Origin of the sequence: Deinococcus aerolatus, from assembly GCF_014647055.1 — a bacterium.
Taxonomy (GTDB): domain Bacteria; phylum Deinococcota; class Deinococci; order Deinococcales; family Deinococcaceae; genus Deinococcus; species Deinococcus aerolatus.
In genome coordinates this window covers 1-41,104 of sequence record NZ_BMOL01000023.1, presented here as the reverse complement: position 1 = coordinate 41,104, position 41,104 = coordinate 1, and the positions used below count along the sequence as shown (strand labels likewise).

The 41,104-nt window shown below is 67.7% G+C and carries 43 protein-coding genes; 18 read left to right on the top strand and 25 right to left on the bottom strand.

Going from position 1 to position 41,104, the window contains the following annotated elements; translation table 11 throughout:
* Window positions 1–80: 80 nt before the first annotated feature.
* The 4 genes from IEY31_RS16610 to IEY31_RS16595 form a co-directional block, all read right to left on the bottom strand.
* Window positions 81–1,748, bottom strand: coding sequence for a bactofilin family protein (locus IEY31_RS16610; protein WP_188974047.1), 1,668 nt, complete (start codon window positions 1,746–1,748; stop codon window positions 81–83).
* Window positions 1,749–1,800: 52 nt separating this feature from the next.
* Complete coding sequence (moaC, locus tag IEY31_RS16605; protein WP_188974045.1) at window positions 1,801–2,352, bottom strand: cyclic pyranopterin monophosphate synthase MoaC; 552 nt, start codon at window positions 2,350–2,352, stop codon at window positions 1,801–1,803.
* A 2-nt stretch (window positions 2,353–2,354) separates the two neighbouring features.
* The gene (locus tag IEY31_RS16600; RefSeq protein WP_188974043.1) at window positions 2,355–2,957 is read right to left on the bottom strand and encodes a DUF177 domain-containing protein; all 603 of its coding nucleotides are present in this window, start codon (window positions 2,955–2,957) and stop codon (window positions 2,355–2,357) included.
* Between the two features lie 316 nt (window positions 2,958–3,273).
* Window positions 3,274–4,332, bottom strand: coding sequence for a glucose-1-phosphate thymidylyltransferase (locus IEY31_RS16595; protein WP_188974041.1), 1,059 nt, complete (start codon window positions 4,330–4,332; stop codon window positions 3,274–3,276).
* 212 nt (window positions 4,333–4,544) lie between these two features.
* On the opposite strand from IEY31_RS16595, the gene IEY31_RS16590 reads away from it, so the two are divergent.
* A complete protein-coding gene (locus IEY31_RS16590; RefSeq protein WP_188974039.1) occupies window positions 4,545–5,681 on the top strand; it encodes a mannose-1-phosphate guanylyltransferase in 1,137 nt (378 codons plus the stop codon).
* 100 nt (window positions 5,682–5,781) lie between these two features.
* Here the strand turns inward: IEY31_RS16590 and IEY31_RS16585 are convergent, their stop codons facing one another.
* Both IEY31_RS16585 and IEY31_RS16580 read right to left on the bottom strand, forming a co-directional pair.
* The gene (locus IEY31_RS16585; RefSeq protein ID WP_188974036.1) at window positions 5,782–6,810 is read right to left on the bottom strand and encodes an ATP-grasp domain-containing protein; all 1,029 of its coding nucleotides are present in this window, start codon (window positions 6,808–6,810) and stop codon (window positions 5,782–5,784) included.
* Between the two features lie 224 nt (window positions 6,811–7,034).
* Entirely contained in the window at window positions 7,035–7,775 is a 741-nt protein-coding gene (locus IEY31_RS16580) for a hypothetical protein (RefSeq protein ID WP_188974034.1), read from the bottom strand.
* A gap of 458 nt (window positions 7,776–8,233) precedes the next feature.
* On the opposite strand from IEY31_RS16580, the gene IEY31_RS16575 reads away from it, so the two are divergent.
* Window positions 8,234–9,691: a VWA domain-containing protein gene (locus tag IEY31_RS16575; protein WP_188974032.1), complete on the top strand. Its 1,458-nt coding sequence runs from the start codon at window positions 8,234–8,236 to the stop codon at window positions 9,689–9,691.
* On the opposite strand, the gene IEY31_RS16570 is transcribed toward IEY31_RS16575, so the two are convergent.
* A complete protein-coding gene (locus tag IEY31_RS16570) occupies window positions 9,665–10,072 on the bottom strand; it encodes a hypothetical protein (protein ID WP_188974030.1) in 408 nt (135 codons plus the stop codon). The genes IEY31_RS16575 and IEY31_RS16570 overlap by 27 nt on opposite strands.
* Window positions 10,073–10,095: 23 nt before the next feature.
* Here IEY31_RS16570 and IEY31_RS16565 point away from each other — a divergent pair, with 23 nt between their 5' ends.
* From IEY31_RS16565 to IEY31_RS16555, 3 genes are read left to right on the top strand one after another with little or no spacing between them, the layout of a single operon-like run.
* On the top strand, window positions 10,096–10,257 hold the full coding sequence (locus IEY31_RS16565) for a hypothetical protein (RefSeq protein WP_188974028.1): 162 nt from the start codon (window positions 10,096–10,098) through the stop codon (window positions 10,255–10,257).
* A 17-nt stretch (window positions 10,258–10,274) separates the two neighbouring features.
* Window positions 10,275–10,652, top strand: coding sequence for a VOC family protein (locus IEY31_RS16560; protein WP_188974026.1), 378 nt, complete (start codon window positions 10,275–10,277; stop codon window positions 10,650–10,652).
* Window positions 10,653–10,697: 45 nt separating this feature from the next.
* Window positions 10,698–11,006: a hypothetical protein gene (locus tag IEY31_RS16555; RefSeq protein ID WP_188974024.1), complete on the top strand. Its 309-nt coding sequence runs from the start codon at window positions 10,698–10,700 to the stop codon at window positions 11,004–11,006.
* Window positions 11,007–11,031: 25 nt separating this feature from the next.
* On the opposite strand, the gene IEY31_RS16550 is transcribed toward IEY31_RS16555, so the two are convergent.
* Together IEY31_RS16550 and glmS are read right to left on the bottom strand one after the other, a co-directional pair.
* Window positions 11,032–11,586: a GNAT family N-acetyltransferase gene (locus tag IEY31_RS16550; RefSeq protein ID WP_229723732.1), complete on the bottom strand. Its 555-nt coding sequence runs from the start codon at window positions 11,584–11,586 to the stop codon at window positions 11,032–11,034.
* Between the two features lie 17 nt (window positions 11,587–11,603).
* Complete coding sequence (gene glmS / locus IEY31_RS16545) at window positions 11,604–13,424, bottom strand: glutamine--fructose-6-phosphate transaminase (isomerizing) (protein ID WP_188974022.1); 1,821 nt, start codon at window positions 13,422–13,424, stop codon at window positions 11,604–11,606.
* 508 nt (window positions 13,425–13,932) lie between these two features.
* On the opposite strand from glmS, the gene IEY31_RS16540 reads away from it, so the two are divergent.
* The 7 genes from IEY31_RS16540 to IEY31_RS16510 all read left to right on the top strand — a co-directional run bounded on the left by IEY31_RS16540 (window position 13,933) and on the right by IEY31_RS16510 (window position 18,951).
* Window positions 13,933–14,205 (top strand): FmdB family zinc ribbon protein, encoded by a 273-nt coding sequence (locus IEY31_RS16540; RefSeq protein ID WP_188974020.1) that lies wholly within the window; start codon window positions 13,933–13,935, stop codon window positions 14,203–14,205.
* Window positions 14,202–15,314: a S1C family serine protease gene (locus IEY31_RS16535; protein WP_188974018.1), complete on the top strand. Its 1,113-nt coding sequence runs from the start codon at window positions 14,202–14,204 to the stop codon at window positions 15,312–15,314. Before IEY31_RS16540 ends, IEY31_RS16535 begins: the two co-directional genes overlap by 4 nt.
* Window positions 15,315–15,508: 194 nt before the next feature.
* Window positions 15,509–16,438, top strand: coding sequence for an SPFH domain-containing protein (locus IEY31_RS16530; protein WP_188974016.1), 930 nt, complete (start codon window positions 15,509–15,511; stop codon window positions 16,436–16,438).
* A 28-nt stretch (window positions 16,439–16,466) separates the two neighbouring features.
* Complete coding sequence (locus IEY31_RS16525) at window positions 16,467–16,685, top strand: hypothetical protein (RefSeq protein ID WP_188974014.1); 219 nt, start codon at window positions 16,467–16,469, stop codon at window positions 16,683–16,685.
* 163 nt (window positions 16,686–16,848) lie between these two features.
* The gene (locus tag IEY31_RS16520; protein WP_188974013.1) at window positions 16,849–17,460 is read left to right on the top strand and encodes a deoxynucleoside kinase; all 612 of its coding nucleotides are present in this window, start codon (window positions 16,849–16,851) and stop codon (window positions 17,458–17,460) included.
* A gap of 25 nt (window positions 17,461–17,485) precedes the next feature.
* Window positions 17,486–18,109, top strand: coding sequence for a deoxynucleoside kinase (locus IEY31_RS16515; RefSeq protein WP_188974011.1), 624 nt, complete (start codon window positions 17,486–17,488; stop codon window positions 18,107–18,109).
* A gap of 5 nt (window positions 18,110–18,114) precedes the next feature.
* Window positions 18,115–18,951, top strand: coding sequence for a hypothetical protein (locus IEY31_RS16510; protein WP_188974009.1), 837 nt, complete (start codon window positions 18,115–18,117; stop codon window positions 18,949–18,951).
* Window positions 18,952–18,969: 18 nt separating this feature from the next.
* Here IEY31_RS16510 and IEY31_RS16505 read toward each other — a convergent pair whose 3' ends face one another.
* Both IEY31_RS16505 and IEY31_RS16500 read right to left on the bottom strand, forming a co-directional pair.
* Entirely contained in the window at window positions 18,970–19,140 is a 171-nt protein-coding gene (locus IEY31_RS16505) for a hypothetical protein (RefSeq protein WP_188974007.1), read from the bottom strand.
* A gap of 101 nt (window positions 19,141–19,241) precedes the next feature.
* Complete coding sequence (locus IEY31_RS16500) at window positions 19,242–20,585, bottom strand: S8 family serine peptidase (RefSeq protein ID WP_229723731.1); 1,344 nt, start codon at window positions 20,583–20,585, stop codon at window positions 19,242–19,244.
* A gap of 57 nt (window positions 20,586–20,642) precedes the next feature.
* On the opposite strand from IEY31_RS16500, the gene IEY31_RS16495 reads away from it, so the two are divergent.
* The gene (locus IEY31_RS16495) at window positions 20,643–21,416 is read left to right on the top strand and encodes an SDR family NAD(P)-dependent oxidoreductase (RefSeq protein ID WP_188974005.1); all 774 of its coding nucleotides are present in this window, start codon (window positions 20,643–20,645) and stop codon (window positions 21,414–21,416) included.
* 12 nt (window positions 21,417–21,428) lie between these two features.
* Here the strand turns inward: IEY31_RS16495 and IEY31_RS16490 are convergent, their stop codons facing one another.
* The 3 genes from IEY31_RS16490 to IEY31_RS16480 form a co-directional block, all read right to left on the bottom strand.
* The gene (locus IEY31_RS16490) at window positions 21,429–22,088 is read right to left on the bottom strand and encodes a potassium channel family protein (RefSeq protein ID WP_188974003.1); all 660 of its coding nucleotides are present in this window, start codon (window positions 22,086–22,088) and stop codon (window positions 21,429–21,431) included.
* A gap of 68 nt (window positions 22,089–22,156) precedes the next feature.
* Entirely contained in the window at window positions 22,157–23,533 is a 1,377-nt protein-coding gene (locus tag IEY31_RS16485) for a TrkH family potassium uptake protein (protein ID WP_188974001.1), read from the bottom strand.
* A gap of 144 nt (window positions 23,534–23,677) precedes the next feature.
* Window positions 23,678–25,087, bottom strand: coding sequence for a TrkH family potassium uptake protein (locus IEY31_RS16480; protein WP_188973999.1), 1,410 nt, complete (start codon window positions 25,085–25,087; stop codon window positions 23,678–23,680).
* Between the two features lie 235 nt (window positions 25,088–25,322).
* On the opposite strand from IEY31_RS16480, the gene IEY31_RS16475 reads away from it, so the two are divergent.
* Both IEY31_RS16475 and IEY31_RS16470 read left to right on the top strand, forming a co-directional pair.
* Window positions 25,323–26,399 (top strand): methyltransferase domain-containing protein, encoded by a 1,077-nt coding sequence (locus IEY31_RS16475; protein ID WP_188973997.1) that lies wholly within the window; start codon window positions 25,323–25,325, stop codon window positions 26,397–26,399.
* A 46-nt stretch (window positions 26,400–26,445) separates the two neighbouring features.
* Window positions 26,446–27,447: a Gfo/Idh/MocA family protein gene (locus IEY31_RS16470; protein WP_188973995.1), complete on the top strand. Its 1,002-nt coding sequence runs from the start codon at window positions 26,446–26,448 to the stop codon at window positions 27,445–27,447.
* 20 nt (window positions 27,448–27,467) lie between these two features.
* Here the strand turns inward: IEY31_RS16470 and IEY31_RS16465 are convergent, their stop codons facing one another.
* The 6 genes from IEY31_RS16465 to uraD all read right to left on the bottom strand — a co-directional run bounded on the left by IEY31_RS16465 (window position 27,468) and on the right by uraD (window position 32,511).
* Entirely contained in the window at window positions 27,468–27,731 is a 264-nt protein-coding gene (locus IEY31_RS16465; RefSeq protein ID WP_229723730.1) for a hypothetical protein, read from the bottom strand.
* Between the two features lie 220 nt (window positions 27,732–27,951).
* Complete coding sequence (locus IEY31_RS16460; RefSeq protein ID WP_229723729.1) at window positions 27,952–30,138, bottom strand: DNA internalization-related competence protein ComEC/Rec2; 2,187 nt, start codon at window positions 30,136–30,138, stop codon at window positions 27,952–27,954.
* 29 nt (window positions 30,139–30,167) lie between these two features.
* The gene (locus tag IEY31_RS18805; protein ID WP_229723728.1) at window positions 30,168–30,560 is read right to left on the bottom strand and encodes a ComEA family DNA-binding protein; all 393 of its coding nucleotides are present in this window, start codon (window positions 30,558–30,560) and stop codon (window positions 30,168–30,170) included.
* A gap of 156 nt (window positions 30,561–30,716) precedes the next feature.
* Window positions 30,717–31,088, bottom strand: coding sequence for a hydroxyisourate hydrolase (gene uraH, locus IEY31_RS16455; RefSeq protein ID WP_188973988.1), 372 nt, complete (start codon window positions 31,086–31,088; stop codon window positions 30,717–30,719).
* Window positions 31,088–31,951: a factor-independent urate hydroxylase gene (pucL, locus tag IEY31_RS16450; protein ID WP_188973986.1), complete on the bottom strand. Its 864-nt coding sequence runs from the start codon at window positions 31,949–31,951 to the stop codon at window positions 31,088–31,090. Before pucL ends, uraH begins: the two co-directional genes overlap by 1 nt.
* 11 nt (window positions 31,952–31,962) lie before the next feature.
* Entirely contained in the window at window positions 31,963–32,511 is a 549-nt protein-coding gene (gene uraD, locus IEY31_RS16445) for a 2-oxo-4-hydroxy-4-carboxy-5-ureidoimidazoline decarboxylase (RefSeq protein ID WP_188973984.1), read from the bottom strand.
* Between the two features lie 304 nt (window positions 32,512–32,815).
* Between uraD and dnaJ the strand changes: the two genes are divergently transcribed.
* Entirely contained in the window at window positions 32,816–33,937 is a 1,122-nt protein-coding gene (dnaJ, locus tag IEY31_RS16440; RefSeq protein WP_188973982.1) for a molecular chaperone DnaJ, read from the top strand.
* Between the two features lie 100 nt (window positions 33,938–34,037).
* Here the strand turns inward: dnaJ and IEY31_RS16435 are convergent, their stop codons facing one another.
* The 5 genes from IEY31_RS16435 to ruvB all read right to left on the bottom strand — a co-directional run bounded on the left by IEY31_RS16435 (window position 34,038) and on the right by ruvB (window position 38,889).
* Window positions 34,038–35,054 carry a Gfo/Idh/MocA family protein gene (locus IEY31_RS16435; protein WP_188973980.1) on the bottom strand — a complete coding sequence of 339 codons (1,017 nt, stop codon included), beginning with the start codon at window positions 35,052–35,054 and terminating at the stop codon, window positions 34,038–34,040.
* Window positions 35,051–35,785 (bottom strand): ThuA domain-containing protein, encoded by a 735-nt coding sequence (locus IEY31_RS16430; RefSeq protein WP_188973978.1) that lies wholly within the window; start codon window positions 35,783–35,785, stop codon window positions 35,051–35,053. Before IEY31_RS16430 ends, IEY31_RS16435 begins: the two co-directional genes overlap by 4 nt.
* An 80-nt stretch (window positions 35,786–35,865) precedes the next feature.
* Complete coding sequence (locus tag IEY31_RS16425) at window positions 35,866–36,954, bottom strand: aldose epimerase family protein (RefSeq protein WP_188973976.1); 1,089 nt, start codon at window positions 36,952–36,954, stop codon at window positions 35,866–35,868.
* Window positions 36,954–37,313 (bottom strand): ArsC/Spx/MgsR family protein, encoded by a 360-nt coding sequence (locus tag IEY31_RS16420; RefSeq protein ID WP_188973973.1) that lies wholly within the window; start codon window positions 37,311–37,313, stop codon window positions 36,954–36,956. Before IEY31_RS16420 ends, IEY31_RS16425 begins: the two co-directional genes overlap by 1 nt.
* Before the next feature lie 580 nt (window positions 37,314–37,893).
* Window positions 37,894–38,889: a Holliday junction branch migration DNA helicase RuvB gene (gene ruvB, locus IEY31_RS16415; protein ID WP_188973971.1), complete on the bottom strand. Its 996-nt coding sequence runs from the start codon at window positions 38,887–38,889 to the stop codon at window positions 37,894–37,896.
* A 243-nt stretch (window positions 38,890–39,132) separates the two neighbouring features.
* Here ruvB and IEY31_RS16410 point away from each other — a divergent pair, with 243 nt between their 5' ends.
* Both IEY31_RS16410 and zapE read left to right on the top strand, forming a co-directional pair.
* Complete coding sequence (locus IEY31_RS16410; RefSeq protein ID WP_188973969.1) at window positions 39,133–39,831, top strand: S4 domain-containing protein; 699 nt, start codon at window positions 39,133–39,135, stop codon at window positions 39,829–39,831.
* Window positions 39,832–39,948: 117 nt separating this feature from the next.
* Window positions 39,949–40,965, top strand: coding sequence for a cell division protein ZapE (zapE, locus tag IEY31_RS16405; RefSeq protein WP_188973967.1), 1,017 nt, complete (start codon window positions 39,949–39,951; stop codon window positions 40,963–40,965).
* Window positions 40,966–41,104 lie beyond the last annotated feature (139 nt).

Below are 41,104 nucleotides of genomic sequence, written 5' to 3'. Positions count from 1 at the left end.
TCAGCAGTGTGTTGAAAAATGACTTTTCTGATGCCTCGAGTATACCTGTTTAAACGGAATCCGTATCAACCACCAGCAGTCTATCCGGCGGTCCTGGCCCCGCCCCTGGCCAGCAGCAGCGTTCCCGCGCCCCACGCGCCGCCGATCAGTGCCAGCCCGAAGGCCAGCGGCGGCTCGCTGAGGCTGGCCGCCACGGCGCTGAGACCCATGAAGGCCCCCACCGCGTCTGGAACGGGCAGGTGCAGGCGGCGGGCCAGGGCGCAGCCCGCGTCGTAGGCGCTGACGCTCAGGCCCACGGCGATGATCACCACGGCCAGCGCGGCGGCCACCAGGGCAGGCCCCAGCAGCCCGGCCAGCGCCAGGGCCAGTGCGGGGCCGCCCAGGGCGGTCAGGGCCAGCACGCCCAGCGCCAGGGTCCGCACGGGGGCGTGACGCTGGCGGCGGGCCAGTGTGGGGGCCAGCCCCGCCACGAACAGCAGTAGCAGTGCGCCGCCGGTCAGCGTGACGAAGATCTGCGGCCACGCCGCGCTGCCCAGCCAGCCCAGCAGCGGCCGGAAGGCGGCGGCAGTAGCGATGCCGATGCCCTGCGGCGGGGCCGTTTCCAGCGCATTCAGATCGTCCGGCGCGTGGCCCAGCAGCGCGTTGACCCGCCCGCTGACCCGTGCCCGCGGGTCGCGGCGCACGTCGCCCAGCAGCGTGATCACCTCGCCCTGCACCTGCGCCCCGGCTTCCAGGCGAACGTGGCCGCCCACCGCGATCACATTGCCGTCCACCGGCCCGCTGACCACGATATTCTGGCCGAAACGCACGTCGCCGTGGGCGGCCAGGCTGTACAGCGCGGGCAGGGTCAGCACGGCGCTCAGGGCAAAGGCCCCGGCCCCGAAGCGCTGCATGGCCGGGCCGGGCCGCCAGCTGACCAGGGCGCTGGTCAGCAGCAGCAGCGCCAGTCCCACCCCGGCCAGCGGCGACACCTGGGCCAGCAGGGTGCGCAGCACCAGCGCCCCGGCGGCCAGATTGGGCCAGACAGTGGTGATCGCCAGCAGGGTCAGTCCGGTCATCAGCGCCACCACCAGCGCCAGCGGGGCAGGGTTATGCCGGGGCTTGAGCGGGGTCAGAAAGCCGCTGGCCGCAGGCGAAATGGGGGAGAGACCAGGAGAAGATGCCGCGGCGACTTCCGCTGGTGGCCGTGTGATGTGGGCCACCACCGCCCCGGCCACCGAACGCGGCAGCGCGGGCGCAGGCGTGCCCACCCGCCCGGCCCACGCGACGTCAGAGGAGACGGCAGCGGCCACGCTCGAAGGCATGGGGGGCGGGCTTCCTCCCAGTTGACGCGCCGCCTGAATGTCACCCACCACCGCCGCCGCGAGGCTGTGGGGCAGTGGTGGCACAGGCTGGCCCTGCAGGCTGCGGGCGGTGGTGATGTCAGCCAGCACCGCGCTGGCGAGAGAGTGCGGCAGCGCTGGACGCCGTGTCTCTAAACGCAGAGGTTCCAGTTGCAGGCTCCAGCGCACTTCTGCGGCCACGTCCTGCGCCACGCTCGCGGGCAGACCCGGCGGCGGCAGGGCGCCCAGCTGGGCGGTGGCGGCAGCCAGGCGCGCCCGCCAGCGCGCCACGTCTTCCTGATCGGGCAGCGAGCGCAGCAGGGCCGTCTCGGGTGGGGTCAGGTCGCCCTCGGCCTCGCGGTGCAGCAGATCCAGCCAGTCAGACGGGCCATGTGCTGGTCCCCCTTTCCGGTTGTGTCGCTCCATGCCCATACTGTTCCCCTACGATAGAGGATTCCTGAAAGTTCCCGGCAGCTGTCTAGGGAGCCTCTGTTCGGGCAGTCTGCGTCTGGGAAGTTTGCAGGGCGCGGTAGTCGCCGCTCTTGCCGCCGGTCTTGCTCAGCAGGCGCACACCCGTGATTTCCAGCGCCTTGCTGGCGGCCTTGAGCATGTCGTACACATTCAGCGCGGCCACGCTGGCGGCCGTCAGGGCCTCCATCTCCACGCCCGTCGGGGCCGTGGTGCGGACTGTGGCCGTGATGCGCACACCTGCGTCTTCCAGCGTGACCTGCACGTCCGCGCCGGTCACCGGAATCGGATGGCACAGCAGGATCAGGTCCGCTGTGCGCTTGCTGCCCGCCAGCCCTGCCAGCCGCGCCACCGTCAGCGGGTCGCCCTTGGGGTTGGTCCCGGCCTCCAGCGCGGCGCGGGCCTCCGGGGGGAGGCGCACCCAGGCCTCGGCGGTGGCGGTGCGGGTGGTGGCGGCCTTGTCGGTCACGTCCACCATGCGCGGCAGGCCGTCCCGGAAGTGTGTCAGCTCGGTCGGGGCAGGTTCCGGGTGAGCCGATGCAGGGTGGGGCGCGTCGGCCATGCTCATTCCTCGGGCAGATCCAGGTCGCGCAGGCCGGCAAACGGGGTCTGCTTGGCGTGGCCGCTGCCCAGAGGGATGCCCAGGTCATCGTCAATTTCCTCGACCGGCACCGCCGCCATGTGCGCGCAGGGTCCGTCGTTCAGGTCATGGCCGCAGACCTGGCACAGCCCCTTGCAGTCGGGCGCGTGCAGCACGCTCAGCGGCGATGCCAGCAGCGTGATCTCGGCGAGGTAGCCGCTGAGGTCCAGGGCGGGATCGCCGAACACCAGCACCTCCTCGCCGGTCTCGGCCTCTTCCAGGTACGGCGCGTCGGTAGATGGCTCGTAGCGCAGCAGCGTGCCGAGCTGCAGTTCCAGCGGCACGTCCACTTCCCGCAGGCACCGGGCGCAGTCCATGGTGACGGTGGGCTCGAAGCTGCCCTGCAGGTACATCTCGTTGCCGCCCAGCGAGTTAACGCTGATCTCGTAGGGAGCGGGTTCGGCAAAGGTCAGCGTCTGCGGCTTGCCGCCCTGCTCGTAGTTCAGGTGGTCCAGCTCACCCTCGGCGTGCGTGTCCTCGGTGGAACGCATCAGGGAGCCCAGGTGAATAAGGGGAGAATCGCTCATGGACTGATGATAGGGCGCGTGGCGCCCCACAACCGCGTTGCCGGCACGGTCGGACGGCGCCCGGGTGCGGGGAAACACAGGAGGGAAGTCCTCCCGGCCCACGCCCCACGGAGAGCCGACGTCACGCGCCGCCGGACCAAACTGCCCAGCTCAAGCCTCGGGCGCCTTCGCCCCAGCGGCGGGTGACAGGCCCTTTCCTCTTCCAGAGCAGCCCACCCGACAGGAAGAGGGGCCACTCAGCCGGTTCCATCGCCGCCGCACGGTCTCTCGTCACCCGCTCCGCCCGGAGTCGTCTTCGGCCTGCCGCAACGCCGGCTTACACCAGTTCCACCACGCTGGCGTCCGAGATGATCATCTTCAGGGTGCGCGGCATCTCGCGGCCCCCACGTACCTGCGCCCGCACGCCGATCAGGCAGTCCTGCAGGCGGCGGTAGGTGTTCTCGATAATCACCTCGGAGTCAATGACGCTGTGTTCGACCTCCGCGTTGCGAATCACGCTGCCGCGCCCGATGCTGGTAAAGGGGCCGATGTAGGCGTACTCGATGACCACGTTCTCGGCCAGCATCACCGGCCCCACGATATGGCTGCCCGTGACCCGCGCCGAGGCTGGAATAACCACCCGGCCCGAGATGCGCGACTTCTCGACGGTGCCCTGGATATCGGTTTCCAGGCCCTCCAGCAACAGGCGGTTGGCATCCAGCAGGTCATCCGGGCGTCCGGTGTCCTTCCACCAGCCCTCCACGCGCTGGCCCAGCACCGCCGCGCCGCCCTCAATCAGGCCCTGGATACCGTCGGTGATCTCGTACTCGCCGCGCGCCGAGGGCGACATGTGTTCCAGCACGTCAAAAATCTGCGGCGTGAAGCAGTACAGCCCGGCCACCGCCAGGTTGCTGGGGGGCACCCTGGGCTTTTCCACCAGCCGGACGATGCGCTCGCCGTCCAGTTCGGCCACGCCGAAGGCGGTGGGGTCCTCGACCTCCACCAGGGCGATAAGGGCCGCCGGCTTTTCCTGGAGAAAACGCTCCACGAAGGGTTTTGCGCCGAACTCGAAGAGGTTGTCGCCCAGGTAGACGCAGAATTCCGAGTCGCCCACCCACTCGCGGGCAGTCAGGACGGCGTGCCCCAGCCCCAGTTGCTCGTGCTGATTGATCAGCGTGATGTTCGCCCCTGACATGTTTCGCACCGCGTGCAGAATTTCCCCGCGCGTGATGTCCGAGACCACGATTCCGATGTCGTGGATGCCCGCTGCCGTCAGGGTGTTAATGGCGTGACGGATGATCGGCTGCCCGGCCACCCGCAGCACGGGTTTGGGGCGGGTGAACGTCAGCGGGCGCAGGCGGGTGCCCAGTCCTGCGGCGGGGATGATGGCCTTCATGGAGGACAGTCTAGAGGCTGTTCTCTCTCTGCTCTCTGACCCATCCTTGGGATTGCTCATGTGGCATCTCAGCGGTCCTTAAGGCTTCAGGGGCTTCTGTCCGTGTCGCTTGCTTTGAACCCCGGTGAACACGGTGTTCAGGTCTCTTTCCTTTCAATCCACGAAACTGCCGGGCGCACCACCACGCCGACCCGACACGGTAGAGTCCAGCCATGCAGATCGCGCAGACCAGTTCCCTCAACCCCTCCGAGGCGGCGGACGCCCCGTTTGTCCCGGTGATCCTGGCGGGCGGCAGCGGCGAACGCTTCTGGCCGCTGTCGCGCCGCCACCGCCCCAAGCAGTTCCTGACCCTGGACGACTCCGGGCGCAGCCTGCTGCAGGCCACCAGCGACCGGCTGGTGACGCTGTGCGGCGAACCCGAGGGCCTGATGGTGGTGACCGGCAACGATTACCGCTCGCAGGTGCTGGAACAGTTGCCCGACATGCCGCTGGAAAACCTGCTGGTGGAGCCAGCCGCCCGTGACACCGCGCCTGCCGTGCTGTACGCGGCGCTGAGGATTGCACGCATGCAGCCGGAAGCGGTGATGGGGGTCTTTCCCGCCGATCACCGCGTGACCGACTCGCAGACCTTCGGGCGGGTGGTCCGGCAGGCCATCGCGCTCGCGGCGGGCAGCGGGCGGCTGGTCACCATCGGGATCACGCCCACCTTCCCGGCCACCGGCTACGGCTACATCCAGCGCGGCGCGGCGACCTCCGAGGGCGAGGAATTCATGGCCTACACCGTCACACGCTTTACCGAGAAGCCCGACTCCGAAACGGCGCAGGGTTTTCTGGCCGACGGCGGGTATACCTGGAACAGCGGCATCTTTGTGTGGAAGGTTTCGGCCATTCTGGACGCCTTCCGCCAGCACCAGCCGGAGTTGTACCGGCAGCTGAGTGACGCGATGGACGCCGACGCCCACGGCCTGACCCACCGCGCCCTGCGCGAAACCTTTCCCACGCTGCCCAAGATCAGCATCGACTACGCGATTCTGGAAAAATCGGACACGGTCAGCGTGATTCCCGCCGAGTTCGGCTGGGACGATCTGGGCGACTGGAACGCGCTGGAGCGGCTGCTGAAGGGCGAGGGCGAGAACGTCGCGGTGGGCCGTCACGTGGGCCTGGACACCGGCGGCGCAATTCTCTACACCACAAACGGCGACGATCTGATCGCCACGATCGGCCTGGATGACGTGGTGGTGGTTCGCGCCAACGAGGTGACGCTGGTGGTGCGCAAGGACCGCACCCAGGACATCAAACGCGTGGTGCAACAGCTCAAGGAGCACCCGGAACTGGAACGCTTCGCGTAAGGGAACTCCTGGCCCCCAGCGTCAGTCGACTCCAGCTACAGGCTCAGCGTGACGCCGGGCCGGGCGCCGGTGGCCCCAGCAGTGGCTGGCAGGAGAGAGATTAGGCCGTCGCCTCCTCGCCCTGCATGACGCGGGCCACCTTGTCCTCGGTGACGCGCAGACCGGTCAGGACCGGGGGGATGGCGGCGCGGTCCAGCACGCCGGTTGCGGCGTCGAGCAGCAGCAGTGGGAAATTGACGCCCGCCGCCATGCTGTAGCGCAGGCCCCCTGAGGCGCGGGCGTTGATTTCCAGCATGTTGGGCGTGCGGTTGCGGCCATCCGCATCCGGCCCATCCTTGGTCTGGAAGTTGAAGATGCCGCTCAGGCCATAGCGGGCGCTGATCTGGCGGGCAGCCTCCAACAGATCCGGGCGGTCCTCAATCTGCTGGCCCTCCCCGCCCTTGCGGCGCACCACCGCGCGCAGCAGTTCCCCCTGCCACGCCACGCAGTCCACGCTGCGCTCGGCCCCTTCCAGCGTGTGCATCAGCAGCATGGTGGGCAATTCACCCGAGGCAAACAGCTCCCGCGCCGACGCGTGGCTCATCTGGTACAGATCTCCTCTCAGGAAAGAGTTCAGGTCCGGCGTGTCCAGCAGCACCCGGAAGCCGCTGGCGTAGATGCCGCGCGCGGGCTTTACGCACAGGCGCACGTCCGGCTGGCGCAGGCTCGCCACCGCCTCGTCAAACGTCTCGAGGCTGTCGAAGGTGGTCCAGCGCGGAACCGGCAGGATGTCGGTGTCCCAGTCGCGTAGAAACTCGTCCTTGCGGTCCAGGTGACGCTGCGTGGCCTCGCTGGCCGGGGTGATCAGGGTCACGCCTGCTGCGGCAAACTGTTCCTCCCAGCCCGCCAGTCGTTCGCGCTCCTTGCCAGGAATGACCAATTGGATGCCGTGGCGCGCGCAGGCGTCCAGCAGCCACGCGGCATAGTCGTCGCCCAGCAGGCCACGCGGTTCCAGAAAGGTGTGGTCTGCCGCCGCCAGCATGCCGTGGCCGGGATCGGAGTGGCTGGCCCAGAGCGCGTAACGGCTGCCCTTCAGGGCGTGAAGCTGGGCGGCGGTGACGGTGAAATTCTTGGTAAACAGGACATTCATGGGCGGGGGCCTCGTTGGGGAGTGGACGTTGTGGAATGGAAAAAGCAGAGTTCAGGGACTGACGCGGCCAACGTGTGTGGTAGCGACAGGCCGACAGATGAGGTGATGCTGCCCTGAGCCGGTCCTGTGGGTGCCTGTGGCCTGTGTTGGAATGTGAGGAAACCTAAGTCAGCGTCTTTATCCGTTTTGTGGTCCGGATGAACCAGCACAAGACTATCTATCTCTTATCCCCCGCGTCCCACCTCAGCTGCCTGTGTCTCGGCCCAGTCCAGTGCTCCGGCCTTCAGGCGTTCGCCGTGCCCGGCCAGCAGCGCTCGCACCCGGGCCAGCTGATCGGCATTCAGGTGGGCGCGGACGCCCGCCTCGGTGGCCTCGGCGCGGTGTCCGGTCAGCCCGAAGATTAGCCCCAGCAGCACGCGCTTCTGTAGCTCGTCGGACGCGCGGATGTTGCGTTCGGGGTGGGTCAGAAGGTGGTGGCGGTGCAGGGTGGCGGCCAGCAGGCGATCCGCCAGCGACCCCTGACCGGCCAGCAGGACGGCGGGCGTGACCTGCCGGGCGGCGCGGCGGTAGTCGTCGGCGTTGCCGCCGTGGGTGTAGGCCCAGCCGTCGGCGCGCACGTCCACCAGCGTCTCGGTGTCCACGGCCTGCAACAGCCGGGCCAGCTCAGTCTCGGTCAGATCCGTGGCGTCCACCAGCCGGGTCAGGACATCGTCCTGCTCGGGCTTGCCGATCTGGGCCAGCAGCGCGGCACTCTCGCGCCAGCGGTCCAGGTCGGACAGGTCCTGAGAGACCGGCAGGCTGGGGTCCAGGTCGTACAACGTCAGGTCATGGGTCTTGAGGTGGGTCAGCAGCAGTCGGCCGGCGTTGGTGCGCTCGCCGCCCACACCCCGGCGGTACAGGTGCAGCAGCTTGCGCCCCCGGTCCAGCTGAGGGCCCAGTCCACCGGTCCCGTCCGGAGCGGTCATGACGCCCTGTCCTGGGGCCGGTGGAGACGTGACATCGGGCAACAGTCTAGAGCATCTGCCTGGAGCACAGCCTCAGAAAATAAGGATGGCGCCCTCGGTTCTCCTCGGTGCCTGCAAAACCCGGCCCCGCGCCGCCAGGATTGAACGGTCGAGCCGGGACGGGTTATCATGCATTTTAACTTGCTCCCAGACAGCACTTACGGATGCAGGGTTCAGTCCTCCGGAGAAAGTGCAAGCATGGCTGGCCGTCTGTCCCTTTCCCAGACCGTCCCGGCATTGTGGAGCCTCTGTCAGTCGCCGGAGGAAGTATCGAAAAACGAGAACAACGAGCGTGTTTGTTGGCCCGCCTGTCCCGTGACCAGCTTGCCCCGTCTGCCACACGTGTCCGCAAGAGGCCCTTTCGCCCCGCGAGCCTTCCGGCTTCCGGTCGCTCGCCCTTCACCCCCAGGAGGATCGACATGTCCCGCTACAGGTCATCTTGCCGTACGTCCGTGGTTCTGGCCCTCAGCCTGGGTCTCCTTGCCGGCGCAGCCGGAGCACAGGGCACCACCAACGTTCAGCTGATTCTGGACGCCTCAGGCAGCATGCTGGGCAAGTTGCCCGATGGTCAGACCCGCATGGCCTCGGCCAAGGCCACCCTGACCCAGTTTCTGACGGGCCTGAAGGCCGATTCCAGCCTGAACGTGGGCATGCGGATCTACGGGGGCGGCCTGAAGGCGGGGGCGCAGTGTGAGGACTCGGTGCTGGTCACGCCCATGAAAGGCTTTGACCGGGCCGCCCTGCAGGGGCAGGTGACGGCCGCGACGCCCAAGGGGGCCACGCCTATTGTCTACTCGCTGATGCAGGCGGCCAACGACTTTCCAAAGGACACCAGCCGCAAGGTGATCGTGCTGGTCACCGACGGCGAGGAATCCTGCGGCGGCAAGCTGAATGATGCGGCGGCGCTGTTCAAGAAAATAGGCATTGAAGTTGATATCCGCATCATCGGGATTGACCTGAATGAGAAGGCCCGCAAGAGTTTCGAGGGCGTGGGAACATTTGAAAACACCCGCAGCGGTGCCGAACTCGGTGCGGCACTCAGTCGGGCGACAGCCACCGCCCAGACCGGAACCTACGCTGTCTCTGGCCCAAAAATGGCCGGCGCAGGCAGCCAGATCGAGGTCAGGTGGACTGGCCCCAACAACCCCGGCGATTACGTCACGGTGGTGGAAAAGGGGGCGCCCATCGGCAAATACACCACCTACTTCCACACCAGAGACGGCAATCCCGGCAAGCTGACTGTCCCGCTCACGCCCGGGGAGTACGAACTGCGTTATTCCAGCGAGAAGGCCAGCCCCAACCCCACCCTGGCCAGCGCACCCATTACCCTGACGCCGCCGACCTACGGTCTATCGGCTCCTAAAACGGCCGGGGCGGGCAGCCAGATCGAGGTCAGGTGGACTGGCCCCAACAACCCCGGCGATTACGTCACGGTGGTGGAAAAGGGGGCGCCCATCGGCAAGTACACCACCTACTTCCACACCGGAGACGGCAATCCCGGCAAGCTGACCGTCCCGCTCACGCCCGGGGAGTACGAACTGCGTTATTCCAGCGAGAAGGCCAGCCCCAACCCCACCCTGGCCGCCATTCCCATCACCCTGACCGCCCCTCAATACGGGTTGACTGCCCCCGCCACCGCCAAACCGGGCAGCAGCATCCAGGTGAAGTGGACCGGACCCAACAATCCTGGCGACTACGTCACGGTGGTCAGGAAGGGGGCGCCTGTCGGCGAATACACCACCTACTTCTACACCAGAGACGGCAATCCCGGCACCCTGAAGATGCCGGCACAGCCGGGCAGTTACGAGCTCCGTTATTCCAGCGAGAAGGCCAGCCCCAACCCCACCCTGTCAAGCGTAGGGATCGAGGTCCGCTGAAATGAGGCGCGGCCTAGACTGCTGCTGTGCGCCCTGCTGGGCCACGCCGCTGCGCCGAACTTGTGGGTGGTAGACAGCGCCCGCAACTCGCTGCTGGAACGCTTCTCTGGCCAGACCGGGGAGAATCCCCGGCACGGGCAGGGCGGCCATGCTGAACCTGAACGGGGTGTACGCGAAGGCCGCACCCATCCCCGGACGACTGGGTATGTGGACGCGCACCCAGCCGGACCGCTGTGCCCGGCCCAGCAGCCCGGATGTGTCTCCCGCATCGGTGCCGGGCTTCGGGCCGGACAAGAATTGCATGGCCACCAGAGACCACGTCGGGTATTCGCGCGGCCTGCTCACGGTCACGTCGAGCCCGAAGCCCGGCAATGAGGTCATCACCTTGCAGGGAGGACAGCCGTGTGCCGGCCAGCCGCCTGTGTACCTCCCACTCTGAACTGGCGGAAGTGCGCGTACACGGCGATTGTCTGGCAGCGACAGCGGCGCTTTGCTGCACCTGGGGCTTCGAGGCTGAGACCGATATCCGTGACCTGCTGGTGACCGGGCGCGGGCCGGAGCGCTGAGCCTCCAGACTCGTCCCATGTTGAAGATCGGGTCTATTGTCTGGGGCGTGCGCGATCTGGCGCGGGCCATGACCTTCTGGATGGCGGCGCTGGACTACGTCCCGCGCGAGGCCCCCGACGAGGATTGGGTGGTCCTGATTCCGCGTGACGGAGCTGGCGTCCAGCTGGCCCTCAAGCGGGTTACGTCGCCAGGGGCCCGGCGGCACCATCTGGATCTGTACGCTGAGAACCAGGAGGCAGAGGTCGCCCGTCTGCTGGCTCTGGGCGCGTCGCGGGTGGATTGGCGCTCCGAGCCGGACGCAGATTTCGTGGTGCTGGCCGATCCTGATGGCAACCGCTTTTGCGTGGTCCAGAAGGAGGTGCGCTGGTTCGGGGGCCGCCAGGGTCAACATTGAGGGGCGCTACAGAAGGCAGTCCACGCCCGCGCTAGCCTCTTCCCCATGGGCAAGAAAGACCGCAACACCCCGCGCCTGGCCTTCGCGTCGCTGCGCGACATGCCCGGTACCCGCGTCATGTTCTGGGTGGTGGACGAGTGCCCGTACTGTGGCGAGCGCCACATGCACATCGCCGGAAACCTGAGAATGGCCGATCCTGGCGAGTCGCTGGGCGAGTACCCCGCCCCCTGTGACCCGTCGCGCGTGTACGAGGTCACCCTGACGCCCCGCCCCAGACGCAAGCAGGGCAAGGAGGCGCGTCGCAAGTCCAGACGCGAGGGCAAGGGCGAGGCGCTGGACGACGACAAGTGGTAGTGCGCGGCGAGGGGAGCGTAGGCGGTCAGGCCGCTCCCTCGCCGATGCGCTTCCAGTACAGCCGTGTTCCGGTCAGGCCTCCGTGCGGCTTGAGGGCGTAGCCGGGCAGCTCTCCAGCAAAGGTGTAGCCCGCGCGCTCGTACAGGCCTGCCGCCCCTCCGTCTGAGGCGGTGTCCAGCACCAGCAGGGTGCGCCCGCGCTCTGCGGCCAGTGCCTCGGCGGCCCGCAGCAGCGCCGTCGCCACGCCCTGACCGCGCCACCGGGGATGGGTCATCATCTTGGCGATCTCGGCGCGGTGGGGCTGGTTGGGGGGCATGTGCAGGATCAGGGTGACTGTACCCGTGAGGCTCGGGCCATCCCAGCTGCCCAGAATGATCCTTTCGCCGCGCGCGGCTGCGGCCAGCGTCCCGTCCCAGAAGGCGCTGGCCGCCTCACGCGTCAGCGGGTGCATGAAGCCCACCGAGCCGCCCCCCGCCACGGTGTGCACCAGCAGTTCGGCCAGTTGCTCGCGGGTGTCGGGGGCGTCGCTCAGAGGTCTGATTTCAAGCTTGGGCACGGCATTCGGTTCCGTCTCGGTCAAAATGAGAGTAATTTGCCCTATTCCACCGTCACGCTTTTTGCCAGATTCCTCGGCTTGTCCACGTCCTTGCCCAGCGCGGTGGCCGTGAAATACGCCAGCAACTGCATCGCCACGGCATTGACCACCGGGCTGACCATCTCGTGGGCGCGCGGCACATAGATCACGTCGTCGCCGTGGCGGGCGTTCTCGGTGTCGCCGTCACTGAGGAACAGGATGACTTTGCCGGCGCGGGCGCGCACTTCCTGCACGTTGCTGATGGTTTTTTCCAGCAGGCGGCTCTCGGTGGCGATCACGGCGACGGGGAGGTTGGAATCGATCAGCGCAATCGGCCCGTGCTTCATCTCGCCCGCCGCGTAGGCCTCGGCGTGGATGTAGCTGATTTCCTTGAGCTTCAGCGCGCCCTCGTAGGCGGTGGGGCTGTTGACGCCGCGTCCCAGGAACAGATAATCGCGGGCGTGGGCGTACTTCTCGGCCACGGCCTTGATCGCCTCCACGCGCTCGGGGGCCAGCGCTTCCTCCACCAGCCGGGGCAGCTCGCGGGTGGCCTTGAGCAGTTCCGCGCCCTGCTGCTCGCTGAGGGTGCCGCGCGCCCGGCCCAGCCAGAGTGCGAGCATCACGAAGGCGCTGACCATCGAGGTGTACGCCTTGGTGCTGGCCACCCCGATTTCCGGCCCGGCGTGGATGTACAGCGTGTCGTCCAGCTCACGGGTCATGCTGCTGCCCTTGGCGTTGATCACGCCCAGGGTTTTGGCACCGTGCCGCTTGGCCTCACGCAGGGCTTCGAGGGTGTCAATCGTCTCGCCGGACTGGCTGACCACAATGGCCAGCGTGTGTTCGGACACCAGTGGATCGCGGTAACGGTATTCGCTGGCCACGTCCACTTCCACCGGAATGCGGGCCAGTTGCTCGATCAGGTACTCGCCCACCAGCCCGGCGTAGAAGGCCGTACCGCAGGCGATGATGGAGATGCGCTTGAACGAGGAGGGATCGAGGTTGATGTCCAGATTGACCTCGCCGGTGTCGTCGTGCAGGCGGCCGATCAGGGTGTTGGTCAGGGCGGTGGGCTGCTCGTAGATTTCTTTGAGCATGTAGGTGTCGTACCCGCCCTTCTCGGCAGCCTCGGCGTCCCAGTCGATGTGCTCGATCTCGCGGGCCTGTTCGTTGCCGTCCAGATCGGTGACGCGAAAGCCGTCGTCGTTCAGCACCACCATGTCGCCGTCGTGGAGAAAGACCATCTTGCGGGTGTAGGCCAGCAGGGCCGGCACGTCCGAGGCCAGGAACATCTCACCCTCGCCGACGCCCATGACCAGCGGACTGACCGTGCGGGCCGCGACGATCTCGCGGTGGTCGACGTGCGTGACCACGATGCCGTAGGCGCCGCGCACCTGCCCCAGCGCCGTGCGGACGGCCTCATACAGGTCACCGCTGTAGGCCTCCTCAATCAGGTGGGCCAGCACCTCGCTGTCGGTCTCGCTCTTGAACTCGTGGCCGCGTGACATCAGCGCCTCTTTCAGCTTCAGGTAGTTCTCGATGATGCCGTTGTGGATGATGACGATCCGCCCGTCCTCGGTGGCATGCGGGTGGGCGTTGGTGTCGTTGGGCAGCCCGTGCGTGGCCCAGCGCGTGTGCCCGATGCCCAGCGTGCCGCTCAGGGGGCGGCCTTCCAGCTCCGCTTCCAGATTGGCCAGCTTGCCCGCCTTCTTCTTCACGGCGATGCACGCGCCGTCGCCAATGGCCACGCCCGCGCTGTCATAGCCCCGGTATTCCAGCTTGGAGAGGCCCGAGATAAGAACGTCCTGCGCCTGACGCCCGCCGATATAACCCACGATTCCGCACATAAGAACTCCGCCCCGCCTTTTCAAGTGAAAAGTGCGGGAATGCCTGTGTGATGTTGTCGGGTCGGGTCCGGCCTTATGCCCGCGTTGCCGCGGGGGTTATCGCCTGGACTTCCCGCATCTGCATGTGGCAGACGCGGCGGGTAGGTGTCGCCCACACCTGGAGGCATCCGCAGAACACTCGCTGACCTCCACCTCGTTTCCCACCCGGATGGTGCGGGTGGGCCTTGCGCTGCCCTGTTGCTGCGAAAGCCCCCGGCATGACAGGGGTTCGCCGGTAAAGCATAACACCCCCGGCCCGCCTCTGCTGAGCAAGATGCTCACAGGACGCCAGGACGCACGCGGCGGGCGGTGAAGTGAGACAGCCGCCCGTTTTGTCCCGGCGGCCCTTGCTAGGCTGTCCTTGCTAAGCTGTGCGCCGGAAAGACGGCCCCATGCAGCACGCGGCCCGGCACTCTGCACCGATCTGACCCCCACCCCATCCCGCCTCAGCGCTTCAAGGAACCCTGTCATGCCCACCTACCTCTACAAGAACACCGACACCGGAGAAATCTACGAGTTGCGCCAGAGCATGCGCGACGACGCCTACACCGCCCACCCCGAGAGCGGCGTGCCGGTCAAGCGCGTGCTGGCGCGGCCCGGCATTGCCTTCAAGGGCAGCGGCTTTTACGCCAACGACTCGCGCCCGCGTGAGAAGTCCGGTGACGGCGGCGGCGAGGGCAAGAGCGCCCCCAAGGCCGAGAGCAAGGGCAGCCCCAGCAGCAAGGGCGGCGGCGAGGGGTGAATGCGGGCCGCGTTGTGGGCGCCGCGCTGCTGCTGAGCGCGGCGCTGCTGGGCGCGTACCTGACTGGCCGGGTGGACGCCCAGCGCGCCCTGGTCACGCCGGACGAGATCAACACCGTCGAGGTCACGCAGAACGCATTGCAGGCGGTGGTGCGGATCGACAACCGCCTGCAACGCGACCAGCTGCAGCCGGGTGACGACCCGATCGAGACCGGCACCGGCTTTTTCTACAAGAAGGACCTGATCGTCACCAACTACCACGTCGTCGAGTTCCAGGACTCGCTGAGCGTCACGCTGTACAACGGGCGCAAGGTGTCGGCCAAGATCGAGGGCGTTGATCCCGGTATCGACATCGCCATCCTGCGGGTGACCGGTGTCACGGCCCCCAAGACCCTGAGCTTCGGCAACAGCGCCCGCCTGATTCCCGGCCAGAAGCTGACCGCGATGGGCACGCCGCTGCGGATTCCCAACTTCGTCAGCACCGGCATCTTCAGCGTGATGGCCAGCGCGGACAACGTGCCGCGCAATGACAATCTGGGCGGCGAGATCGGCGAGTACCTGATGACCACCGCCAGCATCCAGCAGGGCAACAGCGGAGGCCCGGTGCTGGATTCGCGCGGACTGGTGGTGGGCGTGGCCGACGCCAACGCCGCGCCCAACAACCTGGTGCCGGGCGTAATCGGCATCGCCATTCCCGGCGACGTGGTCAAGCAGAGCCTGGACGATCTGGAAAAGATCGGGGTTCCGCAGCGCGGCACGCTGGGAGCGTCCCTGACCGACCTGGCCACCCTGCCTCCGGCGCTGCGTCAGCTGGCCGGCCTGTCGAGCTCGGAGGGCGCGCTGGTGATGGACGTGCCGGCCGGCAGCGCCGCCGCCCGCGCGGGCCTGCGCGGCAGCCTGCGCAACAGCAGCGATCAGTTGCTCGCCCCCCTGGGTGACATCATTGTAGCGGTGGACGGCGTGCGCGTGCAGAACTCCTTCGACGTGACCCGGCTGGTGGCGGCCAAACGCCCCGGCCAGACCGTCAACCTGCGGGTGTGGCGCAACAAGAAGAGCGTGGACGTGAAGGTCACGCTGCTCAAGCGAACGCTGCAACAGACCGGGCGCTAGCCGCCGCAACAGGACGACCAGAAGGGGAGACGGGGTGCGGGCTGGCCCTGTCTCTTCTGCTGTCTCTGGGTTTCTCCTGCTGTCTCCGGCGCAGGTGTGGGGGTTGAGGACAGGCCCGCCTGCCCCACTCCTGGGAACTTTCCCGGTTCATTCCCGTATCACGGTGATATCATCCCCAGAGGAGGGAGACGGTTATGAGTGAACTGAAAAAAGCACCCCTGGAAAGCCCGCCGGAAATGGTTGGACCCGAAGGTGGCATCTCCACCCGCAGCGGCGTGGCGAGTGTGGAGCGCCCGGCCTTCGGGCTGCCGGGCGTGCCGATCTTCCTGCTGTGGCTGGCGCTGGTGGCGCTGGGCGTGTGGCTGCTGGTGGCCGGGCAGTTGCTGCTGAGCGTGGTGCTGGGCCTGCTGCTGCTGTTCGCCATGATCGGGTTTTTCATCGTGCAGCCCAACCAGGCCAAGGTGCTGACCCTGTTCGGACGCTACGTGGGCACCGAGCGGCGCAACGGCATGTACTGGACGAACCCGCTGACGGTTCGCAAGAACGTGTCGCTGCGGATTCGCAACTTCAATTCCGAGCGGCTGAAGGTCAATGACCTGTCGGGCAATCCCATCGAGATCGCCGCCGTGATCGTGTGGCGGGTGGTGGATTCAGCGCGGGCCACCTTCGATGTTGAGGACTATGCCGAGTTTGTCGCCATCCAGTCCGAGACTGCGCTGCGCCACCTCGCCTCGCAGTACCCCTACGACAACTACGAGGAAAGCGGCCGGAGTCTACGCGGCAATGCCGACGAGGTGGCCGAGGCGCTGGGCCGTGAGCTGGCCGCCCGCCTGCGCCACGCCGGGGTGGAGGTGCTGGAAGCCCGGCTGTCGCACCTGGCCTACTCGCCGGAAATTGCCGGGGCCATGCTGCAGCGCCAGCAGGCCAGTGCGATCATCGCCGCCAGAGCGCAGATCGTGCAGGGCGCGGTGGGCATGGTGCAGATGGCCCTGCGTGAGCTGGCCGATCAAAACATCGTGGAGCTTGACGAGGAGCGCAAGGCCCAGATGGTCAGCAACCTGCTGGTGGTCCTGACCAGCGAGCGCGGCACGCAGCCTATCGTCAACGCCGGGAGCCTGTACTAGCGCGCCCCTAAAGGCAGAGGAGGCCCGCATGGCCCGGAAAAATTACCCTCTGCGGATCAGTCCCGAACTGTACGCGGCGCTGGAACGCTGGGCCGCCGATGACCTGAGAAGTGTCAACGCCCAGATCGAGTACCTGCTGACCCAGGCGGCGCGGGAAGCGGGACGGCTCAAATCTGCGGCGCAGCGCCAGGAGACGCCAGAGCCGCAGGACGGAGTGAGCCATATAAGCGGGGAGGGGAGGCGGTGAGCAGTCGCCTCCGCCTCCCTTTGTTATGTTCGCGCGAACCACACGAGGATGCACGCCCGTCACGCCAGCACCAGTCCCATGCTGGGCTGCCGGCTACCTCGGCCTGTCAAGCCCGGTCCCGCCCGTTCCCCCGCGACGCGGCGCGCTATGCTCCGCACTGTCTATGTATCTGGTGATTGAAGGCCCCATCGGGGTGGGAAAAACGAGCCTGTCCCGGCGGCTCTCGGCGCGTTACGGCGCGGAGCTGAATCTGGAAGTTGTGGAGGAAAATCCCTTCCTGGCGCGCTTTTACGAGCAGCCCGATGCCTACGCCTTTCAGGTGCAGGTCTTTTTCCTGCTGTCGCGTTTCAAGCAGCTCTCGGCGCTCGCTCAGCCGGGGCTGTTCAGCGGCAACGTGGTCAGCGACTACCTGTTCGCCAAGGACTTCATCTTTGCCGCCATGAACCTCAAGGACGCTGAATTCGCACTGTACGAGGACCTGTATTCGCACCTGTCGCCGCGCCTGCCCACCCCCGATCTGGTGGTGTACCTGCGTGCCGACACCGACGAATTGCTGCGCCGCATTGCCCGCCGGGGCCGGTCCTTCGAACAGGACATGCAGGCCGCCTATCTGGCCGAGCTGACCGCCCGGTACGACGAGTATTTCCGCAGCTACGCCCACCCGCTGCTGACGGTGCAGGCTGGCGACATCGACTTCGTGGGCAACCCCGAACACGAGGAGCTGATCCTGGCCCGCGTCCACGAGGCGCTGACGGCGGGACAGGCGGCGGACTGATGCCCCACACACAGGGCGAGCACTGATGTATCTTGCCGTCTCCGGCAACATCGGCAGCGGGAAGAGCACGCTGACGCGCATGCTCTCCGAGCGCTACGGCCTGCGCCCGGTGTACGAACCCTACGCCGAAAATCCGTACCTGGAAGACTTCTACCGCGACATGCGGCGCTACTCGTTCCACTCGCAGATTTACTTCCTGTCGCGCCGGCTGGAGCAGCACCTGAACCTGGTGACAGGCGCGCGCTACGTGATTCAGGACCGCACCGTGTTCGAGGACGCCAACATCTTCGCCCGCAACCTGTTTGAAAGTGGACAGATGGAGGCGCGCGACTGGGCCACCTACGGCGGGCTGTACGAGGGGATCCTGCCGGCCCTGCGGGTGCCGGACCTGCTGATCCACATCGACGCCAGCCTGCCGACCCTGCGCCGCCGCATCGCCCTGCGGGGCCGCAGCTACGAGCAGGACATCCCCGACGCGTATCTGGCGGGCCTCAACCGGCTGTACGACAGCTGGATCGCGGACTTTGATGCCTGTCCGGTGCTGCGCGTGCCGGGCGATGAGCTGGATTTCGTGGCCGATCCGGGGGCCTTCGAGCGCGTCTGCGCCCGCATACAGGCGCACGGTTTTGGGCTGCCGCTGCTGCGCTGATGTCCATGCGCGTCTTGAATGTTCCCGTTCCGGACGGGTTGAAAGCCTCCTGGCGGGGCTGGCTAGCGCCGCCACGCCAGCCGTTCTTCCTGACGGCCCGGGAGGCGGCGTCCCTTGCCCTGCCCACCCTTCCCCGCGGAGAGGCGCACCTGACGCCCGAGGAGCGCGACACCAACGCCGTGTGGGGCATTGCCGGAGAGGCAGACCGGGTGGGGTGGCTCACGACCGCGGACTGGTCCGCGCTCGGCCCCAGGCTTCAAGGTGACGTGCTGCGGGCGCAGGAACGCCACCGCCGGGGCAACGTTCCGCGCCGCTGCGATTTCGCTGATCTATTGCCTGGCTTGCCAGAGGCGCGTTTTCTCTGGACACCTGAGTTGCTCACCGACGCCGTGCTGACACGGGTGGTCGCCAACGGCGGCCCTGCCTGTCAGAAATCCCAGGTGCCTCGAAGCGTCTGGGCCGCCGCCGCCACCATCCTGCCCCGGATCCGCGAACTGGCCGGCACCTTCGCCCTCCACAGCGGCGCGAACTGCTTCGGCGCGGTGATGGGCGCGGCGGGCGTGGCCGGGGCCGAACACCAGTGGATGCAGCGCGCCCCCTTCGAGACGTTCCTGACCGGGCGCACCCGTCCCGGCGGCAATGATGCCAAGCCCGGCACGGTCTTGCTGTGGCGCAGCGCCGACGGGTTAGTTCAGCACGCCGCCGTCACGCTGGGCGCGGGGTGGGCCTTTCACAAGGCGTCGCAGGTCTGGACCTCGCCGCGCGTGGTGCTCTCCGTGGACGCCCTGAAACGCACGGCGCGGGAACGCGGCCGACGGCTGGAACGCCATCACCTCATCTAGCGGCTGGTCCCTTCGCGGTTATTTTCCCCGGCGGGTCAGGTTGTACAGGGTGTAGGCGTTGAACACGGCCAGCACCAGACTGATGGCCGCCAGCGGCCAGGTGTTCTGGGACACGAAGCGGATGGTCAGGATGCCCCAGCCGCACACCAGCGCCGTGACCAGCCAGATGCGCCAGGCGGGCGCGTTCATGCTTGAAACCTCATGTCCCCATCCTAGCGGTCAGGGCGCGGGACATGGGTTGGCGGGTGAACAGTTGGCGCGGCGTGCGGTGTGGCGCCTGCGCCCCGGTCCTATTTCCCCAGGCTGGAGGCCAGCGCCGCGCGCACTGCCGCCGCCGCGTTCAGCGTGCCGCTGCCGCAACTGCGCGCGGGTTCCGGGTCACAGCGTCCACCGGGAAACGGGACGGCGCTTCGGGTCAGCACGCTGCGCAGTTGCGCGGGGCTCAGGCGCGGGCGCATGCCCAGGATCAGGCTGGCGACTCCGGCGACATGCGGAGCGGCCATGCTGGTGCCGTCGGGCGCACGTACACCCCCCGGTCCGCTCAGGCTGCTGACGGGCACGCCATGTCCAGGCTCACCGCCCGGCGCGGCGACGGCGACGCTGCGGCCCCAGTTGGCGTAGGGCGGGCGCGTGCCCTGCGACGTGGCGCTGGTCACGGTCAGCACGCCCCGGCAGCCGGCCGGCGAGTAGCCGGAGGCGTCCGCACCATCGTTGGCGGCCCCCACCACTACCAGCACGCCCCTGGCGGTCACAGCGTCCACTGCGTTCTGGATGCGGGCGTCGCAGCCGGTCAGCGGAATGAAATCTGCAAACAGGCTCAGGTTCAGCACCTTTGCCGGGTTTGGATTGGTCGGCACCCCCGGCACCGCGAGGCCCGCCGCCCAGCGCAGACCGTCGGCCAGGTCCTGCGGGTCGATCAGGCCGTCCACGCCCGCCACCCGCACCTGCACGACCCGCGCCAGGGGGTTGATGCCCGCCATGCCCCGCCCATCGTGCGCGGCGGCGATGATGTTGGCGACCACCTCGCCGTGGTAGGCGAACTGCCCCACGCCGCTGGCGTCCCCGTCGCGCCCGCCGCCGTCTCCGGCCCGCGCCGGGTCACGCACGAAATCGTAGCCGTTCACCACGCGCCCGGCCAGCTCCGGCGTCTCCACGAAGCCGGTGTCCAACACGGCTACCGTGACCGGCGGCGTCTTCGAGGTGCTGGTCCTCTTCGCGGCGTCCGGCTTCAGGGCGTCCGGCAACAGCGCCCAGGCCTGCGGCATGCCAATCACGCTCAGGTTCCACTGCTGGGGATACAGGGGGTCGCTGGGCCGGTATACGCTGGGCAGCGCTGGACTGGTGGGGGGCGTGACCGGCAGCAGAGGGGGCGCGGGCGGTGGCCGGGGCGGGGATGTCGGCGCAATTTCGGGTGGGGGCAGCGTGGGGGGCGTCTGAGCTGGAGGAGGCGTGACCGCTGGTGGTCTGGGGGCTGGGGGCCGGGGCTCGGGGGGAACTGACACCGGCCCCGACGGTCCTGGCGGCAGCGCCGGAATGGTGCCGGGTGTGGCGGCCTGCCCACCCAGGCCCAGCAGGGCGGCGCACAGCAGGGGCAGCGTCAGCAGGACTGATCTGGGCGGGGGCCTGAGCTTCACCGCCCCAGTCTGCCGCCTGTGCCTGATGCGCGGCTGAGGGACGCTAGCATTCACGCCATGACCCTGAAGACCCCTTCTGAGCGCCGCGTCGTGGTCCTGACCGGCGCGTCCAGCGGCATCGGGCTGGCAACGGCGCGTGAACTGGCGGCGCGTGGGCACGCGCTGGTGCTGGCTGCCCGCCGCGAGGACCAACTTGCCGCCCTGGCCCGCGAGCTCGACCCCAGCGGCTCGCGCGTGATCGCCGTGCCCACCGACGTGACCGACGACGCCTCGCGCCGCGCCCTGATTGGAGCCGCCCAGGCGAAATTCGGGCGCATCGACGTGCTGATCAACAACGCCGGGGTCACGGTGGAGCAGGGCTGGTGGTGGGACGACGCCGACCCGCTGCGGGTGATCCGCGTCAATCTGGAAGCCCCCATTGAACTGGTGCGTCTGGTGCTGCCGGGGATGCGCTCACGCGGCAGCGGGCACATCGTCAACATCGGCTCGGTGGCGGGACGGGCGGCCACCAACGGCATGTACAGCGCCAGCAAATTCGGCCTCCGGGGCTTCTCACACGGGTTGCGGCGCGAACTGCTGGGCAGTGGCGTGAACGTCAGTCTGATTGCCCCCGGCTTCGTAAAAAGCGAGATGACCGCCCGCGCCCGCCTGCCCATGCCGGGGCCGGAAGTCGTGGCCCGCGCCGTGGCCGGGGTGCTGGACCGCCCGCGCCGCGAGGTGACTGTGCCGGGCGTCTACCGCGCGGTGGCCCTGCTGAACAGCGTGTTGCCGGGGCTGGCAGACCGCATCGTGCGGCGGGTGGTGATCGCGCGGCGGTATGGTAGTCAGTAACTCGGCAAGGGCCTACTCGCCCAGGTAGCGCCTCAACTCGTCGATGTTGTGGCTGGTGCCGATCAACACCAGCTTGTCGTGGGGGCGCAATTCATCCTCGGCGCGTGGAGTCATCTCGATCTTGCCGGCGCGACTGATGGCGATGATCTGCACGCCGAAGCGTCCGGTCAGGTTCAGGTCGCGCAGCGTGCCCTTGAGTCGGTCGTTGGCCTCGATTTCCACGATGGCGTAGTCGCCCCCCAGGTCCAGCGTGTCCACAATATTGGGGGTGGCGATCTGCCGGGCCAGACGCACGCCCATGTCGTGTTCGGGCCGGATCACCAGATCGGCCCCGATGCGCTCCAGAACGCGCCGGGCCATCTCATCCACGGCCTTGGTGACCACGTAGGTGGCCCCCAGACTCTTGGCGTTCATGGTGGCCAGGATGTTGGCCTGCACGTCGGTGCCGATGGCGACCACCACCACGTCGAAGTCGCCCACGCCAATCGAGCGCAGCGCCCGCTCGTCGCTGGCGTCCACGATGGCCGCGTGCGTCACCAGATTCATGACCCGTTCCACGTTTTCCTCGTTGTGGTCCACCGCCACGACCTCGTGGCCCATCTCGTAGAGGGTGGTGGCGACGGCGGTGCCGAACCGGCCCAGGCCGATCACGAGGCATTGTTTGATCTTCATTCAGTCGGTTTCCTTTGGGCTGCGGCGCGCTGTACAGGAGGATACCTGTAGAGCGTGGACCGCGTTCCTTACCCCACCAGAATATCGCGCTCCGGCGGATATTTGATGTTGCGCTTCTGGGTGCTGCGCAGGCTGAAGGCCACCGCGAAGGTCAGGGGGCCGATGCGTCCCAGGTACATCAGCGCGGTCAGGATCAGCAGGCCCGGATCGTTGAGCAGGTGGGTGGTGTTCATGCTCAGCCCCACGGTGGCGGCGGCGCTGACGGTCTCGAACAGCAGGTGGGTGAAGCCCAGCTTGGGGTTGGTGGCCAGCAGCAGGAAGAAGGCCCCGGCCACCAGCAGGGTGTACAGCGTGGTGATGCTGCCGGCCCGCACCACGTTCTCGTTCAGCACCCGGCGCTGAAACAGGATCAGGTCGCCGCGCCCGCGCACCATGTTCCACGCGCTGCCCACCAGAATGGCAAAGGTGCTGGTCTTGATGCCGCCCCCGGTGGACCCGCTGTTTGCCCCGATGAACATCAGGGCAATGATGGTAAAGATGCTGGCGGTGTTCATCGACTCGATATTGACGGTGGAAAAGCCGCCGGAACGCGGGGTCATGCTCTGGAAGAAGGCGGCCAGGAATTTGCCCGGCGTGCCCAGCGCGCCCAGCGTCCGGGTGTTCTGCCACTCCAGCACCAGGATCACCAGCGTGCCCAGCCCCAGCAGCACCGCCGTGGTCAGCATGGTCAGGCGGCTGTAGACCAACAGCCGGTTCTTGCGCGGGTGCAGGAGGTGCGAGACATAGTTCAGCTGCACCAGAAACCCCAGCCCACCCAGAATCACGAGGGCACTGATGGTCAGGCTGACCAGCGGATCCTGCGCGTAGGGGGTCATTCCGCCTGCCAGCACCACGAAGCCGCCGTTGTTGTACGCGCTGACCGCGTGAAAGACCGACTGGTACAGGCCCTCGCCCAGCCCGTACTGCGGCACGAAGCGCAGGGACAGCAGGACCGTGCCTACCAGTTCGCTGATCAGGGTGTAGGTCAGGATCGCCCGCAGCAGGGGCAGCACGCCGCCCACGTTCAGCGCGTTGAGCTGCGCCACCAGCCCCTGGCGCTCGCTGAAGTTCAGCCGCCTGCCGGTCAGAAACGCGAACAGCGTCCCGAAAGTCAGGATGCCCAGTCCCCCGATCTGCACCAGCACGATGATGATCACCTGTCCCAGTCGCGTGAAGGCCTCGCCGGTGTCGGCCACCACCAGTCCGGTGATGCAGATGGCGCTGGTGGCCGTGAACAGCAGGTCCACGCTGCTCAGCGCCGCCCCGCCTGCGCGCTGGACTCCCGGCAGGTGCAGCAGTCCGGTCCCGATCAATATGCCCGCCGCGTAGACCAGCGCCAGCAGTTGGGCGGGCGTCAGCCGGGCGCTCAGGGCGCGGCGGGGCAGGACGAAGGGGCGGCGGGTCACAGGAGAGGGCAGTCTAAGAGCCGGAGGGCCGCAGGGTCAAACGGGCCCGGTGTCCAGGGCGCGGCGCGGCCTACCCAGCACCTGGGGGCAGCAGACACAGGGGGCATGCGGCATGCCGCGCGGCAGAGATACCACCGGCCGGGGTCAACCGATCAGGATGTCATGCTCTGCCGGGTACCGCACCAGCGTTCTGGAATCCGGGCGGCTGAAGGCCACGGCGAAGGTCAGCGGGCCGATGCGCCCCAGAAACATCAGCACGATCAGCACGGCCTCCTGACCAGTATTGAGCAGCGGGGTGGTGTTCATGCTCAGGCCCACAGTGGCGAAGGCGCTGATGGTCTCGAAGAACAGCTGCACAAACAGAATGTCCTTGTTGGTGTTGAGCAGCAGCAGCAGCAGGAACCCCAGGTTGACCAGCCCCAGGCTCAGCAGGCCCACTGTCGTGGCCCGCAGAATCGTGGTGGTGTTGATGCGGCGGCGGAACAGCGTGGTGTCGCTGCTCCCGCGCACCATGCCCCACGCGGAGGCCATCATCACGTAGAAGGTGGTGGTCTTGATGCCGCCGCCGGTGGAGCCGGGGTTGGCCCCGATGAACATCAGCAGGATGGTCAGGAACAGGGTTCCGTAGCCCATGACGCTGTAATCCAGTGTATTGAATCCGGCGGTGCGCGGTGTGACGCCCTGAAACCACGCGGCCAGCAGCCGCTCCCCGAGGGGCAGGGTGCCCAGCGTGGCCGGGTTGTTCCATTCCAGCAGCGCGAACCCCACCGTGCCGATTAGGAGCAGCGCGCCCATCATGGTCAGGGACAGCTTGCTGTTGGAATTCAGGCGGTTGCGGCGGCGGTTGCGCAGGTGGGCCAGCACGTTCAGCTGCACCAGAAAGCCCATGCCCCCCAGCACGATCAGCAGCGGAATGACGACGTTGATCAGCGGATTGGTCACGAAGCCGGTCAGGCCGGTGGCGTACAGGCTGAACCCCGCGTTGTTAAAGGCGCTGACCGCGTGAAACAACGCGTAGTACAGCCCCCGCCCCAGCCCCTCCTGCGGCACGAAGACGGCGGCCAGCAGCATGGTCCCGGCCAGCTCCACCAGCACCGAACTCAGGACGATGGTGCGGACCAGCCTCACCACACCGCCCAGTTCCAGGGCGCTGACCTGCTGCGCCACCTGAATGCGGTCCGTGATGCCCACCCGCCGCCGCAGGGCCAGGGCGAACAGCGTGCCCAGCGTGATCAGCCCCAGTCCGCCGACCTGGATCAGCAGCAGCATCACCACCTCGCCGAAGGGGGTAAAGGTGGTGCCGACGTCCACCACCCCCAGCCCGGTCACGCACACGGCGCTGGTCGCCATGAACAGCGCCTGGATCACGCTGAGGCGCTGGCCCGGCTCCAGGCTGACCGGCAGCAGCAGCAGCGCGGTCCCCACCAGAATGGTCAGCGCAAAGGTCAGCGCGATCAGTTGCGGGGGGCGCAGCCGGGCAAGCAAGGGCCTGCGGCGCCGCACGGCAGCGGAGGGCTCTGAGGAACGCGGGTCGGGGGCGGCAGGCCGGGTCATATACGCGGCCCGGATTGTACGCCTGCCGGACGGCGGCCAAGAGGTTCAGCCGAGTTCGCTGCTGGCGGGAGTGGGTGGGCCGCTTCCTCGGGGCGCCCCATGGCTTCTTTCACCCCTGCTCCAGCGTCAAAAACTGGCGGATGCAAACCGCCGGAGGATGAGAAACAGTGGGTCCTGGCGTCACCAGAGCGCCGGGGCCGCGTCCCCACCCGTGCGCGGGCTATACTGCCCTGCTATGCCTCGCCCCCCATCAGACCGTTTTCAGCCCGCCGGGAAGAGGAAGAGTCGTCCCAAGACCGATCACCGCGCCCGCCAGCCCGCCCACGAGTACGAGCTGGAGGTGCTGCCGGGCCTGGAACACGTCGCCGCCACCGAGCTGGCCGCCGTGCCGCTGGCCCGCGACATCCGGGGCCTGCGCTTCTGGTTTCCCGGCGACCCCGAACGCCTGACCCGGCTGCGCTCGGCGCTGGCCGCGTACCGCATTCGCACCTGGGACGTGCCGCGCCCGCGCGGGCTGCTGGGCCACCAGCAACTGGGCGAACTGACCGAGTTCCTGCAGGGTGTGCTGGCGGTGGGGGGGCAGACCTCCTTCCGGCTGGGCGCGGCCGGCAAGGAGTCGGTGGTGATGCAGCGTCTGGCCGAGGAGCTGGAGAATGCGCTGGAACTGCCGTACCGCCCCGAGGACGGCCAGCTGCTGATCCGCCTGCGTCCCGAAACGGACGGCCCCGGCTGGGAGGTGCTGGCCCGCACGACGCCCAAGCCGCTGAGCGCGCGGCCCTGGCGGGTGTGCAACATGAACGGCGGCCTGAACGCCACGCTGGCCTACGCCACCCACAAGCTGGCCGGGCAGCGCGACGTGGACCGCATCTTCAACCCGATGTGCGGCAGCGGCACCCTGCTGATCGAGCGCGACCTGCTGGGGCCGAGCGACGCGCTGGTGGGCGTGGACCTGGACCCGGCGGCGGTGGCCTGTGCCAGAACCAACATCGAGGCGGCCGGGCGGCAGATCGAGGTGGCGCAGATTGACGCCCTGCACACCGGGCTTGCCGCCCGCTCGTTCGACCTGATCGTGGCCGATCTGCCGTGGGGAGACGCCATCGGCACGCACGGCGGCAACGCGGCGCTGTACCCGGCCTTTCTGGGGGAGATGCACCGTCTGCTGAGCCGCCAGGGCCGGCTGGCCGTGATCACCCACGAGATCCGGCTGTTCGAGGGCCTGCTGACCGGATCGACCCAGTGGAACGCCCGCGAACTGCTGCAGGTGGCCAGCGGCGGGCACCATCCGAAAGTGTATCTGCTGAACCGGCGCTAGGCAGCGCCCACTCGACCTCTCTGGCGGCGGTGTGCCATGCTCGGCCATGTCAATTGCTGACGGGGCGGGAACGGGACTTCGCTGGGGCCTGCTGGGCGCGGCGCGCATTGCACGGGCGCTGATTCCAGCCATTCGTGCGGGTGGGGGAGAGGTGGTGGCCCTGGGCGTGCGCGACCCGGCCTCCGAGCGGGCGCGGGCCTTTGCCCAGGAGTGGCAGGTGCCGCTGGTGGGCGGCTACCAGGACGTGCTGGACAGTGACGTGGACGCGGTCTACAACCCCCTGCCCAATGACCTGCACCTGCCGTGGTCCCTGGCGGCCATGCGGGCGGGCCGGCACGTCCTGACCGAGAAACCATTAGTCCTGAACGCTGCCGAGGCGCAGCAGCTGGCCGACGCGGCGCGGGAGACAAACCGGGTGCTGCTGGAGGCCTTTGCCTACCGCTTTCATCCCCACATTACGCGCCTGCGCCAGCTGGTGCAGGATGGTGAACTGGGTGAACTCCGGGCGGTGCGGGTGGCTTTCGGCTTTCCGTTGACTAGACCCGACGACTTCCGCTGGCACGCCGACAAGGGGGGCGGCGCGCTGTACGACGTGGGCACCTACACGGTCAATCTGGTGCGTCTGCTGCTGGGCGAACCGGTGGCCGCCATGGCCCGCGCCCGCTGGACGCAGGGTGGGGTCGATCTGGGCCTCAGCGGCGTGCTGGAGTATCCGGGGGCCCTGGCGAGCCTGGACTGCGCCTTCGACTGGAGCGACACCGCCACCCAGCGCCTGACGGTGGTGGGCACACGCGGCACGCTGGACATGAAGGGCGTGTTCCACAGCAACACCCATTCACCTGTGTCTTTCACGGTCAGCAGTGCTGCCGGCGTGCGTGAGGAAGAGTTCCCGCCTTTCAACGCCTACGCCGCGATGGTCGGGCACTTCCAGCAGGTGGTGCGGGGCGGGGAAGAGGCGCTGTATCCCCCCGAGGACAGCGTGAGCCATGCGCGGGTGCTGGATGCGTTGTTCGCCTCGGCGCGGACGGGGATGCGGATCGAGATTTAGCTCCCCTCGCTCTGCACGCCTTAAGCAATGACGTAATTGAGATGGCTGATCAGGTCGTTAACGAGATCACCCCAGTGTGTCTCGGCGGTGAAGCGCAGCCAGGACAGACCTCCAGTCGGATCAGTCGCTGCGAGCTGGGCCGCCTGGCTCAAGTCCCTGACGAGATCGGTAAGGCCATCGAGATCGTCGCCCACTTCCGATGTGTCCTCCGTTATTTCGTTGGATAGACTCGCCAAGTTGTAAAAGCCCAGCTCCGGCCACTGAGATTCGATGGTTGTTCTCACCTGCATGTACTGCTCCAGGACTCTGGGAGCAGTTCCGAAGTCGTCCGGCCAGCTCCAGCCGACTGTCGATGGAGGCCCAGCAACCGCTCGCCGGAGCTACGTGAGCTGATCGCGCAACGCTGTCAGGGAGGCCTCCTCGCGGTTCAGGATGAGGCTGATGGTGTTTGCTGCTATGCCGAGGACGGGGTTCGCGGAAGGCGACATTCTCAAAGACTCCTGTTCACGGAATCGGCCAGCGGATGGTCCCCAGCTGATCGGTCCTCCAGACCTCCGCGCCGGCTGTCGTCAGCCTCCCCAGTACGTCCGGATGCGGGTGGCCGTAGGTGTTGCGGCCCACGCTGATCACCGCGTCAGCGGGGGTGGTCTCCGCCAGGAACGCGGTGTTGGTGCTGTAGCGGCTACCGTGGTGGGCGACTTTCAGCAGGTTCAGGCGGCCCAGCCCCAGGTGATTTTCCGTCACGTCCGGCAGATCGCCCAGAATGGCCGCGGTCCACCTGCCGGACTGGATGCGCACGGCCACGCTGTTCTCGTTGTCCTCAGTGCTCCAGACCGTGCCGGTGGGCCACATCACCGTCACCGTCACCCCGTCGGAGGTGACCTGATCGCCGCGCCGCACCTCGCGCACAGGGACACCGGCTTCCCCGGCTGCGGTCAGCACGGTGGTCAGCACCGGATCGTCGCTCTTGCGCTGGCCGATCCACAGTTCGCCCACCGGCAGGCCGCGCAGCACGCCGCTGATGCCTTCTATGTGGTCGGTATCGGCGTGCGTGCCAATCACCACGTCGATCTTCCTGACCCCCAGGGCGCGCAGGGCGGGAACCACCGTGCGGCCCCCGACGTCGTAGTCGCTGCCCACCGAGCCTCCGGCGTCCACCAACAGGGTCAGGTGGGGCAGCCGGACCAACGTGGCGTCGCCCTGACCGACATCCAGAAAGACAATGTCGCGGGCCGGACGCAGCGTGCCGGGCAGCAGGGTCAGCAGCGTGCAGGCCATCACCACGCCCAGCAGCGCCGACAGGCGCACCCGCCCCCACAGCCACAGCACGCCCGCCGCCGCGCACACCGTGTAGGCCACGAAACCGGCCGCCGAGACCTGCCCCCAGGCCATGACCGGCGCCTGCCCGAACACCTCCACGATGCCCAGCAGCGCGGCGGCCAGCGGGCGCACCAGCAGATTGACCAGCACCGCCGCCGGCCCCAGCAGCCCGGCCAGAAAGCCCAGCGGCACCAGCACGGTCATGACGGCCCCCGCCGCCAGATTGGCCGGCAGACCCACCAGCGGCAGCTGCCCGAAAGTGCCAGCGATGACCGGCAGGGTGCCCAGTTCGGCCAGCACGGTGGCCACCAGCGCCAGCCGCAGCCACAGCGGCCAGCGTTCCGGCAGCCGTCCGGCAGCTTTCATGGAGAGGGTCAGGGCCAGCACTGCCAGAAACGACAGCTGAAAGCCGATATCCAGCAGCCACAGCGGGAACAGCAGCAGGCAGACCAGGGCCGCCAGCGCCATCAGGCCGTACGGATCAGGCCGGCCGCGCCCCAGGGCCAGCGCCGCCAGCACGGTCAGCCCCATGATTACCGCGCGGGTGATGCTGGGGGACACGCCCACCAGGGCCAGGTACGGCAGCAGCAGGGTGGCGGGCAGGCCGTAGCGCCATGCGGGCGGCAGCCCCAGCCAGCCCAGTCCCCAGATCAGCACCACCGTGATCAGCGCGACGTTCTGCCCGGACAGCGCCATCAGGTGCGCCAGTCCCGAGCGGTTGAAGGCGTCCCGGATGCCGTAGCCCTCCGTGAATTCCTCACGCCCGATCTCGGCCCGGTCCCCCAGCTCAATGGCGGTCATCAGCGCGGCTTCCCTGGCGGGAAGTCCCACCGTCAGGCCGCGCCGGAACCAACCGCGCAGCCCCTTTTCAAGCTGACTGTCGCGGACCTTTGCGGCCACCAGCACGGCTGTGGGCGTGGGCAGAAAGACCCCGCCCTGGGCTCGAAGCCACGCCGCCTGGTTGAAGCCGCCGGGCGTGCGCTGGCCCTCGGGGGTCACCAGCCGGCCGCTGATCACCAGCGTTCCGGGCCGGGCCGTGGGTTTGGGGGCCACGGCCAGCCGCGCCGGCGGGTCTTTCAGGGTCAGGAACTGCCCGTCCCACCCGCCCGTCAGCGTCACCTGCGCGCCCTGCCAGGGAGCCAGCGGGTCGGCCCGCCCCGTCACCAGCCGCTCGGCCCCGAAGCCCAGCGCCGCACCCAGCAGGACCAGTGCGGCCAGCCGCGGGCGGACGTCGCGCACGGCCAGCCCGGCGCCCAGCAGCAGCGTCAGCACGCCCCACCACACGCCCAGCCCCAGCTGAATGCCGCCCATCACACCGAAGACGGCGGGAATGGACCACGCCAGCCGGCCCGCCGCCGCAGCGGACGTCATGGAGGCCAGAGAAAGAGCTGTCTCCTGCACTAATAACTGACCAGGGGAACCAGCACCTTCAGCGTCACCTCGCCCACGCCCTTGACTGCGTCCAGATCGGCCTGCGAGCGGATCGGCCGCGCGGCGATGATCCTGGCGGCCAGCGAGGGGCCGATTTTCGGAAGGGCCTCCAGCTGCTCTATGGACGCGGTGTTCAGATTGACGCGTCCGGAAATCAGGGGCCGGATGCTGGCGGTGGTGGGATATGTGGGCGGCTCCGCAGTGGCTGTCGGCGCGGCAGGCGTATTCGGCGCGGGCAGGGCCACACGCGTCACGGTGGGCACCTGCGGACGCGGCAGCGCCAGCGGCCCCAGCGCCAGAGCGCCCACCAGCAGCACGCCCGCGCCTAGGGCCAGCGTCCAGCCGCGTTCCTCTCCGGTCATACCGGGTCATTCTAGGCAACAGGTGGGCCGGCTGTGGGCGAACATGCCGGGGCAGCGCCCTCTCAACAATCTGAAGGACAGAACGACGGGCCGGGGTCTGTCGTTCTGTCCTTCAGTTCCGGCGCTGACTGGTCTGTCCTTCGCCGGAGGGAACCTTCAGCTGCCCCGGTAGGTGCTGTAGGACCACGGCGTCATCACCAGCGGCACGTGGTAATGGGCGTCCGGGTTGCCCACCGTGAAGCGCAGCGTCACCACGTCCAGAAACGGCGGGTTGGCGGCGGCGTGAAAGTCCGAGAAGTACTCGGCGACGTGGAAGGTCAGCTCGTAGGTGCCGCCCTGCAGGCTGCCGCGCTCGATCAGCGGGGCGTCGGTGCGCCCGTCGGCGTTGGTGACGGCGCCCGTGAGCTTCCTGCGCTCCTCGCCCTCCATGTGACGCTCGATGTGCCACAGTTCCACCCGCACGCCCTGTGCGGGACGGCCCCGCGCGGTGTCCAGCACGTGGGTGCTCAGTCCAGCGTGGGCGGCCATTACGCGCGCTCGACCCAGCCTTCCATCAGGCCGTAGGGTTCGGGATCGACGTGCATGATCTCCAGGTTGTTCTCCAGGCCGAAGCGCTGCAGGTTGTACTGCAAGTGGTGCATGTTGGGCATGCGGAACCAGATGCGCGAGATTTCCGGGCAGGCAGACAGCACCGCCTCGCCCATCAGGTACAGCGTGTTCTGGAGACTGGGCGAGTAGTGGTCGGTCAGGGTCACCTGCAGCTGCCTGAACACCTTTTCCCACACGGCGTCGTAGTCGGGGTTGTCGGTGTTGTACTCCCACCGGGCCGTCACGAAGGTGGCCATCACGCGCTCGTGCGTCTCGGGCAGCGTGGTGAAGCGTTCGTCCAGCAGGTAGTTTTCCCAGCCGCTCTCGGTGGTCTTCAGGACATACAGTTCCGCGATGCCGGACGTGACCTTAAAGGTCTGGCCGTCCTCGCTCTCCACGCGGCCGGTGCGCTTGGGCATCTGGCGCACGAAGGAGTGGTCATGGCCCTGGCCATCCACCTGAATGCGGTCCCACAGGTGCTCGGTGAACTCCATGAAGCCGCCCGACACCCTGGCCCCGGTCTTGACAAGATGCGTGACCAGTTCCTTGCCGAACTCCTCTGGACTGCTCCTGAAACCTTCCTTGGCGAGCCCATAGACGGTGTTGCGGACGGTGTCGGTGGCAACCAGCTCGGAGTTGTCACCCTGGCTGTGCGCGGCGTCGAAGTCGCCGGTCATGCCCACGCGCACCTGCAACTCGCGGATCTCGTGCCGCTTGCCGTCACGGTTGATCTTCATCAGGTTGATTTCGGCCTTGCCGTAGTTGTTCTCGCCCAGCTTTACTTTTACCTTGGTCTGCGTCATGTGCCACTCCCTTATGTCCCGTCGCCGCCGGCAACCAGGTCCAGAACGCGCAGCCGGGCGATCCGGCTGATCTCGTGCAGCGCGGCGGCCCGCTCCTGCTCCGGGGTGTTTGCCAGCCGCCGCCTGGCCCCCTCGAAGATGCTGCCTTTATCGTTCTCGCGCACGCACACCACGTAGGGCAGGTCAAACTTCTCGTGGTAGGCGGCGTTCAGCCGTCCGAACTCGGCAAACTCCTCGGGGCTCAGGCGGTCCAGACCCGCCGAGGCCTGTTCGTGGGCACTCTCGGCAGTCAGCTCCCCGGCCAGCGCCGCCTTGCCCGCCAGATCCGGGTGGGCGCGGATCAGCCCAAGCTGGGCGCTCTCGGTGTCGGCCTGCACGGCGGCCCTGAAGGCGTCGGCCACGTCCTCCACGCTGCGGAACGGGCGCTGGGCGGCGGCGGCCTGCGCATACTGCGGCGAGTGCTCTAGCACCCCGGCAAAGTATCTGGTGAAGGCGTCGGTGCTCAGGGCGTTCACCTCTTCGAGGCTCAGGCGGTCAACATGGACAGGACTTTGGGTCAAGAGACACCTCCGGCGGATCGGGCAGCAGAAATACTTAGATGACTAACTATTTGGACCTCCGCATCTTACAAAGGCGAGACTGGGGTGTCAAGCAAAAATTCTTGCACCGGGTGCAGGGCGGACCCGCCCCCTTGCCCTGGGCGGCGGGTAGAGGAGCGTGGCCGCCGGGCCACACCTGCCGGTTGCAGACTGCGCCGCGACTACTTTTCCTGAGTGTGGTCATGTTAACCTGTCGGGCGGAGGCCCGGCGCCCCACGGTCAGCGATGACTGCAGAATTGAAGGGTGCCCGGCGGAATACGACACATGGATTATTACGAACTGCTGGGCGTGGCCCGGACCGCAGGCGCCGACGAGATTAAATCTGCCTACCGCAAGCTGGCCCTCAAGTACCACCCTGACCGCAACAAGGAAGAGGGCGCACACGAGAAATTCGCGCAGATCAGCGAGGCCTACTCGGTCCTCAGTGATGCCGAGAAGCGCTCTCACTATGACCGCTTCGGGTCAGCGCCGGGCGCAGGCATGCCGGGTGGGGACCCCTTCGGCGGCATGGGCGGCGCGGGCTTTGACCCCATGGACATCTTCGAGCAGCTGTTCGGCGGCATGGCCGGGGGGCGGGGGCGGCGCGGCCCGGCGCGCGGCGACGACCTGGAGACGGAAGTTCAAGTCACGCTGCTGCAGGCCCGTGCGGGCGAGGAGGTCGAGGTGGTCGTCGACCGCCTGACCCAGTGTGAGCACTGCCACGGCAGCAGGACCGAACCCGGCGGCAAGCCGGCCAAGACCTGCTCCACCTGCTCCGGCGCGGGGGCGGTGCGTGCCCAGGCCCGCACCATCTTCGGCGTGGTGGAGACCCAGCAGCCCTGCCCCACCTGCCGCGGCGAGGGCCAGATCATCCAGGACCCCTGCACCGTCTGCAAGGGGCGTGGGCGCACCCTGAAGGCCGAGAAGGTGGCTGTCAAACTGCCGCGCGGTATTGACGAGGGCTACCGCATCCGGGTGTCGGGCATGGGCAACGAGGGACCGGGCGGCAACGGTGACCTGTACGTGCATATCGAGATGGAAAGCCACCCGGAGCTGCGCCGGGAGCAGGAGCACCTGATCTACCCGGCCAGGATCGGGTTTGCCAAGGCGGCGCTGGGCGGCCACGTCACGGTGCCCACGCTGGACGGCGAGCAGGTGGTGGAGGTCAAACCCGGCACCCAGCACGGCGAACTGCACCGCTTGACGGGTCAGGGCATGCCCCGCCTGCAGGGACGCGGCAGCGGTGACCTGATCGTGGAATACGACATCACCGTGCCGAAACCCAGGGAGCTGTCGCCCGAAGCCCGCGAAGCCCTGCTGGCCTACGCCCGCGCCGTGGGCGACGAGGTCAATGAGAAGCACGAGGGCTTCCTGGGCAAGGTGGGCAAGATTTTTAGGGGCGACTGAGCCCCCGCAGGCCCGACCTGGACCCTGGGCACCAGCCTGGGGTTCTTCCGTGTTGAGGCGCGGCTGCGTCCTCTTGCTCCGCGGTGTTGCCGGGGCGGGCTTACCAGCGAACCGGCAGCCCTGTCCGCGCGCTCTCGTAGCCGCCCAGCACCAGCCGCACGCTCTCGCGGCCGTCCTCGCCGGTGCAGACCACAGGCGTGCCCTGCTGGATGCTCTGCACAAAGGCCACGACGCCGCGCAGATGGGCATTGTCGGGCGTGGCATAGTCGTACCACGTCTCGTCGGTCTGGCCCCACTGCCCGAAGCCGGACTCGCGGTGGACAAAGCGCAGCCTGGATTTGCCCAGGCGGTTGCTGCATTCCAGCGCACCCTCGGTGCCGTAGACGGCGAAACTTTCCTCCCAGCCGGTCGCCGTCCAGGCGTTTTCCACGCTGGCAAAGCCGCCGTTCCTGAATTCCAGGGTGGCCACGCTGGTGTCCTCGACCTCAATGTCGAATTTCAGCGTGGCCATGCGGGCGTAGATGCTGGCCACGTCGCCGCCGAGGTGCCGTGCCAGGTCCATCATGTGGCAGCCGTTGTCCAGCAGGGTGCCGCCGCCCGACGCCGCCAGACTGCCGAAGGCCCCGCGGACTTCCGGCGCACCGCCCCAGTCGTGGGCCTGCCGCAGCCGCATAAAGGTCACGCGCCCGATGCGGCCCTCATCAATCAGGCGCCGGGCCGTCTGCACGGGCGGGCTGGAGCGCAGGTGGTGGCCGGTCTGAAGAACGGCCCCGCCCTCCCGCGCCGCCGCGATCATCTCGTCGCAGGCGGCCAGATCCAGCGACAGCGGTTTCTCGCACAGCACGTGAATGCCGCGCCGCAGGGCGGCCAGGGCGGCGGGCGCGTGGAAGGCGTTGGGCGTGCAGATGCTCACCGCCTGTACCCCGCCGCCGTCCAGCAGCGCCGTGAAATCGGCGTAACCGCGCGCGTTCCACTCGGTCTCGCGCCGGGCACGGGTGCCGGCATGCGGCTCGGCGAAGGCCGTCACGATGGCCCCGGCGTGGCTGTAGCCCTCGAAGTGCCGCTGTGAGATCGCCCCCGCACCGATGATGCCGACGTTCAGCGGGGCGTCGGTCATAGCGCCTCTAGAGGCTGGGGCCGGTGACCAAACGAGCGCGGCGCACTGGCGGTGGGGGCGGCCCAGCGGGCGGCGTTGGCGATCACCTGCTGGATCTGCGGGTGGTGGTAGGTGGGGAAGGTCTCGTGGCCAGGGCGGAAGTAGAAGATCTTGCCGCTGCCGCGCGTGAAGGTGCAGCCGCTGCGGAACACCTCGCCGCCCGCAAACCAGCTCACGAAGACCAGCTCGTCCGGAGCAGGAATGTCGAAGTGCTCGCCGTACATCTCCTCGTGCTCCAGCTCGATAAACTCGCCCACGCCCTGCGCGACGGGATGCGCCGGATTAACCACCCACAGCCGCTCCTTCTCGCCGGCCTCGCGCCATTTCAGGTCACAGCCGGTGCCCATCAACGTCTTGAACGGCTTACTGAAATGCCCCGAGTGCAGCACGATCAGGCCCATGCCACCTTGCACGCGGGCCACCACCTTCGCGGCCACGTCATCGGACACGTCGGCGTGCGCCTTGTGGCCCCACCACAGCATCACGTCGGTCTGTTCCAGCACCTCGTCGCTCAGGCCGTGTTCAGGCTGATCCAGCGTGGCGGTCTGAACGTGTTCGAAGCCGTGGGCCCGGAGTCCCTCGGCCAGGACGGTGTGGATGCCCTGCGGGTAATGGGCGCTGACCAGCGGGTTTTCCAGTTCGTGGCGGTACTCGTTCCAGACGGTCAGACGGAGCTTGGAGAAGGGAGTCATGGCAGCACTGACTGTAGCGCGGCGGGGCCGGAGGGGCAGCGCCGAAAGCTCCCCACAGGCCCGATCTGCCGGGGCAGTTCCTATTCCGGCAGCGCCGAGAACCGCCACTGGATGCGGGTGTGGTACTGCTGGCCGGGGCGCAGGATGAGTGACCCCGTATCCAGACCATCCAGCCAGGGCTGGTTCACTGCGTCGGGGGCCTGCTGGGTTTCCAGGCACACCGCCGAGTGCTGCCCGTAGCGCGCCCCATTCCAGCCGACCACGCCGCCGCCCAGAAAGTTGCCGCTGTACAGTTGCACGCCGGCCTCGCTGGTCCAGAACTCCAGTTGACGCCCGCTGCCGGGATCGCTGAGGGTGGCGGCCCGGCGCAGTTCGCCTGCGTGGTCTGGCAGCACAAAGTGGTGATCGTAGCCGCCCGCCTGCCGCAACTGGGGGTCAGACCCGCCGATGTCCTGGCCCAGCGGTTTGGCCGTGCGGAAATCGAAGGCAGTTCCGGCCACCTCCGTCGCCGCCGTGGGGATCGCGGTGTCATCCACCGCCAGAAACTGATCGGCGGGCAGCGTCAGCGTGTGGCCCAGGACGCTCCCCGCGCCGCCGTCCGCCAGATTCCAGTACGCGTGGTTGGTCAGGCTGACGGGTGTGGGCGCGTCAGTCTCTGCCCAGCAGTCCAGGGTTAGCCAGCCCCCGCCACTCAGGGTGTAGCGGGCGGTCACCTCCAGCGTGCCGGGGTAGCCCTCCTCACCGTCGGGGCTTGTTCGCCGGAACTGCACCCCGCGCTCGCCGTTCCCCGAAAAGGGTTCGCCCACCCAGCGCACTGCGTGAAAGCCGCCGGGGCCGCCGTGCAGGTGATTGGGCGGATTGTTGACGGCCAGCCGGTACGCCGCGTCGTCCAGCGTGAAGCGGCCGCGCGCGATGCGGTTAGCGACCCGGCCCACCGTCGCGCCGAAATACAGCGCGTCCTCCTGCTCCAGGTAGGCGCTCAGTTCGGGGTGGCCCAGCAGCACGTCGCCGGGCACGCCGTGCCGATCCGGCACCTGCACCCGCAGCAGCCGCGCGCCGTACTCGCCCAGCGTGACACTCAGGCCGTTCGGGGCATGCAGAACGAAAAGCCGCACCTCCTGGCCGCCCGGAAGCGTGCCCCAGCGCCGCGTCTCAAGGTCAGGGGGCATTACACCGGCTCCAGCATGGCCTTCCAGCCTTCCAGATCCTCGCCCACGCTCAGGACCTTGCCGCCGCGCACCAGCGGAAGGCGCAGCAGTTCGGGCGTCTCGATGACTTTGGCGATGATGCCCTCCTCGGTGGTCCGCAGGTACGCCAGATTGCTGCGCTCGTACGCCTTGCCTTCCAGGTCCAGCAGGGCATTCAGCCCGAACTTCTGAACGAAGCGCGTCAGTTCGCCCTTCGCTATCGGACGCTGCGTCAGGTCCACCAGATGGATCTTGACCCCACGCTCCTTGAAAAACCGTTCGGCGGCGCGGGTTTCCTTGCTTTTCTTGGTGCCGAAGACCTGAACCTGAGGGGCGCTCATGGGGAAAAGTGTAGCGGTCCCCAGGTGTTTATCGCAGGGGCAAAAAGAAGGGCAGGCCGCGCGGATCGCTGTACCGTGGATCAACGACCGAATACACCGCGCCTTCCCCGGCTGAGCGGGGCTGATTCTGCAGGCTAGACCGCTGGGCCAGGACATCGGCAGGCTGGTTGCTCACTCGGCGGGCCACATACCTCTTGCCGTTCCTGACCATCCAGCGAGACCACGGGTCCTGCGGTCAGGCTTGCAATGGGAAACAGGTTGGTGCGGGCCACGGCTTCCAGCTCCTGCGGCGAGGAGACGTGACCCTTTCAGGCGATCGATCAGTGCAGCTGCGATCTCGCTGTCCCCATGTTGGGGTAAAGGAAAACCAGCGGGCCGTCCACATCACGTGTGACGCGCGCCGCAGCCTTGCAGTCAACGTCGGTATGGCTGCGTGAGCAGACCATGATCCACTGTCGCGCGGAGGCCGGACTTTGCAGGTCAAGCCCGGCCTGTCAGATAGAGACCGCCACCAGCCCAAGCGGAATAAGCAGCATCAGAGCACTCCCAGCCAGTCAAAGACGTTTCGGCTGGGACATCTTCAGTTCGTGTAGAGCCCCAGCTCCCCGTTCGCCCCGCCCACCGGCAACCCCAGGTGGTCATAGGCGTGGGCGGTGGCCACCCGGCCGCGCGGCGTGCGCTTGATAAACCCCAGCTGGATCAGGTACGGCTCGTACACGTCCTCCAGGGTCAGGGCGTCCTCGGAAATGGCGGTGGCCAGGGTGTCCACACCCACCGGCCCGCCCGCAAAGCGGTGAATCAGCGTTTCCAGGTACTTCTTGTCGCGGTCATCCAGGCCTGCCGCGTCCAGCCCCAGCTTGTCCAGGGCGCTGTAGGCGCGCTCCAGGCCAATGGTGCTTTCCCCGGCCACCTCGGCGTAGTCGCGCACCCGGCGCAGCAGGCGCTTGGCGATGCGCATGGTGCCGCGTGAACGTGCGCCGACTTCCAGCGCGGCGTCCTCATCCAGCCCGAAGCCCAGCAGGCGGGCGTCGCGCAGCAGGTTGGTGGCAATCTCCTCCGGCGTGTAGTACTCCAGATGCTCGATGATCCCGAAACGCGAGCGCATCGGCGCGCTGATCAGGCCGGGCCGCGTCGTGGCCCCCACCAGCGTGAAGCGCGGCAGCGGCAACTCGATGGTCCGCGCCGCCGGTCCCTGTCCCAGCACAATGTCCAGCTTGAAATCCTCCATCGCCGGGTACAGGTGTTCTTCGGCCACACGCCCCAGCCGGTGAATCTCGTCGATAAACAGCACGTCGCCCTCTTCCAGGCTGTTGGTCAGGATGGCCGCCAGATCGCCGGGCTTCTCGATGGCCGGGCCGGAGGTCACGCGGATATTCACGCCCAGTTCGGCGGCGATAATGTGCGCCAGCGTGGTCTTGCCCAGGCCCGGAGGCCCAAACAGCAGCGTGTGGTCCAGCGCCTCACGCCGGCCCTTGGCGGCCTGAAGGTACACGGTCAGCTTGTCCTTCAGCTTTTCCTGGCCCACGTATTCCGTCAGCGACTTGGGACGGAGGGCGGCGTCAAACGGTTCGGTCATGTCCACAGTTTAGCCTAATTTCGCTCAGCGCGAAACTGGGGGTGCGGTTTCGGAAAGGGCAGAATGGGGTGAGGCTGGCGTTCCGCTCTGTGGGGACAGGATTTCGCGCACTGACCCGACGCTCCGCATCCGCTGGCGTCCGGTCCAGGCATGGCCGGCGGGATGTTTGGCGGGGAATACGGCCAGGAAATGATCTGTCCCGATGCTCCATTCGCCTCTGGTCCACGCACTATCCTGCCGGACATGAAGCAGAAACTGTCGACATTGGTGGCCCAGGCGCGGGGAGGCCGCGTGGTCCGCACCGGATTCATGGACGGCGACGAGATCGACCGCCGCCTGCTGAATGAGGAAGACCTGCGCCACCGCATCGCCGGGGGCTTTCCCGACGCGCGCCGGGTGGTCCTGACCCTGCACCCCGCCCACATTCCCGAGGTCGATGCGGGCGTGACCGTGCTGCGCCTGACCCCGGCCCAGGCTGCCCCCGCGTGGGACGAGCAGGATTTCCTGGTGCAACTGCGCCGCCTGGAGCTGAACGAGGAGCAGCTCGGCGACGTGCGCGAGGAACGCGGCAGCTTCCTGATCGCCGCCAGCGGCAAGGCGGCCCAGACCCTCGAAGCCCTGACCACGCTGGGCGGGCGCGACATTGAGGTTGAGGAGGTTGGCGAGACAGCCGGCCGGGGCAGCAAGATCCGTGAAGTGGTGGTGCCGTCCATGCGGGTGGACGTGGTGGGGGCCAAGGGCTTCGGTGTCAGCCGCGCGTACTTCCAGCAGGGCATCGACGGGGGCAAGGTCAGACTCAACGGCGGCCCGGCCCGCGCCAGCAGCGACATCCGCGAGGGCGACAGCCTCAGCGCCGACGGGCTGGGCCGTATCGACTTCAAGCGCGTGGTCAGTGAGACGCGGCGCGGCAACTACAAGGTGGAACTTGAAGTCCACCGGTAGCCCCATGCCGCGTTTCCTTCTGATGTCCTGGGAATGGTGGAGAAGGTCAGGCGCTGGAGCCACCAGGAAGGCCATGACCCCGGGGACCTCTCAACCGGACATGGAAAGGGCGCAGTCATGATCGACCTGCTCACCCGCAATCCGGCCCCCGATCCCGCTGCACTCACGGCTGAACTCGCGCCCAGCGCCCGCTTTGAGGATGTGCGCTTCGGGACGTATCGCCCCAACCCCGAATATGTCAGTCAGGCGGAGGCGCGCGACAGCCTCCAGGCCTTCGTGGAGACGGCCCAGCACAGGCCCGGTGGCCTGCGGCTGTTCCGTCGCCGCCGCCCCGAGGGAAAGGGCCTGTATCTGGACGGCGGCTTCGGCGTGGGCAAGACCCACCTGCTGGCCAGCGCGTACCACGCCTCGGACGGCACGCGCGCGATCATGAGCTTTCAGGACCTGATGTACCTGATCGGCGCGCTGGGCATGACCCGTGCTGTGGACGCCTTCCGGAGCCATGACCTGCTGCTGATCGACGAGTTCGAACTCGATGACCCCGGCAACACCCACATGGCCAACACCTTTCTGGGTCAGCTGATGCCCGGCGGAACATCGGTGGTCGCCACCAGCAACACCGAACCTGGTGCGCTGGGCCGGGGCCGGTTCAACGCGGGCGACTTCCAGCGCCAGATTCAGGGCATTGCAGAGCGTTTCGAGACGCGCCGCCTGGACGGCCCCGACTTCCGCCAGCGCGGAACCCGCCCCGAGGATGTGTTTTCTGCGGTGGAATACGCGGCGTGGCAGGCGGCGCAGAACCCGGAGACGCTGGCCATCCTGAGCCACCGTGACCTCAACCGCCACCTGCTCAAGATTCATCCCAGCCGGTTTGCCGGACTGCTGGCTGGCGTGGGTGCGGTGGGCGTGCAGGAACTGGTGCCGATGACGGACCAGAACGTCGCGCTGCGTTTTGTCCATTTCGTCGACAAGCTCTACAACCTGGGTCTGGGTGCGGCGTTTACCGGTGCGCCGCTGGGCAGCCTGTTCGGCGAGGCCTACCGCCACGGCGCCTACGCCAAGAAGTACAGCCGCTGCCTGTCGCGCCTGTCCGAACTGCTGCGCGAGTCCCGTACTGCGTTGTCGGGGCTGTAGGACAAGGGGGGCGCTGGCGGCGTTGATACGCCGCGCGCCGGACAGATCTGGGTCATTCGGAGACGTGTTTATGAAAGGTAAGGGAGGAGAGGTTGACAGGAGGGGAGCGGACCTGTATCTTTTCTGAGCCTCAAGCGAG

Excerpts from the sequence above, each read along its gene's own strand:
- IEY31_RS16555 (WP_188974024.1), top strand. The coding sequence starts at position 10,698 with ATGGGCAAGAAAGACCGCAACACCCCGCGCCTGGCCTTCGCGTCGCTG.
- IEY31_RS16520 (WP_188974013.1), top strand. The coding sequence starts at position 16,849 with ATGTATCTGGTGATTGAAGGCCCCATCGGGGTGGGAAAAACGAGCCTG.
- IEY31_RS16495 (WP_188974005.1), top strand. The coding sequence starts at position 20,643 with ATGACCCTGAAGACCCCTTCTGAGCGCCGCGTCGTGGTCCTGACCGGC.
- IEY31_RS16460 (WP_229723729.1), bottom strand. The coding sequence starts at position 30,138 with ATGACGTCCGCTGCGGCGGCGGGCCGGCTGGCGTGGTCCATTCCCGCC.
- IEY31_RS16540 (WP_188974020.1), top strand. The coding sequence starts at position 13,933 with ATGCCCACCTACCTCTACAAGAACACCGACACCGGAGAAATCTACGAG.
- IEY31_RS16430 (WP_188973978.1), bottom strand. The coding sequence starts at position 35,785 with ATGACTCCCTTCTCCAAGCTCCGTCTGACCGTCTGGAACGAGTACCGC.
- uraH (WP_188973988.1), bottom strand. The coding sequence starts at position 31,088 with ATGGCCGCCCACGCTGGACTGAGCACCCACGTGCTGGACACCGCGCGG.
- IEY31_RS16570 (WP_188974030.1), bottom strand. The coding sequence starts at position 10,072 with ATGACCTCATTGCCGGGCTTCGGGCTCGACGTGACCGTGAGCAGGCCG.
- IEY31_RS16515 (WP_188974011.1), top strand. The coding sequence starts at position 17,486 with ATGTATCTTGCCGTCTCCGGCAACATCGGCAGCGGGAAGAGCACGCTG.
- pucL (WP_188973986.1), bottom strand. The coding sequence starts at position 31,951 with ATGACGCAGACCAAGGTAAAAGTAAAGCTGGGCGAGAACAACTACGGC.
- IEY31_RS16505 (WP_188974007.1), bottom strand. The coding sequence starts at position 19,140 with ATGAACGCGCCCGCCTGGCGCATCTGGCTGGTCACGGCGCTGGTGTGC.
- glmS (WP_188974022.1), bottom strand. The coding sequence starts at position 13,424 with ATGTGCGGAATCGTGGGTTATATCGGCGGGCGTCAGGCGCAGGACGTT.
- moaC (WP_188974045.1), bottom strand. The coding sequence starts at position 2,352 with ATGGCCGACGCGCCCCACCCTGCATCGGCTCACCCGGAACCTGCCCCG.
- IEY31_RS18805 (WP_229723728.1), bottom strand. The coding sequence starts at position 30,560 with ATGACCGGAGAGGAACGCGGCTGGACGCTGGCCCTAGGCGCGGGCGTG.
- IEY31_RS16425 (WP_188973976.1), bottom strand. The coding sequence starts at position 36,954 with ATGCCCCCTGACCTTGAGACGCGGCGCTGGGGCACGCTTCCGGGCGGC.
- IEY31_RS16590 (WP_188974039.1), top strand. The coding sequence starts at position 4,545 with ATGCAGATCGCGCAGACCAGTTCCCTCAACCCCTCCGAGGCGGCGGAC.
- IEY31_RS16480 (WP_188973999.1), bottom strand. The coding sequence starts at position 25,087 with ATGACCCGGCCTGCCGCCCCCGACCCGCGTTCCTCAGAGCCCTCCGCT.
- IEY31_RS16510 (WP_188974009.1), top strand. The coding sequence starts at position 18,115 with ATGCGCGTCTTGAATGTTCCCGTTCCGGACGGGTTGAAAGCCTCCTGG.
- IEY31_RS16420 (WP_188973973.1), bottom strand. The coding sequence starts at position 37,313 with ATGAGCGCCCCTCAGGTTCAGGTCTTCGGCACCAAGAAAAGCAAGGAA.
- IEY31_RS16580 (WP_188974034.1), bottom strand. The coding sequence starts at position 7,775 with ATGACCGCTCCGGACGGGACCGGTGGACTGGGCCCTCAGCTGGACCGG.
- IEY31_RS16525 (WP_188974014.1), top strand. The coding sequence starts at position 16,467 with ATGGCCCGGAAAAATTACCCTCTGCGGATCAGTCCCGAACTGTACGCG.
- IEY31_RS16600 (WP_188974043.1), bottom strand. The coding sequence starts at position 2,957 with ATGAGCGATTCTCCCCTTATTCACCTGGGCTCCCTGATGCGTTCCACC.
- ruvB (WP_188973971.1), bottom strand. The coding sequence starts at position 38,889 with ATGACCGAACCGTTTGACGCCGCCCTCCGTCCCAAGTCGCTGACGGAA.
- IEY31_RS16475 (WP_188973997.1), top strand. The coding sequence starts at position 25,323 with ATGCCTCGCCCCCCATCAGACCGTTTTCAGCCCGCCGGGAAGAGGAAG.
- IEY31_RS16410 (WP_188973969.1), top strand. The coding sequence starts at position 39,133 with ATGAAGCAGAAACTGTCGACATTGGTGGCCCAGGCGCGGGGAGGCCGC.
- IEY31_RS16530 (WP_188974016.1), top strand. The coding sequence starts at position 15,509 with ATGAGTGAACTGAAAAAAGCACCCCTGGAAAGCCCGCCGGAAATGGTT.
- dnaJ (WP_188973982.1), top strand. The coding sequence starts at position 32,816 with ATGGATTATTACGAACTGCTGGGCGTGGCCCGGACCGCAGGCGCCGAC.
- IEY31_RS16560 (WP_188974026.1), top strand. The coding sequence starts at position 10,275 with ATGTTGAAGATCGGGTCTATTGTCTGGGGCGTGCGCGATCTGGCGCGG.
- IEY31_RS16585 (WP_188974036.1), bottom strand. The coding sequence starts at position 6,810 with ATGAATGTCCTGTTTACCAAGAATTTCACCGTCACCGCCGCCCAGCTT.
- IEY31_RS16595 (WP_188974041.1), bottom strand. The coding sequence starts at position 4,332 with ATGAAGGCCATCATCCCCGCCGCAGGACTGGGCACCCGCCTGCGCCCG.
- IEY31_RS16610 (WP_188974047.1), bottom strand. The coding sequence starts at position 1,748 with ATGGAGCGACACAACCGGAAAGGGGGACCAGCACATGGCCCGTCTGAC.
- IEY31_RS16470 (WP_188973995.1), top strand. The coding sequence starts at position 26,446 with ATGTCAATTGCTGACGGGGCGGGAACGGGACTTCGCTGGGGCCTGCTG.
- IEY31_RS16435 (WP_188973980.1), bottom strand. The coding sequence starts at position 35,054 with ATGACCGACGCCCCGCTGAACGTCGGCATCATCGGTGCGGGGGCGATC.
- IEY31_RS16490 (WP_188974003.1), bottom strand. The coding sequence starts at position 22,088 with ATGAAGATCAAACAATGCCTCGTGATCGGCCTGGGCCGGTTCGGCACC.
- IEY31_RS16575 (WP_188974032.1), top strand. The coding sequence starts at position 8,234 with ATGTCCCGCTACAGGTCATCTTGCCGTACGTCCGTGGTTCTGGCCCTC.
- zapE (WP_188973967.1), top strand. The coding sequence starts at position 39,949 with ATGATCGACCTGCTCACCCGCAATCCGGCCCCCGATCCCGCTGCACTC.